This window comes from Halalkalibacter okhensis, assembly GCF_000787375.1.
GTDB classification, from domain to species: domain Bacteria; phylum Bacillota; class Bacilli; order Bacillales; family Bacillaceae_D; genus Halalkalibacter; species Halalkalibacter okhensis.
The window spans coordinates 1-56634 of record NZ_JRJU01000026.1; the positions used below are offsets into that span (position 1 = coordinate 1).

The following is a 56634-nucleotide window of genomic DNA, read 5'->3' on the forward strand; positions in this document are numbered from 1 at the left end:
GCTCGTAACTGAGCTAATGGCTCTTGCTGTTTTTTCAAAGATGTAGTTCATGATGTTTGATGGTGCCGGCCAGAGGACTTGAACCCCCAACCTACTGATTACAAGTCAGTTGCTCTACCAATTGAGCTAGGCCGGCAAATGGTGGCTCAGGACGGAATCGAACCGCCGACACATGGATTTTCAGTCCATTGCTCTACCGACTGAGCTACTGAGCCATATCAAACTTCATTTAAAATGGCGGTCCGGACGGGACTCGAACCCGCGACCTCCTGCGTGACAGGCAGGCATTCTAACCAACTGAACTACCGGACCAAAGGTAATTGCGGGGGACGGATTTGAACCGCCGACCTTCGGGTTATGAGCCCGACGAGCTACCAGACTGCTCCACCCCGCGTCGTTATATAGTATTCGGATGTTGCTTTTTCAAAGAAGTTGTCTTTTCCTCTTCTAGTAACGCTTTGTGGTGGTTGCGTCAAGACATGTCGAAGCTTTCTCGACGATGTTTTGCTTCATGCTCCACCCCGCGTCGTTTTATTTAAAAAAACCATGGTGGAGGATGACGGGATCGAACCGCCGACCCCCTGCTTGTAAGGCAGGTGCTCTCCCAGCTGAGCTAATCCTCCATTTGTGTTGGTGACCCGTACGGGATTCGAACCCGTGTTACCGCCGTGAAAGGGCGGTGTCTTAACCGCTTGACCAACGGGCCTAATGGCTCCACAGGTAGGACTCGAACCTACGACCGATCGGTTAACAGCCGATAGCTCTACCACTGAGCTACTGTGGAATAAAATGGGCCTGAGTGGACTCGAACCACCGACCTCACGCTTATCAGGCGTGCGCTCTAACCAGCTGAGCTACAGGCCCACAGTCATGTAATAAGAGCGGGTGATGAGAATCGAACTCACGACATCAGCTTGGAAGGCTGAGGTTTTACCACTAAACTACACCCGCATGGATAATATTTTCTAAATCTTCTAATAGATGACGCACTTAGATGTCTCTTCCTCTTCTCGTATCTCATAGAAGCCAATGCTTTCTGGTCGGGAAGACAGGATTTGAACCTGCGACCCCCTGGTCCCAAACCAGGTGCTCTACCAAGCTGAGCCACTTCCCGTTTTCTCTAATAAGAATGGCGCGCCCTGAGAGATTCGAACTCCCGACCTTTTGATTCGTAGTCAAACACTCTATCCAGCTGAGCTAAGGGCGCTTCTTTTTTTTGGTGCCGAGGGCCGGACTTGAACCGGCACGGTAGTCACCTACCGCAGGATTTTAAGTCCTGTGTGTCTGCCAATTCCACCACCCCGGCAGGACTAAAACATTTTATGAAAGAGCGGAAGACGAGATTCGAACTCGCGACCCCCACCTTGGCAAGGTGGTGTTCTACCACTGAACTACTTCCGCATTGGCTGGGCTAGCAGGATTCGAACCTACGCATGACGGAATCAAAATCCGTTGCCTTACCGCTTGGCGATAGCCCAACAAAAATTAACATGTCCAAAGTATGGCGGAGGAAGAGGGATTCGAACCCCCGCGCGGTTTAACCCGCCTGTCGGTTTTCAAGACCGATCCCTTCAGCCGGACTTGGGTATTCCTCCATAATAAAAGATATATAGCGGCGGAGGGAATCGAACCCACGACCTCACGGGTATGAACCGTACGCTCTAGCCAGCTGAGCTACGCCGCCTCGTATTCTTTAATGGTGGAGCCTAGCGGGATCGAACCGCTGACCTCCTGCGTGCAAGGCAGGCGCTCTCCCAGCTGAGCTAAGGCCCCATAAAATAGATTCTAATTAGAATCAAAATACTTTAATCAAACTTCGACGTCTCCTACGCACAACGCAATCGACATCAGTAATGATAACACACCACTCTGTTCTGTGCAACATTTTCCAATAGTTTTTTTTTATAGAGTTAATATTATGTAGAAATGTCAGAATAAACTTCACCATAACAATCAATTCCGCGCAGGATTTTTATCAGGCTGATAGAATGCAAAAATTTCTCACTGAGATTTATTACTATACCACAATCACAACTAAAATACAAATAGAAGAACCTTTGATTATCCCCACTTCCTTAGTACTTTCTATATATGTGTTTACATATAACACTCACACCCCACTATTGCCTTCTTAAATACAAATTTCTTTTTATAAGTGTGATTAAAGTTAACAAAATCACCAATTCAAACAGAGAACAAGCAAATACACATGTGAATTATTCCACAATTATTTCACAATCTCATGTGAAATAATTCACAATTTGATGTTATACTCAAATTGTAAAGAAATTAACTTGATAAAAACAGGCTGACGTTGATTAAGCAGGAGGGGTTTCTATATGAACGGAAAAGTAAATCGAGTCGTCCTTATCGGCACAGGTGCAGTAGGTTGTAGCTATGCTTACTCTTTAATTAACCAGGGTGTTGTAGAAGAATTGGTTCTTATAGATGTAAATGAATTACGTTCAGAAGGAGAAGCAATGGACCTTAATCACGGTCTCCCATTCGCTCCAACTGCTATGAAAGTGTGGAACGGCACTTACGATGACTGCCAACAAGCAGACTTAGTTGTCATCACAGCTGGCCTAGCTCAAAAACCTGGAGAAACAAGACTAGATTTAGTTGCCAAAAACACTACAATCTTTAAACAAATAGTTGGTCATATTATGAAAAGCGGCTTTGATGGAATATTCTTAGTTGCAACGAACCCAGTTGATATTATGACTTATGTAACATGGAAGGAATCCGGATTACCTAAAGAACGTGTGATCGGTTCTGGAACTACATTAGATTCAGCTAGGTTACGTTATATGTTAGGCGACTATTTTGAAATTGACCCACGAAACATCCATGCCTATATTATCGGTGAACACGGTGATACAGAATTACCTGTATGGAGCCATACTACAATCGGAATGGATAAACTTGAATCTTATATAGAAAGAAATGACACCTATAACACTGGAGCACTAGATAAAATTTTCGAAAATGTTCGTGATGCGGCTTATCATATCATCGAAAGAAAAGGAGCAACTTATTATGGAATCGGGATGTCTTTAGTTCGAATAACGAGAGCCATTCTACAAAACGAAAATAGCGTTCTCCCAGTATCTGCTTACCTCACTGGCGAATATGAACATAACGATATTTACATCGGAGTTCCAACCATTATTAATCGTAACGGAATTCGAAACATTTTAGAAATTGAACTGAATGATAAGGAAAAAAATCAATTCAATCATTCTGTCAAAACCCTACGTGAATCTATGGCACCCCTTTTTGAAAACTAATTACAAAACCCGGCTTCTAAACAATGTAATTTAGAAGCCGGGTATCCTTTAATTCTTATCTAACTAGAAAGCTTATCTTTGTTCTTCTTTTGATCCTCTTCGTATTCATATTCCCAATAATCGGCATTTTTTATATTCAATTTTTTAGGATCGAACACAGGATCCTTTCCTGCTTTCTTCTGCTCTTCATAATCCTTTAATACTCGTAAAGCAGGCTTTGCAAGGATTAAAATAGCAATTAAATTTAACCAAACCATTAAACCTAAACCTACATCTCCAAGCGCCCATGCCAAATCTGCCTCTCTGATTGCTCCAAAAAATACCGCTAAAAGCAGAACCACTTTTAGTAAGAACATACCATACTTTTTATATTTCCCACGTATTAAATATGCTACATTGGTTTCTGCCATATAGTAATACGCCATAATCGTCGTAAAAGCAAAGAAGAATAATGCAATCGCAACAAAGGAAGCACCAAATCCAGGAAGGACAGATTCAATGGCTGCTTGTGTATAACCTGCTCCTGCTGGGATTTCACTAATATTATTGACAATGTAACCCCCATCTGGCCCTTCTACATTGTACATTCCTGTAAATAAAATCATAAATGCTGTTGCCGAACAAACTAAAAGTGTATCGATGTAAACAGAGAACGATTGAACAAGTCCTTGTTTTGCAGGGTGGGAAACTTCTGCCGCCGCAGCCGCATGCGGGCCCGTTCCTTGTCCTGCTTCATTTGAATAAATTCCACGTTTAACGCCCCAAGAAATAGCAAGACCGATAATCCCACCAAATGCAGCATCCGCGCCAAATGCACTACTAAAAATCAATCCAATCACTGCTGGTAATTCCGCAATATTAACTAGCACAATAATCAAAGAAAGCATAATGTAAGCCACAGCCATAAAAGGAACGACAAACTGTGCTACATTTGCAATCCGTTTGATACCCCCAAAAATGATAATACCAATAATAGCAATTAAAATAATACCCGTAATATAGGTGTTAACTGAAAAGGCATTTTCTACAGCAACGGCAATAGAGTTGGATTGAATACCTGGCATAAGCAGACTCATAGCTAGTAAAGTTGCAACGGCAAAGATAACAGCATACCACTTCCAGCCAATCCCTTTTTCGATATAATAAGCAGGCCCACCACGATACTGTCCATCTTGCTTTTGTTTGTACATTTGAGCAAGTGTAGATTCAATAAATGCACTAGATGCACCAATAAATGCAATCATCCACATCCAAAAAACCGCCCCCGGTCCCCCAAACGCAATCGCCGTTGCCGTACCTGCTATATTACCGGTACCGACTCGCCCAGAAAGCGCGATGGCCAAAGCCTGAAATGAAGAGATCCCGGCAGAAGAACTTTTGCCACGGAACGTTAGGCGTACCATATCTTTCACATGTCTAACTTGTAGAAACCGTGTAAAAATAGAAAATAACAAGCCAACGCCTAGACAAAAAATAATCATCGGTGTACTCCACAATACACCATTGAGCCAATTGATTAATTCACTCACATAGACTCCCCCTAACATGTCAAATTTTTTAACATTTCTTACTAATTTGAATTATAGGCGATTCATTGCTATATAACAATATAAAAAAGCGTAAAATCCAAAATATTTATTCGTCATTATTCGAGAAGTACATTTTTGGTTACGCTTACAATTAATGAACATTCGTCTATATACTCAGCTAAGTCATTCAAATGACACATAAAATGAATAGAAAAAAGCACCTCGTAAACGTTTCGAAGTGCTTTCACATCGATATTCTTATGCTAAAGCTGCTTAAGGGCTCTATCTAGGTCAGCTATAATATCTTCAATGGCTTCCGTTCCAATAGATAGACGAATCATCCCCGGTGTGACTCCAGCTGTGTATTGATCCTCTTTGGAAAGCTGTTGATGAGTCGTACTAGCCGGATGAATAATGAGAGATTTTGAATCTCCCACATTAGCTAAATGTGAAAATAACTGAACAGATTGAATGACTTTCTTTCCTTCTTCCACTCCTCCTTTTATTCCAAACGTTAAGATCGCCCCTTGTCCTTTTGGCAAATATTTCGTGGCTAATTCGTACGAAGGATGACTTTCTAAACCTGGGTAATTAACCCATTCAACAGCATTGTGCTCCTGTAGAAACCTCGCCACTTCTAGAGCATTAGAACTATGCCTTTCCATTCGCAGATGAAGCGTTTCCAAACCTTGTAATAATAAAAACGAATTAAACGGTGAAATAGTTGCGCCCATATCTCGTAACAATTGAACACGAGCCTTAATAATATAGGCAATTGGACCAACCGCTTCTGTGTAAACGACTCCATGATAACTAGGATCTGGCTCTGTTAATCCAGAGTACTTCCCACTTGAAGCCCAATCAAACTTTCCACTATCAACTATGACCCCGCCAATAGAAGTCCCATGTCCTCCGATAAATTTGGTCGCTGAGTGAACAACAATGTCAGCTCCATGCTTGATCGGCTGTAATAAATAAGGACTAGGAAACGTATTATCAACAATTAATGGTATGTGATGTCGATGAGCAATGTTAGCAATTTTCTCGATATCTAATATATCCCCTTTTGGGTTACCAATTGTCTCTGCATAGATCGCTTTGGTTTTATCACTTATCGCATCTTTGAAATTCTGCGGATCTTCTGGGTCTACAAAAATAACGTTGATTCCTAACTTCGGCAACGTATTCGCAAATAAATTATAGGTTCCTCCATATAAACTCGATGCCGATACAATTTCATCTCCTGCCTCAGCAATATTTAAAATTGAATAAGTAATAGCTGCTTGTCCAGATGCTGTAGCTAACGCTGCCGCTCCCCCCTCTAATGCAGCAATCCTTTGTTCAAACACATCGGTTGTTGGGTTCATTAATCGTGTGTAAATGTTCCCAAACTCCTTTAATGAGAATAGATTAGCAGCATGCTCTGTGTCTTTAAAGCCATAAGAAGTAGTTTGATATAAAGGAACAGCACGAGACATCGTCGTCGGATCTATTTCCTGTCCCGCATGAATAGCCAGCGTCTCTAATTTAAAAGAATCATCAACCGTCATGAACCATCACTCCTAAGAAATAATTTATACTACCTGTTATATTTTTTCCTGTTGTACAATCCAATCATAGTAACGATTGAATTGCTTGTCAATTAATCTTTTTTGAAAATTCTATCTCTTTAAATTACTCCTTTCTATTAATCTAAAAGTGATAGACTCGAGACTATACCAAAAAAAGAATCTAAACCAACCTAAAAGAAAAGCATCCACACATCAAATGCAAATGCTTTTCTAAAATTATTTTTAAAACGGAAAAGAAAGTTTTACTTCCGTCCCTTTTCCTAGCTCACTTTCAATATCTATGTTTCCTTTAAAGTGTTTCACAATTTGATACACCATAAATAACCCGATTCCTTGCCCTGCCACTTCTTGATTAATTTTTTGATACTTTTGATATAATCTATCTATGTTTTCAGGTGTCATGCCAACACCTTTATCTATAATATGTATATGTAAACATTTATCCTTAATAAAACTTTCAATTGTTACTGGATCTCCCTCATGACTATACTTAATCGCATTACTAAGTAAATTAGAGATAATTAATTTAACGCCCATTATGTTCCCATTTATTATTGTATTTGGTGGAATTTCTAGACTCGAATGAAGCTCAATATTCTGTGTTCTTGCTTTTATAGACATAACTTCTACCACTTCTTGTATCGTTGGCAAAGCTTTAATAAGTTTTGTTTTCCACAATGTATCAGTCGTTAGCATTTGTTCCGTTTGGATAATATGATGAATTTCGTGATCAATGGCAACAGAATAATCTTCAATTAAACTTAACTTTGCCTGAATATCCGGATCTGACAATTCGGATTTAAGAATAGCTGCAAATGACTTGATTACAGTAAGTGGATTACGTACTTCATGCGCCACCACATGGATAAAATCTAATTTCTGACGGTAAAAATCGAGCTCTGATTCGATTTTTTTTGAGCTGCTAGTGACGGAAAAACCGTATGATCTTTATGATTGTATAAAGAGGACTTCACTAGGTCTTGATCCGTCATTAAATAAGGATGACTTCTCATCATTTCTGTTTGGATAGAAGCTGGTACTTCTCTGCCATCATATACACAAACGGTCATATATCCAATTTCACTAACCGTTAAATCACACTCACATTCATACCGATTCATATCATCCCTATCGTAGGTCAGATCTTTCCAGGCAACCTTGCCCCATACTCGAACAGAAAGCTCCTGATCCACAAATGGCTGAACAGCTATTTTAAAACTTTCTAACGCTCTTTCAAATTTAAAATCACCATATGTTTGGTAAAATTCGATGTTATTTTTGTAATGCAAAACTTCATCAATTCCTAATTCTTCTGTTTGATGACCTAACCTTTTTAATACCTCATTATATGTATCAAAACTCTCAATGATAATCACATGTTGATTCATCGCTTTAGCAGATAGAATAAAAGAAACAAGGTTCTCCATATACCGTTCATCTGAATCATAGAAATAAAGAATATGAGAACCATCTTTTACTTGTATATTCTTAGTTAAAGAGATGGACCTAGTTTGGACCGTCATAATCTACCACCTTTCGAAGTTCGTTTTTTATTGTACAATAAATTCCAACATATGAATATTACTCTCCCCCTAACCTACAATCAAAGTCAAAGTTCGACTAAAAATGCTATATTCCAAAACTTCTTCAAACTAGTATTAATTCAGTATTTTCCAAAATCTTATAACAGACAATCGTAAAACAAGTCTTTACAATCAAGATTTAAACCCAACCGAAACAAAAAATTCAATTGCTGTAGTGGAAAACAATAAGCTTTTCTAGAGTGTCAATGCTCTCAGCACTAGTTTAGATAATAAATCTCTCATTATCTCTATGTAGTATACAGAATCCTTACACCAAAAAGCCTTCTATGAGATATCCTCATAGAAGGCGAATCATGCTAATCCGAGCACGTGTTTTCTTTTTTATAATTAGTATTTTAAGATTTTAAATAATGATATACGGATGCTGTTAACGGGATTCCATTTTTTCTGCGATCTGCTTCGTTTAATTGTTCAGGTTCACCTGGGACCATAACTCGTTCAAACCCTTCAGCTGGTTGACTTTCATGAATTTCTTGAATCATCTGGTCCATATTCGCTAAGAAACCTTCTTTTTCAGTGAAAGCAGAAATATTATAGGCACATACAAAGTGACCTAACTTTCTCTTTTTACTATAATCTCCATACATAGTTGTAATATGTGGTCCAAATGCAGATCCAGTTAACAGACCTGAGAAAATATCAATAACCATTGCAAGGCCGTACCCTTTTGGGCCTCCTACTGGTAATAAGGCTTTCACATCATGTGGATCAGTAGTTGGATTCCCGTTATCATCTACCCCCCAATTGTTTGGGATTGTCTGTCCAGCCTCTCGTGCGTGGAGTACTTTTCCAAATGCTACATTACTAGTCGCCATATCGAGAATAATAGGGTTTTTCGTTTTAGCAGGAAATCCATACGCAATAGGATTCGTTCCAAAATATGGCTTTGCTCCTCCAAAAGGCACCACAACTTTATCTGTATGCGTCATTGCCATTCCAATCATTCCTCGGTCAGCAGCCTGTTCTACAAAATAAGATAAGGCACCGCAATGACTGCTATTCACTACAGCAACCATCCCTACTCCGTTTTTATCCGCTAATTTCAACGCATAGTCCATTGCTTCTTTTGTGACTACATGACCTAAACCATCATCTCCATCAAAAATAGCTGTTGTTGGACCTGTATCCTTTACACTGAACTTAGGTGATGGGTTAATCCCGCCTTCGGTAATACGCTTGACATAATGTTCCGTACGTAATACACCATGAGAGTTCACGCCACGTAAATTCGCATGAACTAATACATCAGCTACAATACCGGCATGTTCTTCATTAATGCCTGCTTTTGTTAATTTTTTTACTACTAAACCAGTTAACTCTTCTGTCGTTACCAATACATCTTTCATTTATAATACCATCCTTTGTAATTATTTTAGTTAATAAACCATTGAAGTGGAACAGTTACTAGTTGTGGGAATAAGATTAATAGAACAAGTATCGTAATTTGAACAAGTAAAAAAGGCCAAATCCCTTTTGTAATGTCAACAATACTTATTTTACTTATACTACAACCCACATATAAAACAGTTCCAACTGGTGGTGTGATTAATCCGATACATAAATTCATAACCATCAAGATACCGAAATAGACTGGATCAATTCCTGCTTCCACTACTATTGGAAGCAATACTGGTGTGAAAATTAATATCGCAGGGGTCATATCCATAACAACTCCAACAAGCAATAAGAACACCATCAGAAGAAGAAGTAATAAAATTGGGTTTGTAGTAATGCCACTTAAGAATTCTCCTAACTCTGCAGGAACTTGAGCTACGGTTATACACCAAGCTGTAACCATTGCAGCTGCAGCTAAAAACATAACTATTCCCGTTGTTTTACTTGCATTAACGAACACAGCTGGAAGATCTTTTATCTTTAGCTCGCCTCTATATGCAGTAAAACTAATAAGTAACGCATAAACCACAGCAACTACAGCCGCTTCTGTAGGTGTGAAAATACCTCCACGTAAACCAACAATTATAATAAGAGGAAGGAATAATGCCCAAATTGCTTTGGTAAATGCCTGGATTCTCTCTTTTCTAGAAGCTTTTGGAAGTGCTTCAGCATTATCGCGCTTGGCAATAAAGTACCAAACAATCATTAACCCACCAGCGAATAAAATTCCTGGTACAATTCCTGCCATAAATAGTTGTGTAATAGAGACTCCACCTACTACCCCAAACATTATTAACGGAATACTTGGAGGGATAATTGGTGCAATGATCCCTGAAGAAGCCACTAAACCTGTTGCTCGATTAATGTTATACCCTCTAGCAGCCATCATCGGGATTAAAATTGCACCAAGTGCGGCTGTATCAGCAACTGCAGAACCCGACAAGCCCGCAAACATTACACCTGCAAGAATCGTTACATAACCTAATCCTCCTCGGATATGCCCAACTAAAGTTGATGCAAATTCTACAACTCGTTTAGAAATTCCACCCGCATTCATGATTTCACCAGCAAGGATAAAAAACGGAATGGCCATCAGTGGAAAACTATTCGCGCCTATTACAAGGTTTTGTGCAATTATTCTTGTATCAAAAATACCAAGCGCTAACAACATTGCAATTGCACTAACAATCATTGAAAATGCAACTGGAACTCCGAGAAAAAGAAAGAAAAATAATACTCCTAAAAAGATCCAAATCATGGTTGATCACCGCCCTTTTTCTGTTAACGGATCTTTGTTTTCTGCTGCCCATGACGGAAGGTCTTGTCCATAAACAACGTATCGTATCGTTTGCATTATACTCATAATTGCCATCACAACTGCGGCTAGTACTCCTGCAGAAAAGATAAACGAAAGTGGAATTCCAGTTGCAGGCCCGTAATTCGTATGGTTAATTTCCATTAAGTAATATCCTCCATGAATAACGACCACGAGTACAACTAAAACAACTAAATTTATAAAAATATATAGTACTTTCTGCGCCTTCGCTGGCAATGCACCTATAAAGATATCGACTCCTAAATGACTTTTCTCTTTATAAGCAACAATTGCTCCTAAAAAGACGACCCAAACAAACAAAAACCTAGCTAGTTCTTCCGACCAAGTTATTCCGGAATCAAATAAGTACCGTAAAACAACATTAGAAAAAACGAGGAAAACCATTGTCATCAGGAACAATGCTATAATTCCGTTTAATAACTTATTTAATCCATTTAGAACCTTTCCCATCATTCACCCCTCCACAATCACTCTTGCTATTCTGACTCATAATTCCTAATAGAATTAATGAATTCTTCTGCCCAGTCATATTGTTCAAATCTCTTCTCATAAACAGGGTCCATTGCATCTACCAATTGTTGTCTGAATTCATCAGATGGAACGATAATTTCAATTCCTTCTGATTCTAGATACTCTTTCATTTCAATTTCAGATTGTATGGCGAGCTCCCACTGATACTGTGACGCTTCTTGTGCAGCCTCGGAAACAATTTCTTGTAACTCTGGATCTAAGTTATCCCAAAAATGCAAGTTCATTAAATACACATTAGGACTAAACATGTGATACGTTTCTAATACATGGCTTTGCACCTCATACCATGCTGATTGAACAAGTGTTGCATAAGGGTTTTCTTGGCCATTTATTACCCCTTGCTCCAGTGCGGTAAATACTTCTGAGATTGATAGCGACTGAACATTAGCACCCAGTGCATCTCCTACATCTAAGAAAATCGGTACATTTGGCATCCGTAAACGAAACCCTCTAAAATCATCCATCTCATCAATAGGTCGATCACTTGAAACAACACGGAAACCATTAGCCGTCCATGTTAACGGTTCCACATTCAACTCTCTAAATGCATCACCAATTTGATCACCAATTGGCCCATTTAAAATTTCATTTGCTTGTTCATAGCTCTCGAATAAAAATGGCCATTCGACTGCACCGATCATTGGATTGGTAGATTGTAGTGCCATACCTGCAATACCCATTTCAACTGTTCCCATTCGAACACTATCTGTAAAAGCCTGTTCATCTCCTAATTGATTGTTATCATATATTTGAACGGTTAACTGTCCATTCGAGTTTTCTTCTACCATCGGTTTAAACACTTCTCTAAGGGCAATGTTCTGAGAATGATCTGATGCAAAATAATTCGCAACTTTTATAATTTGTGTATCATTCTCTGCGCCACATGCTGACAAAACCATTGTTGAAAGGATAGCGCTTACTAAAAGCGCTTTAATTTTAGTCATCTTTTCTCCCCCTTACTTTCTCCGGGTATGTTTCGTATTTTAATATACAATATTTTAACTACTCCTCAATTACTAAAACTTTAGCAATTAAGGAGGACATCCTTTTTACTTACATATTGCTTCTAGCTTTCTCCACTTCTTTAACAAAATTTGATGCAGTCTCTTCAATTTCTTTTAAATAAGCTTCCGTTAAAGGAATCCTTGTGTTAATAAGTGAACTCCCGGCTCCAGCAGCTACTGCACCGGCTTTTATATACTCACCAATATTGCTTATCTCAATTCCACCTGTTGGCATTAAAGGGATTTGTGGCAAAGGTCCTTTTAGATCTTTTAAATATTTCGGGCCAAATACATTAGCAGGAAATACCTTAATTACGTCAGCTCCATTTTCATATGCTGTAAGAATTTCAGTAGGTGTTAATGCTCCAGCAATACTTACAACACCATATCGTTTTGTTAGTTTAATAGTTTCTGGATTCACAGTCGGTGAAAAAATAAATTTAGAACCCGCCATAATTGCTGCTCTTGCCGTTTCAGGATCAAGGACTGTTCCTGCACCGACAATGACGTCATCACCTAGTTCATCAGATACTTGTTCAATCAAGGACAATACCTTTGGTGTTTCAACTGTTATTTCTAATGCCTTAACCCCCCCTCTACTTAAAGCTTTTGAGATTTCTACAATATTTTCTGGTTGTGAACCACGAATAACAGCTACTACACCACTATCTTTTATACGTCCAAGTAAATCCATGTCTTTTTCCTCCTATTATCTGCTGATATCTTCAGCTGGTGAATGAATAAATCGCTCAATTTCACTTTTTTCTGGTAAGCCTTCTACATCTCCACTAATCGTTGTAACGAGAGCTCCTACTGCATTGCCTCGTTCAACCGCTTTCTCAATCGTCAGTTCATCTATTAAACCGGATACAAATCCTGCAGCAAAACCATCACCTGCTCCGACTGGGTCAACTACTTTTTCAACTTTGAACCCTGGTACAAGCTTGTATTCATCTGAAGTAAAGTAGTAAGCCCCCTTAGCACCAACTTTTAATACAACGATCTTGGCACCATGCTCTAGGAAACGTTTTCCAAGTAAAATAGGGTCTGACTCTCCAAACAAAAATTCCCCTTCTGCAACTCCAGGGAGAATAATATCTGATTGTCCGGCAATATCTAGCAATACTTTTCTAGCTTTCTCTTCAGACCAAAGCTTCTTCCGTAAATTTGGATCAAAGACAACTGTAATTCCATTTCGCTTTGCTATCTCTATAGCTTGTAGAATCACCTGATAGCAACTATCACTAAGGGCTGGAGTAATTCCCGTTAGGTGAAGATATTTTGCTTTCTTTAAATATTCTTCATCTAACATGTCAGGACTCATAAAGCTGGCAGCCGACCCCTTTCGATAATATTGCACACGGACATCGCTTTCATTTCTAACCTCTTTAAAGTACAACCCTGTTGATGCAGAATCTATCAATTTCACTTTATCAACATGAACACCTTCGCCTCGAATAAAAGATATCATTCCTTTACCTAGTTCATCATTTCCAACTTGACTGATCCATGCTGCCTGATGTCCAAGTCTGCTTATACCTATAGCAAAATTTGATTCAGCACCACCGTACTTCCGATTGTAAGTGGTTGCATATTTCATTAACCCATTTTCAGGAGTCAATAGAACCATTGTTTCTCCAATAGTAACGATATCCACCTTTTTCTCCTCCATAACCTAATATAAGTTCCATAATACAGAACTAAGTTCCATACAAAGTATAAAAAAGTAGTTCCACTATACGGAACTTAATTCCAAAATGGTCATTTGGTTAATTACGATTATATTGAAAGCGTTTTTCAAAGTCAATAAAAGTTTAATAAATTTTTAAATTTAATTAGTCTTTCCTAAATACCCCATTTTTTGGGATATATTATGAGACGTTTCAAGAATTAGGTCTATTAGTTCAGCTTTAATTCTTTCTTTTGTGATTCGCTGATTGGGACCGGCAATACTAATCGCTGCAATTACTTTGTTATTATAATCATAAATAGGCGCAGCAACAGCAGCAATCAATTCCTCATGCTCCATTTCATCAATGGCGTATCCCTGCTCTTTTACGATTTCAAGATGTTCAAATAAGGCAGTCTCATCAGTAATCGTACTAGGTGTGAATTGCGGAAGACCTTTCTTTGAAATGATCTCTTTGACTTCTTTAATTGGTAAGTTAGCTAACATTACCTTGCCAACGCCAGTACAATGCATATTAACACGTCTTCCAACTTGAGAAAACATTCTAATTGTTCGATCACTATCAACTTTATCTATATAGATAACTTCATCATCATCCTTGATACATAGATGGACAACCTCGTTTGTTTTCTGGGCAAGTTCTACAATAGAGGCATGAGCAACTCCCCTAATATCAATGTTATTTAAAACTGAACTAGCTAATGTGACAACCTGCATACCAAGCGAATACAACTCACTTCTTTCATCCTGTTTGACAAAATTCCGATGCATTAATGTTAATAACAAACGATGAGTCGTACTTTTAGCCAAACCTAACTGACTAGACAATTCTGTTAATCTAATTCCTTCTGGATATTTTGAAAGAATTTCTAAAATTGATAGTGACCTTTCAACTGACTGTACAGTAGACAAACTTTACACCCTCTTTATGAATAAATTTCTAAGTATGATTTCTCTGGCACTTAATCATGTTACCCTAAAACGATATGAATTTCAAAATCAAAATGTAACAGTATTTTCAATTCTATAAATTCAACTAATATAAATTTTAGCAAGTCTTATGTGGGTCGTAATTGGTCATTTGTACATATGTTAAAGTATCAGCTTTATCAGGAGGACCAACATATGACTCATACTCATTCAATTAAAAAGCATCTTCCATTGTTTTTAGCAAATTGCTGTTTGCAAACATATTCTCAATACGCCAATGACGGTGAATTTTCCATTCCAAAGGGATACAAATTACTAGCAAATTTAAAAACAAATGTGATTGGAAAAAGAGAATGGTTTGGATTTATTTTAGAATCCAAAAACAGTGTCATCATAGCGTTTCGAGGAACAGACTCTGATCCAGATTGGATCGTTGATGCTGAAGTATCACAAATTCGGTTCCCCTTTATAAAAGAAACGTATTATGTTCATGAGGGCTTCTCCACTATTTATCAATCTTGTAGAGATCACATCATCGACACCTTTGATCAAATTCCTTTAAAAAAGAAAATCTACGTTACAGGACACAGCTTAGGTGCTGCCGTTGCCACATTATGTGCATTTGACCTTTCAAAACACGGCTTCAACGTTTCACTTTATAACTTTGCAAGTCCTCGAGTAGGAGATCCTGCGTTCGTAAACGAATTTGAGAAGTCTGTGCTAGAAAGTTTCCGATTCTTGAATATTTATGATATTGTCCCTTTGCTTCCTCCAGAATCCATTTATAGCCCATTATCAGATCAAATGTATCATTATCAACACATTAAAGATGCTGAAACATTTGGCATACAAACAGATACATTACGCGGAAATCACAGCATCTATACGTATATCAAAGGAGTAAAAGATTTCTAATGAACAAACAGCTAACTCTTATACGAGTTAGCTGTTTGTTATGCTTTTAGATCAAAGGTTTGATTGCTTTAATTAAAATGGATTCCCCCATAAACGACTCTACCTTATCATCTTTGATATTGATACGAAATTTATCTTGTACTTCTTTCGGTGCACCTACTATATAATCAGATAGATTCACCTGTTGCTCTTCCTCAAGTTTCATCATTTCACACCAAGTACTAAATAGAAATAACTTCTTAAACCGATAGGACTCATCGATTTCAAACCCCGTTTGTTCGAGCATTTTAATCCACTCTGATTTCTTCCAAGCACGGTGATGACTACGGTCTCGATCCTTTTCAATCTTATTATAAAACGAATCAAAATCATTATTCTCTGGAGCAACATTATCAATAAATAATAACGTGCCCTCTAATTTTATGACTCGGAATGCTTCTTTTATAAAAGCTAGGACATTTGGAAAATGATGTGCTGCAATTCTACATGTGACAACATCAAAGCATTCGTCGTCAAACGGTAACTTCTCAGCATCCCCTTGAACAAACTTAACATTTGTGTGACCATTCGACTCAATAAACTCTCTCGCTACTTTAAGAATTTCTGTGGTTAAATCAAGTGCAGTCACCTCTGTAACCAATGGTGCTACTGCATTGGCCACATGACCTCCTCCTGTCGCGATATCAAGGCAATGTTCTCCACCTTTAAAGCTAGAAATAGCTAGGAGTTTCTGTAAATCTTCTCCTTTGGCATGTGTTTTGCTCGTTACATAATTTTGTGCATTTTTACCGAACTGAGCTTGTACGTTGGCTTTCGTGTTTTCTACATTCAAGAAACCACATCCTTTTTACAATCTAGAAAAGTTCCCTCTTCATTATAGCGCATGATGTATAGAAATGGATGTTATTTCCTTTTCCTTTTTTCTTCTAAATCGGCCACATTTCTCTTGGGTTTAATTCATACTCTCCATTTTGTCTAAACATGAATTGGCACATTACAAATTCACGTCTGATCGTAGCAAAATCTTCGTGGTAATTCTTGATGTATTCATTTAAATCGCTTTCTTTATACGTCTTTCCAACTTCCAAACCTTTTAGTACATGTTCTAAAACAATGAGCTTCTTTTTACGCTGAGCAGGAATACTTTTTAACTTCCCATCTGATTGAATGAAATTTTTTAGAACTTTATACTTTTCCTCTTCCTCTACTTCAAAGAATTTCATTCCCTCTTCACTCCCTATTCGAATAATTGCTTGAGCCATCACGGCAAGTTTCTTATCATTCAAATAAAAATAAATCGTGTTCTTTTCACGTCTCTGATAAATAATGTCAATTTCACGAAGTTTAGCAATGTGATGAGAAATCGTTGGTGCCGTTAAACCTAACTTCCCAGCAATAGCCTGCCCGTGCAACGGACCATCCTTTAATAATGAAACAATTCGAATTCTCGTTTTGTCTCCAATTGTTTTATGAAAATTAACCAGACGACTTAATTGCATTCATACCCCTCCTGTTATACCTATCTAATTAGATTATAATCTAATTAGATGGGTATAACAATACCTTCTGTGATGGTTTTAACAGTTTATTTTTTCAACTATTGCTATAGTTAACTCAACTATTTCAAAGGAGAGCTACTATGATTACGAATTCTATAAATAAAGCCTATGTAAATAAAAAGAAAGCTAGATTGGTATTGCCCAAAGAACATGGCACGTGGATGATGTTTTTCTTACCTTATATCCTAGGAGTAACTCTTTCTGGGCCTTCGCTATTACACATTCCCCTTCTCATTGGTTGGCTCTTTCTTTTTTTAGCATCTACACCGCTATTAAACCTCATTCGAAACAACAAAGTAAAAGCAGAAATGATGCCATGGCTTATTAAATATTTAATCTTGGCTGTTATTTTTTTACTACCAGTCATTTGGCTCACTCCGGTTCTATTGTTAGTTGGAGCCTTTCTAATTCCATTACTTATTATTAACATTTATTTTATAAGAGTTAGAAACGAACGAAGCCTCTGGAACAATTTGAGTGGAATTATTACGTTTACACTAGGTGGGGTCGCTGCTGTATTACTAGGAGAAGGAAATGTAAGTAATGCTTTGTTCTTACTTGTATTAATCACGCTATACTTTATGGGAAGTGCTTTTTATGTCAAGTCACTCATACGCGAAAGGAAAAATCATAGCTTTAAAAGATTCTCTAACATCTATCATGCGTTATTGTTACTCATTCCATTTTTACTGGGTGTTCCCATGTTATTCTTTGTGTTTTTACCAGGAGTCCTTAAAGACTGGCTTACCTCACGAAAACAGCAAATGAGACCTATGCAAATAGGAATCATCGAAATAATAAATGGAGTTTGCTTTTTTATTGTTACGATTATCGTTATGTAATACTTGAGGCTTAGTCAGTCCAATCCCTAAAATTTATGAAGGCACTGAAAAAGGGGAAACCGCCCTTTTTCAGTGCCTATTTACAATTGCATTTGGGTTTCTTTTTTCTTTCTTGCTTGTTTTGGAATGTAGATACAATATGGTTCCTCTTGCAAGTAGTCACCAGTAACAGCATAGGCTCTAGCTCTTGAACCACCGCAAAGTTGACGGTACTCACATATTCCACACTTCCCTTTGAATTGATCAGGATCACGTAATTGCTTAAATACTGGGTTTTCTCTATAGATGGTTGACAACAACTCATTCCGTATATTCCCACAATGAATCGGGAGGAATCCACTTGGAAAGACATCACCTATATGAGAAATAAAAACAAATCCATTCCCATCATTGACCCCTTTTGGAGCCCTCCCTAAAATATCTTTTCTTTTTGTTCTTACTCGATCACTTTTTGCTTTTAATAACTCTCGTTGCATAAGCACTCTCCTAAAGTGAGGCGCTTCTGTTGTTTTAATATCATAGGTTGATGTCTCTTTTAGTTCAGCAAGCCAATGTAACACTTCTTCATGCTTCTCTTTTGAAATTGGTTCCATAGTAGAAGCTCGTCCTGTCGGAACAAGAAAAAACACACTCCAAAGCACCGTTCCTAATTGTTCCATTAATTCAGCCATATCTTTAAGTTCCTCTACGTTATAATGAGAAACAACCGTATTAATTTGAATAGGCATGTTTAGATCTTGCAAATGACGTATGGCTTTCATCGTTAAATCAAACGAGCCTTTTGTTCCTCTAAAGTGATCATGAATCTCTCTGTTCGGTCCATCTAAACTAAATGCCCAACGTGATAGTCCAGCAGATTTTGCTTTTTCCATAGCCTTTTTCGTTACTCTAGGTGTTGCACTTGGTGTCATGGAAACACGAACACCCTTTTTCACAGCATAGTCAATTAAATCATATAAATCTTCTCTCATTAAAGGATCTCCACCAGTCAAAACAAGCAAGGGATTTCCCATCTCATAGATTTGATCGATTAAATTCTTCCCCTCAAAAAAAGAGAGTTCTCTTGGATCGCGGAGATGTTGTGCTTCCGCCCGGCAATGTAAACATTTTAATGCACACGCTCTCGTCACTTCCCAAATCACGATAAATGGATTTTCGTTATAATCAAAACTCACATCATCTTCCTCCAATCAATGTACGTTTCCCTTAGATTAACAGAAGATTTACTGTTTGAAGGTGACTGAAATCACACAAAAAAGAATGTTCATCAGTTAGTCATTTATTATGTGACAGCTATCAACAAACCATAATGAAAAAGGAGTTAATATCAGTAGTGTAAGACAAACAAGGAGGGATCCATTATGAACGCATCATTTACAAGAGAAACAAAGACAGGAGACATTGTTACACAGTTTCCTAAAGCTAGTCAGCTATTTAAAGAATACAAAATTGACTTTTGCTGCGGTGGCAACCGTCCCATTTCAGAAGCAATTAATGAACAAGATCTAAATGAAGAAGAAGTATTATCCAGATTGAATACATTATACTCTGATACGATTAACCAACAAGACAAACTCAATAACTGGGAGGTAGCTCCGTATTCCCAGCTCATTGACTATATTCTCACTATTCATCACACATACTTGTACAACCTTTTACCGGAGTTATCTACATTTGTAACCAAAGTCTACCGAGTTCATGGAAAGACTCATCCTGAATTGGAACAAGTGTATCAACTTTTTCACACACTGAAACTGGAGCTTGAACACCATTTAATTCAAGAGGAGGAGAAGATCTTCCCTAAAATCAAAGAGTATGAAAAATCACACTCACTTTCTTACCTAAAAGAAGTATTGAAAACAATTGATACATTAGAAATGGAGCATGAAACAACTGGTACAATTCTAAAAAAAATACGAGAAGTAACAAATGATTACAAATTACCGGAAGGAGCATGCAATACTTATACACTTACCTATCTTAAATTCGAAGAGCTCGAATCCGATTTATTTGAACACATCCACCTTGAAAACAACATTTTGTTCCAAAGGTTAGCAAAGGAAAAGGTATAGAAACTTAATGACTAAGCTGTTAAATTCATAAGCAGCTTAGTCGATTCTTTTGAGTTTTTCCAAATCATAAATCAAAACACCTTGTCTATTTGCTTCAATCAATTTCTTTTTCTTCAATTGAGTTAATACCCTACTTACAGATTCCCTTGAAGTTCCTACCATATCAGCTAAGTCTTGGTTAGTAATTGGTACTTTGACATAAACCCCATTGCACGACTCAACTCCATTTTCTAAGGCCATGTTTATGATTATTTGAATAAGTCGATGCTGAATATCTTTAGAAATAAAATCTTGTACTCGATTTTGTAATTCGAGAATTTTTCTCCCTAAGATTTTCATAACTTTAATTGCGATTTCAGGTGATGCTATTAGTAATTTTTCAAAATCATTAATTCGAATGACGTAAAGCGTTGCATCTTCAATTACTTCTACAGTCGCAGGGTATGGGGACCGTTCAAAAAAACCTACATGAGGAAACATTTCGCCTTTACAAAGCAATGATATCACTTGTTTGTTACCTTCCTCATCAATTTTATACGCTTTCAATACACCTGTATGTATGAAAAATACCGCTTCTCTTTGGTCCCCTTCCCAAAAGACATTCATCCTTTTTATATATGTCCTTATGCTTGTTATTGCTTTAACTTCTCCTATTTCATCTGCATTTAGTTCACTGAAAATTGGCATTCGACTAAGAGTTTGTTTGACCTCATCCATGAATAATCCCCTTATTCCAATAAGCCAATGAGCCTTTAGGCTAATTGGCTATATTTTTATTACAAGTTAATTCAGTTATGAATTGCTTAGCATGAACAGGTTTGCTAAAGAAATACCCTTGCCCTATATCACATTTTTGTTGCTGAAGTGCCGTTACCTGACTCTCATTTTCAATGCCTTCAGCTATTACTGTGAATTGAAGGTTTCTCCCCAAATTTATAATCGTATTCACAATGATTTCACCATCTACACCTAACTCGTGAATAAACGATTTATCAATTTTAATGGTATCAACAGGTAGATGCTTTAAATAACTTAATGATGAATAACCCGTTCCAAAATCGTCAATTGATATGTTGACTCCTAACTCTTTTAATTTTACTAATGTCTTTCTTGCAACTTCTATGTTCAGAAGAACACCTTCTGTAATTTCAAGTTCTAAGTATTTGGGGTCTAACATGGTTTCTTCGAGAATCCTTTTAATATCATTCACAAAGTAAGCATCTCGGAACTGGATTGGAGAAACGTTAACAGAAACTTTATTAAGATGATACCCACTATTCTGCCAATTTTTTAATTGCTTGCAAGCTGAGGAAATAACCCATCTACCTACAGGTATAATATGCCCCATCTCCTCTAACATGGGAATAAATTCAGCTGCGCTAACCATCCCAAGCGTAGCGTTTTTCCACCTTAACAATGCTTCGGCTCCCTCTACTTCACCGTTCTCCAAATTAACAAGAGGCTGATACACAAGATAATACTCGTTTAATTCAAATGCTTTTTCTATTTCCCTTTGCAGCTGATAATTCCTTGCCATTTCAAAGCTTTGTTTTGGCGTGCTAAAAAAATATGTATGGCCCCCTTGCTGTTTTGATTGATACATAGCATGATTGGCTTCTTTCATTAAACTCTCAATAAACTCCTGATAGTTAGGGCTTTTAGTGGTGATATATTCCATACTTACACCGATACTTGCTGATATGGATATCTTTTTATTTCGAATATAAAAAGGGAAGGATAGTTGTCTTTCTATATTTTGAATGACGGAAACTACCTCTTGTTTATTATTAATTTGATCTAACATGATCACAAATTCATCCCCACCTTGACGTGAAAGAAAACCTGTATGAGGTAAGCACCCTACTAGTCTTTGCCCAACTTCTTTTAATAACAAATCTCCAATCATATGTCCATGCCGGTCATTAATTGATTTAAAACGATCCAAATCTAAAAACAACACAGCTACATGGTCATTCAATTTATTTGTCATGTGTCCATCGCTTATCCGCTTATTTAAGCTATTTCGATTTGGTAATAACGTTAATGGATCTAAATAAGCCATATCCTGCATATGCTCTTCCATTCGCTTTCGTTCAGTAATGTCGTGGCGAATTGAGACGAATTGATAAGGGTTTCCTTTTTCATCTAAAAAAGGAACAATGGTTGTTTCAACCCAATAATATGTTCCATCCTTTGCTTTGTTTTTAAATTCTCCGCGCCAAACCTCACCTTTTTTTATCGTTTTCCATAATGATTTGATAAATTCCTTACTATGATGATCCGAATTAATCATTCTATGATCCTTTCCAATTAACTCTTCACGACTATACTTCGAAATTTCACAGAACTTATCATTTGCGAATTGAATCTTTCCTTTGTGATCTGTTATAGCAACAATTGATGATTCATTTAATGCAGACTCGATATCTTTTAATTTCTTTAATGTATGATTCAATTCGTTCTCTAAGCTCATCCCACTCCCTCTTTTCTTAATAAGGCTACTCCCTTTAATTTACCAGAGTTACTAAACGATTAGTGTGATATCGATCACACAATTAAACATAGCAATAAGAGCACCCGGTATTCGGATGCCCTTAATCTAATAAAGTACGTAGAAAATCTAATCGCTGCTTTGCATTTCCTTTAATTATAATATCTACACCACTATCTATTGTTGGATCAATGGCTTCCCCTCTAACCACTTTTGATGCAGCCTCAACACTTAAATATCCCATATCATAAGGATTCTGAGCGACCGTTCCTGTTAAGGTCCCATCTTCTATAAGCTCCACCATCTCTATGATTCCATCTGCGCCTATGACAGGAATATTCAGTCCGTTCTCTTGAATAACGCGTAATGCAGCAAGGGCCATCAAATCGTTGGTAGCTATAAGCCCCTTCAAATCAGGGTGAGCACCTATAATTGTTTCAAGCACATCTTTTACTTGTTTAGGGTCATTCGATACTTGTGTTATGCTAGCAGCTACATTAATCCCTATTTCTTTTAACCGGACTTCAGCTCCTCTCATTCGATCACCAGCAACAGGGCTATCCTCATCTCCTGTAATGATGGCAACCTTATCACTTGGCTGAAGGTGAGAACCTAATAAAGAGCCAGCTTTTCTACCTAAATCAAAATTATTCGTGCCGACATATGAGGTTTTATATTCCCAAGGTGCATCTGTATCTAAGAATAGGACAGGAATATCTTGATAAACAAATGGTTCTAATGCTGCATAAAGAGGCTCAGGATAGATCGGCGATACAATTAAAACATCTGGGGGGTTCATTAGAATCCTCTCTAGTAACTCGATTTGCTCTTCGACCGTAGCACTTTCTGGCGCAACTACCTCTCCAACGATTCCGAAGTCACGAAAGCCTTTCTCAGCACCTGCAGTGATAATTTCCCAGTACTGTGTACTTTGATCTTTAAGAAGGACAGTTACTTTAGGTTTCTCCTCGGCAAACGGCCTAGAAATAAAGCTTATTAGGACAATCGCTATGACGCAAACGAGAAGGAGTATGGATGTTCTTTTCAATGCTAATCCCTCCCTTCATTCTTTTTATAAATTAAAACGGATTGAAAAGATTGTTCCTGTTTTTCCTGTAGTTATATCAATCTCAGCTTGATGACGTTCTGCAACACTATAACAAATCGCTAATCCTAATCCTGTACCATCTTCTTTTGTTGTAAAGAATGGGGTTCCTATTTTTTCAATAATTTCTGGACTGATCCCCTCTCCTTCGTCTTGAATCTCCAAGACCACCTCTTTATTTTCTGTATAAGTTCTAATGACAAGCACGCCTCCACTCGTCATAGCATCAAGACCATTAAGTGCTATATTTAAAATAATTTGGCGTATCTCTTTCTCATCTAAATAAATATCAGGGCAATCTCTTGTGTCAAGTACGGCTTCTTTACTTGAGCGTAACGCCTCAGCCTGAATAAGTGGAAATAAGGACTTAATAATTTTATTTAGACTTTGAGATCTCTTATCACTCACCTTATTTTTTGCTAAATTTAAAAACTCGGTAATAATCGAGTTCGCTCTGTTTAATTCATCCAACATTAAGTCCACAATCTCTATCTTTAAATGTTCTCGGCTGCTTTTAGCTACTTGCAAAAAGCCGTGCACAGTTGTCATCGGATTACGAATTTCGTGCGCAATTCCTGCAGCCATTTCACCAATTAAATTCAACCTATCTAACCTTGCCATCTCATTTTCTAGTAACACTCGATCGGTAATATCTGTTACAACAATTAGAGCACATGGTTTCGAATGCAGTGTAATTAATTCAGTTGAAAGTAAACCAGATCGAACTTGTCCGTTCTTGGTTTTATAACTGATCTTTTGATTCCGATTTGACGTTCGTAAGTCTAAACAATCAATATTCATTTCCTCTATACAATAGAGCAACCTTAAATTAATCGTATTTAACTCTTCGTAACTATAACCTGTATAATCTACCCATCTCTCATTTACATCAATAAACGTTTTATCTTCTAATGAATAGATGGCTATTAAGCTAGGACTAGACTCAAACATTTTTCGAAAACGTTCCTGAGAAGCCAAAAGATGGGCAGCTATTTTTTTTCTCTCAACAACTTCATTTTTCAACTTTTCGTTGGCTAATAGGAGTTCCATTGTCCTTTCTTGAACAATGGATTCCAAATTGATATATTTTTGTTTTTTAACCTCTTCCATTTGTTTTCGTTCGGTAATATCCCTTATTGTACAAACATATATTTCTTGACCATCAACTGTCGTTTCCCCAATTTGGATATCTGCTGGGAACTGACTACTATCTTTACGTATAGCAATAACTTCAACAACTCGTCCACCAACTTGTTCAGTAAATGAATTATGAAACGGCCAAGTGTAAGTTCCACTATCTTCTAACCCCTTCAAAAACAAACTTTCTATAGGATGTTTGACAATCTCTTCAAATGAATACCCAAACATATTAGTAATAGCTTTATTCACTGATACGATATTCCCATTCGTATCAAACGTTACAATTGTATCTAAAATCGTGTCCCCGATGACTTTTGCCAATGCCTCAGATTTACGTAGATCTAAAGTCGTCAAGTCCAATTTTTCATTAATCTCTTGAATTTCAGCTGTTTTCTCTGCTTCATTTTGAATCATTTGTTCTTCGTGATTTTGATGAATTTTAACAAATTGCTCGATTTTTTGCTTAAGCAATTCAGGCTCATACGGTTTAAAAATATAATCAATTGCTCCGACAGAATACCCTTGCTGCACATGCTCGACATCTTGACTAATTGCTGTAATAAAAATGATTGGAATATTTTTTGTTTTCTCGCGCATTTTTATCAGCTTGGCTGTTTCAAATCCATTCAAACCGGGCATTTGAACATCTAATAATATCACTGCGAAATCTTGCTTAAGCATATATTTTAAAGCTTGTTTCCCTGAGGTGGCGCTAACTAAATTGTAGTTTGGAGATGTAAGAACTGCTTCCAATGCTAATAAGTTCTCTGGATGATCATCAACCATTAATATATTCACTTTTTTGACACTTGGTTTATCTGTATTTACGGTACAGTTTTTCAGTTGCGTCGAACTCTTCATAACGGTTTCCATAACTAGTAAATTTAATCCCCTCTCTTTTTCCCAACCCTATATATCCTTCCAAGCATAGACTTTCATAGAGAAGCTGATGAACTTTATTTTGTAGTTCTTTATTAAAATAGATTAGGACATTTCGACAGATAATGATGTCGAACTCATTAATTGAATGATCCGTTACTAAATTATGCTGTGCAAAGATTACGTTGGTTTGTAAATAAGGACGGAAAATAACCTGTTCTCCAATTGCTTTATAATATTCAGAAAATGATCTTTTCCCGCCCGCTTCAAAATAATTTTGAGTATATTGCTGCATTCCATCAATTGAAAAAACACCTTTTTTTGCCTTCTTTATATTTTCTTCATTAATATCTGTTGCATAAATTTTTGCTTTTTCGTAAAGTCCTTCTTCGTGTAAAAGAATAGACATGGAGTAGACTTCCTCACCAGTTGAACTTCCGATATGCCAAATACGAATCGTGGACTTATCCTTTATTTTTGGAAGAACCTTCGTTCGTAATGCCTTAAAAAATGATGGGTCTCGAAACATTTCAGTTACATTGATGGAAAAATCACAAAATAAGTTTTGCATGACTGTCGGATCATGTAATATTTTTTCCTGCAATGCCGATATGCTTGGAAGTTTCTCATTACGAAGACGATGATGTACTCTTCTTTGAATAAAGGGCAAGGCATACCCACGGAAATCATACCCATAGCATCGATAAATAGCATCAAGCAACAAGTCTAATTCAATTTTTTCGATTTCTTCTATCGGACTTTTCACTATATTATTGAATGTGTTCACCTACTCTTTTTTTCTATATAACCAAACACTCATTAGTGAGAATAACTGATCTAGGTCAATTGGTTTACTTATATAATCTGATGCCCCTGCTGCTATACACTCATCTCGATTGTGCTTCATGGCTTTTGCAGTAACAGCAATGATTGGAAGAGAAGTAAATTGATCCTTGTTTCGGATAAGTCTCATAGCCTCAAAACCATCCATGTCAGGCATCATAATATCCATTAAGATTAAGTCTGTATCTGGATGATCCTGTAACTCTTTTAATGCTTCTTTGCCACTTTCAGCAAAATTAATATTTATTTCATATTTTTCTAAGGCAGAAGTTAACGCAAAAACATTTCTCACATCATCATCAACAATAAGAATCTTTTTATCTTTTAAAAGTGATCTATATTGTTGTTGAACCATAAGTTCTTCATGGTCAGAAAGATTAACCTCTTCCTCAACTGAAGCTGCAACCTCAGTAATAGCTAAATTCTCTTCATTCCATTCACTCACTTCGTCATATGGCAAATACAATGTAAAAGTACTTCCCTTTCCTTCTTCGCTATCTATGTCAATATGTCCGCCTAATAAATAAGCTATTTCTCGACTAATGGAAAGTCCTAGCCCCGTTCCTCCATACTGTCGGCTAGTCGTTCCATCAGCTTGCTTAAATACCTCAAAGATCGTATCTTGTTTATCCTTGGCTATTCCAATTCCGGTATCAGTAACAGAAAACGCAAGCAACGGTTGAGGGGTTTTCACTTTTTGAATAACAAGGGCTACACTCCCCTTTTCCGTAAATTTAAACGCATTAGATAGTAGATTTTTTAATATTTGCTGCAAACGATGCTCATCAGTTCTTAAGTGGATTGGTACCAATTCATCCGCATAAACCGTTAAGCTCACCCCTTTTTGGCGAGCGATGGGGGTAAACTGACGTTCGATAAAATCTTGAACCTTTTTTAGTTCAACCTCTTTTGAAACGACCTCCAACTTTCCTGATTCTACTTTTGCCAAATCTAATATATCGTTAATTAAATGCAGCAGGTCTTGACCTGAAGAATAGATGGTCCGAATATACTCCTGCTGTTTTCCTGAAAGGTTCCCGTCCCCATTCTCTGATAAAATCTTCGCTAAAATTAACAAACTATTCAGAGGTGTTCTAAGTTCATGGGACATATTAGCTAGAAACTCCGATTTATATTGAGAGCTTAACTCAAGCTGCTGTGCCTTTTCTTCGAGGTCTTCTCGTACTTTTTCCAATTCAGCTGCCTTCAACTCTGAACTCTCGTATTGTTCTTCCAATTTCTCATTGGTTGTTCTTAATTCTTCTTGTTGTACTTGAAGCTCCTCGGATTGAGCTTGCAACTCCTCAGTTAAACTCTGTGATTCCTGCAATAACTTATCCACTCTCATCCGATTCATAATGCTATTCATCGTTAGTCCAAGATTACTCATAATTTCTTCAAGCAATTTTACTTGAGAAGAACTAAATGAGTGAAGTGAAGCGATTTCAACCACCGCTAATACTTCTCCTTCAAATTTAACCGGAATTATGATGCTAGATTTAGGGGAAGTGACACCAATGCCTGAATGGATCTTTATATAATTGTCAGGAATATGTGTTAAATAAATGGTTTTTTGCTCAGCTACACACTGACCTATTAACCCTTCGCCTATCTTAAATCGGTCAAAATCCTTGCTATGATCGACAAGGGCGTAGGCTGCACGTTTTTTCATATATTGCTGGCCTTCTTCCACTTCCTTCATATAAAATATCCCCACACTACCTCCTACCATAGGAACAAGCTTGACAATCAGCATTTCCGCTAACATCTGGATATCTTTCACTTTTGGATACATAGTAGCGATTTCAGCGATCTTCGTTTGTAACCAACTGTGTTCCTCCGCTTCATTTTTCAGACGAATTTCTAATTTACTTTGCCTCTCAAGTTCTGTCGCCATCTTATTAAAGGCAGCAGCAATTTTTCCGAATTCGTCTTTTGTACGCACAGCAATTCTAGGTAATTCTGCGACATTTCTACTTGTAACACTTTCCATAACTGTCGTGACATTATTAAGATTTTTCGTAATGCTCCTTATCACCCATAATGTAATGGCAATCGCTAGACCAAGCCCAACAGCAAAATAAATGTATATTATCTTAACAGCCCAGTTATATGTATCTCTTGACCTAAACAATTCATTTTTTAGTTCCTGCTCCTGTAATCCATGAAGAAGCTCACCTATCTGCAGCATTCTTTGACGAGTAATTTCAGCTTCTTCCCAAAGCTCGATATCGATGAAAGCTTCACTATCAAGGCGTTGCACGGTTATCACTTGTTGGGCAATATCTTGATATGACGTATGTAATGTTTTAAATTTGGCAATTAATTCTTGCGACTTTTGCTGAGTATCATGTTTTTCAAGTGACTCAAGAGCAAGCTTTAAATTTACATTTGATTGTTCCCATCCATTCATCCTAGTTAAGAAGTTCTCATTTGATTGATCTGCGGTAATCTCTCGCAGTTCTCTTCCGATATTAGCTGTCTCATACATAATATCTGAACTCATATTGATGCGATCATTTAATTCATTCACAACTACATGCATCTCTACTGTCGACTGCTGAAGCATATTTAATAGTATGAAAACCACAATAGAAATTAGTAATAAAATAGACCCAATACTAGCGTAAAGTTTTGTTCTAAATTTCATGGTCCCTCCGGTAAGCAATCAATAGTTTTTATATTTTATGTTTCGACTTTCTAAATAAAAAATTACTAATTTTCAGTTTTTTCTCTTTTTTCCGAACCTACATATTTAGTCTTTATCTGATTACAACTGACAAATATTTACCTTTATTATAATACACTCTATCACAATTAAAATATATATCTTCAATATATCTTTTAATATTCTAATAGAAATTTATTTATGATCGGTTAGCTGTTGTTGAAATAGTAAAAAGCCCTTGCATTGTGAACAATAAATTTATCTAAGTAACAGGAGGAATGTTCAATGAAAAACAAAAATAAAACGGTCTCAGGTACAGATATCGAACAAGTGAAGCGTCTTAATGCTCAATCTGGCCTTACATACAATGAGGCAAAGGATTTGCTAGCAAAGCAGAAGGCGATGAAATCAAACCAGGGATTTAAAAATTAAGAGAAACCTATTTAAAAAGTGACTAAACTGTAACTTTTGCTCGTATAAAACTCAGCCTTTATCGGAAAATAAAAGAACAAAACGGTTGGGAGTTGATATAATGTTTGATGTAGCTGATTGGTTGCTGTTCATCACGTTTGGGGTATTCTTTGTGATTTGTATAAGTCTAGCCATATGGGTGAGCAAGCGAAAGAGAAGCAATCATTAACTTAGGGGGTGTCTCAACAGGTTATTTTACCTTTTGAGACACCCCCTAAGCGCTGTACAGAGCTGTTTCTACCAGGAATTTGGGACAGCCTCCTCCATTTTATAAAAAGAAAATTAACAATTGAGAGGCTATCGCCACAAAGATGAGGGCAAAAGGGTAGGCCGCTGCATAAGCAATAGATGGATCTTCTGAGTTAACGAGTTGATTTACTGCTCCAAGTCCTGGTGTACTTGTCAACCCACCACATAGTGATCCTAATGAATGAATCATACTTAATTTACATATTCTCCTTGCCACAATGTAACCAAAGAAAATAGGAATGATCGTTATTAATGCCCCTCCTAACACTAAGCTTATCCCTTCTTTTTGTACCACGTCTACTAGCCCCTGTCCTGCGGTCGTCCCTGCTCCAGCCAAGAATAATACAAGGCCAATATCTCTTATGACTTGATTTGATGGCTGGAAAAAGCGAGCACGAATGGGTCCTAATTTACCAAAATGGCCAATTAGTAAGGCAGCAAATAGTGGTCCACCCGCTACTCCTAATGTGATCGTCCCTAAATACGGTAAATGAATCGGAACCATTCCAACAATAATGCCAATTAACAAAATTAAACTCAAGGAAAAAATATGCACATTTGTCACGGTTAGTGATTTTTTGTTAAATAGTTTTTCTACAATATTTAAACGATCTTCACTACTTACAAGAGTCAAAACATCCCCACGTTCCAAACGCCATTTTGAATTTTGATTAAATTCAAAGCCTCCTCGTTCCATTCGCGTCACAGTTACACCATACATTCGTCTTAATTCTAATTCTTTTATATTCTTACCAATCATATCCTCTGAATCAACAACCACTTTACGCAGTTTCACATGATCAGAATTTGAAAAATTAGGTGTCACTTCTTTCCCAATGTCCTGACAAAACGCCTCAAGATCAGCTTCTAATCCAACTGCTACTAGATGATCTCCTGTCAGTATTACTGTATCATTAAGCGCAATAATATTCCGATCCCCACGGATAACCCGGCTAATGACAACCGATTTATACTTATGAAAACGCAATTCTTTCAAGGTTCGCTTATCGATATTTGGATTTACTACTTCTATCGTCCTTACTTCAGGTGACCCCTCCGTCTTAGCAGGATCAATCGTTTCTTTTAAATCCTTCATCAGATCGACCTTTAATATTCTTGGCATGAGTTGTACGAAAAGAACCACCGCCACTACTCCAAATGGATATGCAATACCATACCCTACAGAAGCAAGTGGATCATTTGTTGCTTGCAGCGCTGCTGCAAGCCCTGGTGTACTTGTTAATGCTCCCGTCATTAACCCAATACTTAATGCGGGTGATAGTCCAAATACGTGAGAGACAAAAATGGTAGTAATAGACGCAACTAGTACGATAACTAGACCAATAATGCCAAAGATAATACCACTTGACCTCATCATGCGAAAAAAGCGTGGTCCTGCTTGTAATCCAACAGCTACAATAAACAGACTCAACCCTAAATTTTGAACAGTTGATGATACCTGATATCCAAAATGACCAAATAACATCGCAACAAGGAGTACCCCTGAAGTACCTAAACTAAGACCTCTAATTTTTGCTTGCCCAAGCATTGATCCTACAAACAAAATGACAAATAATAACAACAACGGTTCTTCTAATAAAGATACAAAGAATTCCACAGCGATCCTCCACTCATTTCACACACATCCTTTGATTTCATTATTATACCTTTATTAACGATTAATATCTTATGTATGCTCAAGTTTTCACAAGTTCTCCTACTTTTTTTTCAGGATGTCTTGCCATTTAAAACGACTCTCCTAAACAGGATGTATCTGTCACTATTTAGGAGAACCTTTCTACTAACCCGAAGCCACTGAAAAAGGTGAAAATTGTACCTTTTTATTTGGCCTCTTATAGCCTGCTTTCCTTTTTAGTAAGTGACCATATATTCTGCTTCCTTTTTAGCTTTGAGGTTAGCTCCAAAAACCATTGTTGATCTCTTGTAGAAAGAGCCAAATCGATGAAATTAAGAAGCTCAGCTTCAGAGAAGTTATTTAATGGAGCCTGCTTTTCAATGTCCTTCTTTTCAACCCGAATGACTCTTCCTACAAATTCTGTATTATCACTAAACAACACTTTCATGCGGACTAATGGGTGAAAAGGTTCTACACTTTCTATATAGCCATGCACCCACTCATCATTTCTTGTTTTTCCTTTAATCCAATCGCCAAGCTTGAGTTCTTTATTGTAGTTAGCCTCCATTATTTATTCACCAACCTTTGTCATACCCATTTTTGGTAGATCATTCACTTTTGACTTAGTTGAGAATCTGCCTTTCAAATGCTTTTAGAAAAATCCCTGTCACATAATCAGTATATTCACTTTTTGTTATTTTTTCTTGGGCGATTTAACCGTTTTTGTACACTCAATTATCATAGTGCCATTCTATTTTTAGGGTGATTTTCCTACCTGTTCTTTTATAAGGAACTTACCTATTCAGTCTGTTTAATCTTGTATGATATAGTACGTTTACAATCGCAATCTACTTGGAATTTTCACAAAAAAGAAGGCCAGTTTTGAAAGGAGTTACCATGTCATTACCAAAGAAAAGTACCCTAACGCAAGAAATCGTCTTGCGTATGCTGAATCAAGCGTTGCAAAAAGCAGAAGATTTACGTATTAAAATCAGTATAGCTATCGTAGATGACGGTGGAAATCTGATGGGCTTTATTAGAATGAATGGTGCCAAGGTTATCCCTAGCAACATTGCCCAAAACAAAGCTTATACAGCTGCAGGTTTTGGACTGCCAACAGGTGATTGGTATGAGAGGATAAAAGACAAACCTTCCCTATTACATGGCATTGTTCATACAGAGAAAATGACTATTTTTAGCGGAGGACAACCTATTTATGATGGAGTAGACCTAATTGGTGGAATTGGTGTTTCAGGGGGAAGCGAGGAGCAAGACAATGCATGTGCTTTAGCTGGACTAAGTGTGTTAAATAAATAAAGGGCTCTCCCTTAACTAATGAAAGCCTCATCGATTGGTTATCGATGAGGCTTTCATTTCATTTCTATAGTTTAATGCATATATTTTTAAGTTCACTATAAAATTCGAAGCTATGCATTCCGCCTTCACGCCCGATTCCACTTTGTTTCATTCCGCCAAATGGTGTACGTAAATCACGTAAGAACCATGTGTTCACCCAAATAATTCCTGCTTCTACTTCATTTGCTACACGGTGAGCACGACGAAGGTCATTTGTCCAAATCGAAGCACTTAGTCCGTAGTGAGAAGCATTCACTTGCTCTAGCACTTCTTCTTCACTATCAAATGGAATCACGGTTACAACTGGACCAAAGATTTCTTCTCGAACACAACGAGCATTGCGATCAAGATCAGTGATGATGGTCGGCTCAATATAATAACCTTTTTCAAAGCCTTCTGGTCGGCCTCCACCTGTACGGATTGTGCCTCCTTCTTCTCTAGCTAACTCAAGGTAACCAAGAACACGCTCATAATGTTCTTTCCCAATCATTGCTCCAATTTTCGTTTTTTCATCGAATGGATCTCCAACAACAAGTTCCTTCGTTTTTGCAACGAATTTTTCAACGAACTCATCATACGCTGCACGTTCTACATAAATTCGTGATCCACACAAGCAAACTTCCCCTTGATTGATAAAGCTTGATTTGATGGTTGTTTCTAACACTTCATCAAGATCAGAGTCCGCAAAGATGATATTCGGGTTCTTTCCCCCAAGTTCATAAGAAAGCTTCTTAAGCGAATTCGCTGCAGCTTTCATAATGGCTGTTCCTGTTGACGTTTCCCCAGTAAATGTAATCGCATCGACATCTGGATGCTCTGTTAGTGCTGCCCCTGCTGAATCCGGACCAAATCCATGTACAACATTCACTACCCCATCTGGTACGCCTGCTTCTTTACAAATTTCTGCAAGCACTGTTGCTGTCATTGGCGTCCATTCAGCTGGCTTCATCACCGCTGTATTTCCAGCTGCTAAACAAGGAGCTAACTTCCAAGTTAGAAGAAGCATTGGTAGATTCCAAGGATTAATTAATCCAACAACTCCAACTGGCTTACGCACCGCATAGTTAATCGCGACATCGTCATGTTGATACGCTTCTGTTCCCATCGTTGTCATGTAATCGGCGAAGAAATGGAAGTTATAAGCCGCTCTTGGAATATCGATCGTGCTTGATAGCCAGATCGGCTTTCCAGTATCTAATGATTCTAAACGAGCAAGCTCATCTTTTCTTTCTAAAATTAAATCACCAATTTTACGTAACACTTTTGATCGCTCTGTAAGGGGCATGGTTTTCCAAGGTCCATTTAACGCATTTTTTGCGGCGGTTACAGCCCTGTCAATCTCTTCCTTCCCCCCTTCGGCCACTGAACCTAGTATTTCTTCATTTGCAGGATTTGTATTGATAAACGTTTTGTCATTTATTGAATCTACATATTTCCCATTAATAAAGTGTCTACAATCAATACCTGTTGTTGCAGTAATCGCTTCCATTTCCCAATCCCTCCATTACCTTTTAATTATTACCTTACACATACCTTACTTTAGATTCGTGCCATATAAAACACCAAAGTCCCTCTATACGGAACAAATTAGTTTTTTTATTATACTTTTGCAATTCATCTCGTGAAGTCTTCATTTGTACCATGTATTTGTGTTTTTTTTATTTGTATTTTTGTTATACTCTATATACATAAATGAGCATTAATCATAGGAAATGGGTGATATTATGCAAGAGAAATTTGTTAGTGAATCAAAGGTAGTCCGAACGAGCAGAGTCTTTCCAAACGATGTCAACAATCACAACACGTTGTTTGGTGGTAAGTTAATGAGTGATGTTGATATGATTGCTTCTATCTCGGCAACAAGGCATTCACGAACGGAATGCGTGACGGCATCCACTGATTCGGTTGATTTCCTTTCACCTATTACTCCACAAGACTCCGTAAATTTTATTTCTTTTGTCACTTATACAGGAACGAGTTCTATGGAGGTATTTGTGAAAATTATTGCGGAGAACCTGTTAACAGGTCAAAGAAAAATCGCAGCAACAGCATTCTTAACCTTTGTTGCCCTTAATGAATTTGGAAAACCTACTAAAGTTCCGCAAGTGGTTCCGCAAACAGAAGAGGAAATAAAATTACATGAAACAGGAAAAGCGAGGGCGGAAAAACGTAAGGAACACCGTGCCAGAAGTAAAGAATTAGCTAATTTTATAACTACAGAGAAACCATGGCAATAAAGCTGATACATTCTAATTAAGTCTAAATAACCGAGACAGGAGAATTCTCTCTTGTCTCGGTTATCTTTCGTGCTAGTTCCTACCTAATTAAATCACTATATGATTTTGAATTAAACATTTAACTGTTCAATCATGTTCTTTAACACATGGACGGAATACACACAATCATCTAAGAAGGAAAACTCCCGGGGATTATGGCTTATTCCATCAAGGCTACGTACAAACAACATAGCCATCGGAACATGTTTGCCTATTACCATAGCATCATGCGCTGCACCACTTGGTAAATAGAATGGCTTTATATCCGATTTTATACATGCATTTTCTGCTGCCTGTATTAGTGTATCATCCACTTGAACAGGAGCGATCCGGAGCAGTTCCTCATATTCAAAAGTAACTTCACAATCTATTTGAACTTGATTCCCTAAAACTAGAATCTTATCAATAAGCCTATCCCTACACTCAAGATCAATATCACGAATATCGACAGTCAACATCACCTTTCCTGCGATTACATTCGATCCATTTGGAAAAACCTGAAGCTTGCCAACGGTCGCTACAGCCGTTTCACTTATGGTTTGTGGAAGTTCACTAACACGTTGGACAAATGTACTAGCTGCCACAAGCGCATCCTTCCTTCCCAGCATTGGTGTATTCCCAGCATGATTAGACTCACCTGTGAATGTCACTTGTAACCAGCACGGACCAGCAATTCCTGAAACGATCCCAACAGGGAGATTTTCTCTTTCTAATTGCTTGCCTTGTTCAATATGTACTTCTATATAGGAGTCAATCTTAGATATATCTCGCTTCGCACGACTAAATCCTTCTAATGTAAGACCAGCTTCAGCTAAAACTTGTTCAAACTGATTCCCGTTGAAATCTGTAATCTGTCTTAGAGACGTCATATCAAGCTCTCCTGCCATAGCCTGACTCCCTAATAATCCATTATCAAATCTTGAACCTTCTTCATCTGAAAAAATGACAACTTCAAATGATTTTCTCGGCTTAAAATTGGTTTCTTTCCATGCTTCTACAACTTCTAGAGCGGCCAGTACACCTAGTGGACCATCAAAATGGCCACCATTTGGTACTGAATCGACATGTGAACCCGATAAAATGGAAGGCAAAGTTGGCTCTGTGCCCAGCAGCTTTCCAAAGACATTTCCAGCCCCATCTTCTGTTACTTCCAAACCCGCTTCTTCCATCCATTTTTTCACAAGGTCTTTTGCTTGCTTTTCTTCAACTGAAAATCCGATCCTTTTGGAGCCGTTATCATCTGTCAATCCTATTTGAGCTACCTCGTCAAGCCTCGATGCCAGGCGCTTTGCATTTACTCCGGAATGAGATAACAACAAATTGTGCCCTTCTAATAATTTTCGTTTAAGATCAAAATTTCCCATGTAATCACCCTACCCCCATCAACAAAAGTCACCCATCATTATTCACATTCCAACGTTCGTAAGCGATTAAGTGCAGACGCAATTTCAAAGCGACGTGGCAGAGCCAAGTCACCAGGATGCCCCACATGTGTTGAGACAAAACGGATCCCTTTTTCATTCAATTGCTCTTCAATCAAACTAAGAATCTCCTTTACTGTCATCCTTTTTCTTAATAATTGATTTCTTTCCAAAAACGAGAAACATTCTGCAATCATTCTTGTTTGGCTTTCATCAACAAGTTGGTCTAAAGCTTGCAAATGAATATCTGTTGTCCCATATTGAATATGCTGTTTCCCACGTGTACTTACTTTATATTTCGTCCCTCTTTTACTATTTAGGCTTTTGGCAACAGGAATTCTCTTTTTAATAGACCCAAAGGAATCTCCTCCTTCATTTCTTCGTTTAACCTGTATGGTTTCAGCAATTTTCTTTGCTTCATCCGTTACGTCAAAAGGAACATATTGCTCCATTTTGATGACTCGGTCTGCCACATCAAAATAATCACCAGACCCACCCATTACTAGAATTGTTGAAACATCATATTCATCTTTTAATAGACCTACCTTATCAACAAATGGGGTAATTGGTTCGGAATTTTTTGCAATTAGTGCTTGCATACGTGCATCACGTATCATGAAATTCGTTGCACTTGTATCTTCATCTATTAATAACGTTGTTGCACCTGCTTCAAGCATTTCAATAATATTCGCTGCTTGAGATGTGCTTCCGCTAGCATTCTCTGTTGAAAAGTTTTCGGTCTTCTTCTCATATGGTAGTTTCCCGATAAATGGAGAAATATCTACATTTGATATGCTACGTCCATCCTCTGCACGAATTTTCACAGCCGCATCATCACTGATTACATATTCCCTTCCATCCCCTTCAATATGATCATACACACCATGTTCGATTGCCTGTAGCAAAGTGGACTTCCCATGATACCCACCTCCCACAATCACCGTAATGCCTTTTTTGATTCCCATCCCAACAACGGGGCGTTCCTGGTGCGGAACAGATATAGCAAGCTCCCTTTCTTTCGGGCTTTGAAAGGGGATAACCCCCTTTGTCATCGGTCGGTCACTCACCCCACTTGATCTTGGTAAGATCGCCCCGTTTCCGATAAAAGCGATGTATCCATGTTCTTTCAAATACGCTCTAATGGTTTCTTGTTGATCATTTAACCAGACCGCTTCTTTTACTTCGTGCTCTTTAATTTGATACACAGAATGATCAATGACGCTTGGAATGACTTGAAAGAAAAGCTTTTCTGCTTCTTTGGCTAAAATTCTTCTTCCATTTGCAGGCAATCCGATTGAAAGGCAAATAGTCACTTGCGTATCTGTCAATCGAACCGCAGTACGTTCAATAATTTTTTGACCAGGTGCATCAATCCATATTATTCCACTTTTTCCTGAACCTCCAATCTTTTTTTGTACATGTCCAAGTGCTGACTGAACTTTTCTCGCAAGTAAATCTTCACACCGGACTTTTCGACTCTTCGTATTTGTCCATTCCGAACGTATCTCCGTTTGCTTACATGGTAAGGTAATACGGATTTTAGATGGACTGGCAAAAGGATCACCTTGTACATAATCAATATGTAGTTGAAAATTGGCAAACTGATATGTACCTTGAATTTCCTTGTAGGCTTTATATCCTTTTTGATCGATTCTTTTTAAGCATTGTTTTAGTACTTGCACAATTAGCCTCCTCTTTCTAATCATCTTTCTTAATAGTGTACCTATTCCCATAAGTGATTACTAGAAAAAAGGATAATGATTTTAGGGCATCAAAAAGGAATCCCCCCTTTTCAATGCCCTCATATTACCAGTATTTCCTAAATAGAAACCGAATATTTCTTTCTATTTTTGAAATAATGTAATTCATTGAATCCTATTTCTTTTAAATGCTGCTGTACTTCTTCAAATTCATCTCCCACTCGATCAGGATCATGCGCATCTGAACCAAAGGTTACTCCAACGTTATAAAAAAGAGCCCTTTCTAAAATTCCATCTGCTGGATACCATCCTCCACAATCCTTTGTCTTTCCAGATGTATTAATTTCTATTACTTTTTCATGCTCTCCAATTGCTTGGAGTGTCTTATCGATCGCATCTACTTGTATATGAGAGAATTCAGGATAAAATCCTTTCATTGCGTCAATATGCCCAAAAATATCAAACATATTGCTTCGTGCCGATTGTTCAATCAAATGATAATACCGTTCCTTTGTTTTTACTTTCTCTTCGTTTGTTAACCCATCCCATCGACCTTTTCTAAAGATACTAATATCATCTACAAAATGAACAGAGCCAATCAAATAATCAAACGGCTGCTCATCTAAAAATTGTTTATATACCCCGCTATATTGAGGAAAAAAATCACTTTCAATTCCTAATAATACTTCTATTTGATTAGCATATTTCTCTTTTAATCGTAAGACTTCATTAATATATTGAGTAAATTCTGACTTGGCCATCGTAATCCCAGGTTGGGGATGGTCTTCTTGATGATGAAAATACGGTGCATGATCAGAAATCCCAATCAATTTAAGGCCTTTATCTATACCTGCTTTTACATAATCTTCAATCGTACCAATGGCATGACCGCACATTTGATTATGTGTGTGTAAATCGAATTTTGTCATAATAACTCCTTTCAAAAATAGAACTATTTTTATATTTGGCGATTGAAGATCAAATCTCCTTCATAAATTAAATGATTTTTAAATGACTATAGACGCTGCTTGATGAACAGCGTCTATAGTCATTTTATATTTCAATAATAATTGGCAAAATCATCGGCTTACTTTTCGTATGCTTAAACAGATATTGTCCTACCGCTTTTTTGATGCTTTGTTTCATAACATTCCATTGGAACTTCCTTGCCTCTAATAGCTCGCTTACAGTTTTTGATATTAGGCGATTCATCTCTTTTTGCCATTCTTCTGAATCACTAACATACACAAAGCCACGAGTGATCACATCAGGCCTACCTACTAATTTCCGTTCCGTTTTACTCATCGTAACTACAATGACGAGCATTCCATCTTCGGAAAGTTGTTTACGATCCCGCAAAACAAGGTCACCAACATCACCTACCCCGATTCCATCCACATAGGTGTTTCCAGCTTGTATTTTTCGCGATTGGTTTGCGATTGAATGTTTTATTTCTAATACATCGCCATTGTTCATGATAAACGTATTTCCTTCTTCTACCCCTACGGACTCCGCTAACAATTTGTGCTGATAGAGCATGCGATATTCACCATGAATTGGGATCAAATACTTTGGTCTCATTAATGTAAGCATTAATTTTAAATCTTCTGAGTACCCATGACCTGAAACATGCATCCCTGATGAACTTCCAGACCCATATATCACTTTGGCTCCAAGCGCAAAGAAATTATCAACAATGCTTGTAACACTACGTTCATTTCCTGGAATCGGACCAGCAGCAAAGATCACCGTGTCTCCCGGTAATATCTCGACACCACGAAAGTTGCCAGTTGATAGGCGGGCAAGAGCTGCCATGGGTTCACCTTGAGATCCCGTGCATAAAATTGCTACTTTCTCTGGTTCTGTTTCATTGATTTCTTGTTGGTCAATAATCATTCCTTCTGGCACCTGTAAATACCCACGTTCCATCGCAACCTCTACAACATTAACCATACTGCGACCAAGTAATGCTAGCTTTCGATTTGTTTTTTGTGCAGCATCAACGACTTGCTGAACTCGACTGATATTGGAAGCAAAGGTTGAAAGAATCACTTTTCGCTCAGCTTTTAGAAATGCTTCTTCTACATGTGTTCCGACCATCTGCTCAGATGGAGTAGATCCGGGACGCTCGGCATTAGTACTCTCTGATAATAGGAGTAATACACCTTCCTGACCGATCTCAGCCATTTTATGAATATCGGACTGTTCATCCTGCTTAGCTGGAGTCAGATCAAATTTAAAGTCCCCTGTATGTACGACTTTACCTTCTGGTGTATGAAATACGATTCCTAAACAATCTGGAATACTATGCGTAACTTTAAAAAACTCAACCGAGATGTCATTGAATTTCACTTTCGAATGGTCGTTAATTTCAACCAACTCTGTTTCGGACAAAAGCTTATGTTCTTTTAATTTTAATTCAATTAATCCTAATGTAAAACGTGTTGCATAAACAGGTACGTTGATTTTCTTTAGAAGGAAAGGAATGCCCCCAATATGATCTTCATGTCCGTGGGTTACAAGCAAGGCTTTAACTCTCTCTTTGTTTTCTAGTAAATAAGAGAGATCAGGAATGATTAAATCAATCCCGAGTAAACTTTCATCCGGAAACTTGTTGCCACAATCAATCAAGATAATCTCGCTCCCATATTCAAGCGCATACATATTTTTTCCGACTTCATTTAATCCACCTAAGGCGAATATAGATAACGTCTGATCGTGATTCAAAAGAATAACCTCCTCTAGTTATACTGGTATCATTAGTATGTTCGTTTTTCCCTTTATAATTAGCTAAAACCCCCTGACCGTAATTAATAAATTGCTCCTATTCAACCGACATCATTCAACACTTAATGATACAACGGTCGAATCTTCTCAAGATCTGTTATTAATTGCTTGATTTCATCTCGTGATAAAGGAATAAGAAGCTGATCATACAGTGTAATGATTTGATTTGCTTCAGTATCTTGGTGTTCTTTCAGATACCGATAGAGCCTTTGGAACTGCCTCTCTTTAATTACTGATGCTGTTGATTGATTTTTTATTTTCTGTAATAGAAATTCATTGTCTTCAGGGTTGAATTCCCCAGATATGATTTGTCCATTAATGTTTGTCATAAAACCACTCCAAAAAGGTGTTTTGATTATGTTTAGCTTAATAAGAAGAAAATATTGATGATCGATTGGTCTTTTGAACACTTCTTAAAATTTGAAAAAAACGCGAGGAATAGACATTCGCCTTTTGTCTTTACGTACAAGATCATATAATATGATAAGTAAACAAACAGAGGAGGAAAATTAGATTATGGGAAAAGCATTGAATCGAATTAAATCACAATTAGCTCAGTTAGATAAAGAGAACAAATGGGATGATCTTGACCGCGAAGGAATCATCGACCAACTTATCTATGAAGAGATCAAAGCAGCTTCGTATGAATTAGATTACGAAGGTGTCGGAAGAATGGTTAATTTCTTAATTGAAGAAGGAGAAAAGTTGAAATAGAAGGGCACTGAAAAAGGTACGCTTTTCACCTTTTTCAATGCTCTTTAAGCAATGAGCGGAACCGTTGCTTTTTTTTAAAGCCAGCTATAAGTGGATTTCTCGTAGCTCACGCGCAACGTGTGGAGCCATGCTACTTCATCGAATCTTCTAAAAGAACTTTTTCAGTAGCCTTCTGAAATAGCTCTTTTTTATAGTTGGTTAAGGGGCTGTTTGACAGCTCCTATTCCTATAAAATCCCTCCTTGGCACCTTTCATTACGGGGATTGCTGTCGGAAGTTGCTGTTTTTCTGTCCGAGTTTCTTCATTTACAGTCGGAACTTTCCCATTTGCTGTCCAACTCCCTTCATTTGCAGTCTAACCACTTATTACATCCATTTTAAATACCAAAAAAAATCATATTTGACAGTAGAATACAGTTTCCCTATACTAAAAATACAAATTAGTATGTGTAGCAACTAACTACAAGGAGTTGGTCTTGTTGAAAATATCGTTCCAGGAGTATATTAGTATTAAATTGCATAAAACGGACTTAAATCTTACTAGCTACGTTAAAGCTAAATTAGAGCCGTTCAACCTCGCTCCTGAGCAAAATTTAATCATGCTGCTCCTGTGGGAACAAGACGGTTTATCCCAACAACAACTAGTTAACAAATTAGATAAGGATAAAACAAACATTGCGCGAATGGCTTCGAGTCTAGAAAAAAAAGGGTTTATTAAAAGAAGCAATTGCCACGAAGATCGTCGTTCCGTTAAACTTTACCTTACCGCATGCGGAAGAAAACTTGGTGAGCAGGTAATTCCTATTGCTGAAGAATTTAATGAGATTGTCTGCAAAGATATTTCAGAGGAAGAACTTCAACTAATGGAAAAAGTATTAGAAAAAATGAATCAGAATGTAAAAGAGTACTGTAACTAATTTGGTGAGTACTCTTTTATTGTGATTCATTTTTTCAAGTCTTCTTAATTGACAATTGATCTCACCTATTTTATACTAAGCAACGTAATTAGTATGTATAGCAACTATCCTATTATCTAACATAGTAACAGAAAGAGATCGTTCTACATCTCTCACTGAAAAAGTACTAGTTATTTTTACACAATTTGTTGCTATAGCAACATTATTAAATGGAGGTATTTATAATGGCAAATGTATTATTTATTAAGGCAAATTCAAGACCAATCGAACAGGCAGTGAGTGTGAAACTTTATCATACGTTCCTTGACCAATACAAAGAGTCTAATCCCAATGATGTTATCACAGAACTTGATCTATTTGAGGAAAACTTGCCTTATTACGATACAGATAAGATCAATGGCATGTTTAAACTAGCAAAAGGAATGGAGTTAACAGCTTCTGAACAAGAAGCAACCGAACTCGTTAATCGCTATTTAAACCAATTCCTAGAGGCAGATAAAGTTGTGATTGCATTCCCACTATGGAACTTCACTGTTCCTGCAGTTTTGCACACGTATTTAGATTATTTAGCTCAAGCAGGTAAGACATTCCGTTATACTGCTGAAGGTCCTGAAGGTTTGCTTACTGGTAAAGAAGTTGTGCTTTTAAATGCACGAGGAGGCGTTTATTCAGAAGGTCCTGCGGCGGCAGCTGAAATGGCTGTTAACTATGTAAAAACAATGTTAAACTTCTGGGGTATTTCTAATCCTACAACCGTTATTATTGAAGGTCACAACCAATTCCCTGACCAAGCTGAAGAAATTATTGAAAAAGGGTTAAAGCAAGCTGCTGACGTAGCAAAAGAATTTTAATTGATTAATGAAAAACCAAGGGCTCGCTCATGTGCTAGTCCTTGGTTTTATTCTTTATTTATCTAGTATGTGATAAGGAAAACACGGGTAAATAATCCCTTTCGTTGCTCCCTCTGGTTTAATGATATACTCTTTATAGGACGAATTTCCTGTTGCGACATTTTGCAACCCACTACCATCATAATATACTGGCTTCTCGCTTTTTTTTCTGTTCATATCATTACATCATCCCTTCCAATATATAGTTCAAATAAACCATGAATAAAGATATATTTTAATTATTCAACATCTATTCTGCTTTTCCTTTATTTATGTTGTATTTTTTACTATTTTATGGAAAGATTTATTCCCATTCCTATTAGAATGTGTCGGTCTATTGTCAACAAAACAGAAAGTGATGATTCATAAGTGCTATACGTTATAATATATAGTAGTAACTAATCATTGGGAGTGAGAACGCTGAAAACAATTGCTGTTATAGGTGGTGGAATAACAGGTCTGACCACTTTATATCAATTACAAAAATTAAAAAGAAAACATAAAAACGAGGTTGAGTTAATTCTCGTAGAACAAAACAATTATTTAGGAGGAAAGATCCACTCTGTACAAAAGGAAGAATTCATCATGGAAACAGGTGCAGATTCGATCGTAGCAAGACACGAAAGTGTGATGCCTTTAATTGAGGACCTACAGTTAGAAAATGAACTTGTCTATAACTCAACAGGAATTTCTTACTTATTCATTAACAATGAATTACACCCTATACCTGCTGATACTATTTTTGGTATTCCAACAAGTGTGGAATCACTGTTGCAAAGCACTCTTGTTTCAGAAGAAGGAAAGCAGAGAGCGCTTAGAGATTTAGAAAGCATAAATGATCGTTTTACAAAAGATGATTCAATTGGGGAATTTCTTGAATATTGTTTTGGAAAAGAGCTCGTCGAAAATCAAATTGCACCCGTGTTATCAGGAGTCTATTCAGGGAAATTGAACGAGCTTAGCATCGCCTCAACGCTTCCATATGTACTTGATTATAAAAATCAATATGGAAGCATCATCAAGGGGTTATCTGTAAACAAAGAAAAATTCAGCTCTAAATCAGATAAAAAATTCATTTCTTTTAAAAACGGACTCTCAACAATTGTTGACCGTCTCGAAGATAGGTTAACAGATGCTCACATTCTCAAAGGAGTAAATACAACACGTATAAAAAAAGAAACAGAGCGCTATCAGATAACGTTTTCAAATCATCAAACCATTGAAGCAGACTATGTTGTACTAACAACACCACATAACGTTGCTCAATCATTATTAAATCACAGCGAATTAAATGAAGGGTTTGCTAAATTAACAAACTCTTCTCTAAAGAGTATTTATCTTGGCTTTGAAATTCCTGATGAACAATTGCCTGCCGATGGAACTGGGTTTATTGTTTCTAATAGCAACCATGTCAAATGTGATGCATGTACGTGGACAAGCCGCAAATGGAACCATACATCCAAAAAGCAAAATCTATTGGTACGGCTTTTCTATAAAAGTTCAAACCATGCCTACTCTGCGTTACAGAAGATGAATGAAGATGACCTTATCCACTCAGCATTAACGGATATAGAAAAAAGCCTTGGAATTAAAGCACTTCCAACAGCAGTTGAGGTTACAAATTGGGATCAGCTCATGCCTAACTACCATCTCAACCATAGCGAAGCCATCCGTGAACTAAACGAGAAAATGCAAGCAGTTTTCCCTAATATCATGCTTGCAGGTTGTTCTTACTACGGTGTTGGCATTGGCGCATGTATAAAAAACGGAGAAGACACCGCAATAAAGATTTGGGAAACCGTTTCAAAAAATTAGATAAGTATGCTGGATGAATCTAGTGCCCTACTTTCCAACTCTTTCTCTTTTTAGGGCTCTAGATCTTCTTCCTGCATCCCTACTTTTACTCTTTTTCTCTTTTCGGGCTCTAGATCTTCCTCCTGCATCCCTACTTTCACTCTTTTTCTCTTTTCGGGCTCTAGATCTTCCTCCTGCATCCCTACTTTTACTCTTTTTCTCTTTTCGGGCTCTAGATCTTCCTCCTGCATCCCTACTTTTACGTTCATAAACGATCCTTTCCGTCTTCTATGAACACCGCAATTAATACAACATTCCAGCAATCGCACCACTTAGTAACGAAGCAAGTACACCTGCTACGACGGCTTTCATTCCTAGCTTCGCAATATCAGCTCTCCGACTAGGTGCTAGCTTCCCTAATCCGCCAAGTAAAATCGCAACAGAAGAGATATTGGCAAAACCACATAAAGCAAAACTGATCACAGCTACGGTTTTATCTGATAGCTCATCCATTTGCGGTGCAAAAGCAGCATATGCAACAAACTCATTTAACACAATCTTTTGTCCGATAAATCCTCCTGCTACAACCGCTTCATGCCATGGCACACCAATGGCAAAAGCAATCGGAGCAAACACGATCCCAAGGATTAGCTCTAATGTCAAGCCTTCAAACTGGAACCAGCCTCCAATCATACCTAGAATGCCATTAACTAAAGCAATCAATGCAATAAAAGCCAAAAGCATCGCTCCAATGTTCAAAGCTAATGTTAAGCCAACACTTGCACCTTTAGCAGCTGCATCGATCACATTGGCCGATTCCATATCTCTGTCGACCATCACTTTATCTGATGTCTCGGACTTCTCTGTTTCAGGCATAATCATCTTAGCCATAATCAGACCAGCAGGTGCAGCCATAAAGCTAGCTGCAAGCAAGTATTCTAGGGGGACACCCAGTAATGAATATCCGATTAAAACAGACCCAGCAACCGATGCAAGTCCGCCTGTCATAACAGCGAATAATTCCGATTTTGTCATCTTTTCAAGATAGGGGCGCACAACAAGGGGTGCTTCAGTCTGTCCAACGAAAATATTTGCCGCTGCAGACATCGATTCTGTTTTACTTGTACGAAGAACTTTTGATAAGACACCACCGAGGATCTGGATTACTTTTTGCATGATTCCTATATAATACAGAATCGCAATTAAAGCTGAAAAGAAAATAACAATGCTTAACACTTCGATCGCAAAGATAAAGCCCATTCCCTCTGCCTGAAACAATCCTCCAAACAAAAAGTCAATTCCTTCATTTGCATAATCAATGATGGCTGCGATCCCTAAGGTCAGCCACTGTAAAAATGCAAAGCCCGTCTCCCATTTTAAAACAATAACAGCAAAACCAATTTGAATGGCTAGTCCACCTAAAATGGTTTGTAAATTAATTGCTTTCTTATTATTGGAAAAAAGAAAAGCAATAGCAAAGATCGTCAATATGCCAAAAATACCCCAAACAAAATTCATTCGCCTAACCTCTCTTTCTAAAAGAGCTATCTTTTTGAAGGAACATAATCGTAAAGCGACTTTTCAGTGCCCTCCCTAGTTGATAACTCTGTTATATGTACCAATTAAAGCTACCGTTAGTATGTTTCATAACAAGTAAAATAAACACGCAAATAGACTTCATTAGCTCATGTATTTCTTTTACTCAATCAAAATAGAGGTGATCCCAACAGGTAATATTTCAACCTTTTGAGACCACCCCATTATGAACGATGATCAATTTATTTAAAGATTTACTTCAGATCCCTTCGTCAGTCCCATTGCATGCCCCAGTGATAAAAATGTATTTCCTGTAATCGCTAGCTGCAACGACATTGCAAGTAAAACTACATCTAATTCAAAACCATCCAAAAACCCTAATGGGAGTTTTACTGTAATCATTGCACCCACCATTACTAATGCAAATAAAATACTAACCATTCGTGTTCCAATCCCCAGCACCATCATTACCCCACCAACCAGCTCAATCACTGCAACAATATAAGCTAAAAACCCAGGTAACCCAATACTATCAAACCATCCTGCAATATTACTAATTCCATTTTGAAATTTATCTAACCCATGCAAAAAGAACGTCAATCCTAATACAACACGAACAATGAATAAACCTACTTCACTTCTCTTCATTTACTTTTCCTCCATATTCTTTGACGATTCCGTTGTTAGCTGTATTTCTATACCTATAGGATCCAAAACGACCCACACACCAATCTCTTGTTCTACCGGCTTATGACCAGTAGCTTTCAAGTGATCGATTAAATCCGTTAGCTCATCTTGATTAGGTAACATAACGGTATAATAAGCAAGCCCTACTGCATTTTTGGATCTAACCAAGGCGTTGGGTCCCGCCCAAATATTTAAACCAATGTGATGATGGTACCCTCCAGCAGCAAGAAAAAGCATACCTACATTGGTCATGTTGCCAACTGTTATTTCAAATCCTAATGATTTATAAAAGTCTTGGCTTTCTTTTAAGTCACGAACATGTAAATGAATATGCCCAATTTTGGTTTGAGGCGGTAACCCATGCCACACATCCTCACCTGTTGAATCCAGTAAGCCTTCGACATCGATTCGCTCGGTTACCATCGTGTAATCTCCACTCGCTACTTTTGTCCATTCCTCTCTCGGTCGATCCCGATAAATTTCAAGCCCATTGAAATCTGGATCCGAAAGGTAAATCGCTTCACTGACAAAATGATCAGCAGAACCAATCTCTATCCTTTTATCTATGATATGTTTTAAAAATAAGCCTAAATCACTGCGTTCTGGCAATAAAATGGCCACGTGATATAGCCCTAATGTTGTGCCAGGCTGGTACATACTTCCACTTGAAACTTCTTCTAAGATAAGTAAAGTCTCTTTCCCGTCTGCCGTAAGCTCCACTATTTGATCTCTCTTACGAAGAATATCAAATCCAATGATTTCTTGATAAAAAGCAATCGAGCGCTCTAAATTACTCACTTTTAATTTAACTGGTCCTAATTGCGTGTCAGGATGTAGTGCGAATGTCATTTTCTTTCCCCCTATTATTTTTTAAAGATAAGATCTAAGATAATGTTATTATGATCTATATAAGTAGGTTTGATAAGTACGCACTTAAAAGTGGTATAGTATACAAAAGGAAACTATAGGGGGTGATTTTATTGTCTGAATGCCAAGTGAATAACGCTTTAGAAGCAATAGTTGGAAAATGGAAACACAAAATATTATTCCCTTTATTGAATAATAAAACGATGAGGTTTAACGAATTAAAAAGAGAAATTCCAGGTATTACACAAAAGATGCTTACATCTCAATTACGAGAGCTCGAAGATCATGACCTTGTAACAAGAAAAGTGTATGCGCAAATACCTCCAAAGGTAGAGTACTCTCTGTCTGAACATGGCAAAAGCCTCATCCCACTTTTAGATATGATGAACGAATGGGGCGCTGCTCATGCAGCACATATAGCCACAAAAAAAGTAGAACAAATAAAAAACACAAAAAAAGAGGGCAGTTCCTAGTGAACTCCCTCTCCTTCTAATAGATAGTATTGATATTACTTAACCAACTTTCTACTTTCATTTTTATCCACTTTTCTATAAACTTAACGTGGCAGTCAATTTTGAAAAGGTTTTCATTTAATCATATTTCTACATATCTTTAACAGCATTAAGAGAATAATATTTTAAAGGAGATGATACTCTATGATCTATCAAGCTAGTAACAAACGTTATCATTCGATGAAATATAACCGGTGTGGAAACTCAGGATTACTACTCCCTGCCCTTTCCCTTGGGTTATGGCACAATTTTGGCGGAGTAGATCCATTTGAAAATGGACGCGCCATGCTTCGCCGAGCCTTTGATTTAGGAATAACACACTTTGACTTAGCTAACAACTACGGCCCACCTCCTGGCTCTGCCGAAGAAATGTTTGGTGCAATATTAAAAACAGATTTTGCTGCTTATCGTGATGAGCTTGTTATCTCTACTAAAGCTGGCTATCATATGTGGGACGGTCCTTACGGTGAATGGGGATCAAAAAAATACATGATTGCCAGCTTAGATCAAAGCTTAAAAAGAATGGGATTAGATTACGTAGATATCTATTATTCTCATCGTCCAGATCCAAACACTCCCCTTGAAGAAACAATGGGAGCTCTTGACCAAACTGTTAAGCAAGGTAAAGCACTGTACGTCGGAATTTCTAGTTATAACGCAGAACAAACAGCCGAAGCTATTAAGATTTTAGACCAGCTAGGTACACCATTGCTCATTCATCAACCAAGTTACTCCATGTTGAATAGATGGATTGAACAAGACGGGTTGCAGGATGTATTGCAAGAAAACGGAGTCGGATCTATTGCATTTTGCCCCTTACAACAAGGCTTACTTACGAACAAATATATAAATGGTGTACCAGTTGATTCTCGTGCTGCCAAACCTACTGGCTTTTTAAATAAAGATCAAGTCACCGAAGAACTGCTGAACAAAGTACAACAACTTGGCTCACTTGCAGCAGAACGCGGACAAAGTCTAGCGCAAATGGCCTTGGCGTGGGTACTACGTGAGGGGAGAATTACTACTGCCTTAATCGGCGCAAGTAGGGTGAGTCAGATTGAAGAGAATGTGAAAGCGTTAGATAATCTTGTGTTTACTTCTGAAGAGCTAGATAGAATGGAAGCAATTCTTAATAGTATTGAATAAACATGAAAGGGGCGTCTTTAAAAGGTCTGATTTTAACCCTTTAAGACGCCCCCTTTAATTACACTTATGTCAGAGCCTATGAGTTGCTCCCAACTAAACTAGGTACACCCTCCTCATCTGATGATGGTGTTTCAATTTGGTCTTCCTCTTGCCTTGCACGCTTGATAAAAAATGCAAGAATAAGTGCAGCAACTGCAATGAAAGATGAGATAAAGAAAGCAAAATTAATCCCTTCTAGCATGGCTCTCACAGCAATCGCTTCGGAAACTTGCCCTGTCTCGGCAGCTAAACTAGCCGAGCTACTCGCTGCTCTGTTAGACATCACTGTAACTAACAAAGCTGTACCAATCGCACCAGATACTTGGTTTAATGTATTGTTCATGGCAGTACCATGCGGGTAAAATCTAGCAGGTAATTGATTTAGACCATTTGTGGACACAGGCATCATGACCATAGAGATCCCAAACATCCTTACCGTATTTAAAATCATTAAATATTGATAACTAGTATCTAATGAAATTGTACTAAATAAGTAAGTCGTCACTACTGTAATGGATAATCCTATAATAGCTAATAGGCGCCCTCCGTATTTATCAAACAACTTCCCTGTAATAGGTGACATGAACGCCATTGTAAGTGCACCTGGTAGCATCAAGAGTCCTGCGTCAAAAGGAGATATCCCCCGGACGGTCTGTACATAAATTGGCAAAAGTAACATACCAGAGAACATAGCCATATTTAAAACCATCGTAATAGAAGATGACAAAGCAAACATTGGATACTTAAAAATGCTAAAGTTCAACATCGGCCTTGTCTGTTTTGATTGACGTAAAATAAACGAAACTAAAGAGATACATCCAACAATGATTGTTAAAAAGACTTCTGGACTTTCCCATCCTTTATTTCCAGCAGAACTAAATCCATATAAAATTCCCCCAAATCCGACGCTCGATAATAAAAGGGAAAATAAATCAAGTCGAATATCTACTTTTTCCTTTTTATCTTTTAATAGAAAAAAACCAATCAGTAACACACCAACAGCAATTGGTGTTACAAAGTGAAAAAGCATTCTCCAATCATAATGCTCTACAATCCAGCCTGATAATGTGGGACCAATGGAAGGTGCAGCCATTAAAATTAAACCAAAAATCCCCATTGCACTTCCTCGTTTCTCAACCGGAAAACTCACTAACATGACATTCATGAGGAGCGGCATCATAATCGCAGTTCCTGAAGCCTGTAGCATCCTCCCCGCTAATAACAATGGAAATACATGGGCAAGACCAGCGACAATCGTACCGAAAGTAAATAACCCCATCGCTGTTAGAAATAGTCTTCGAACCGAATATTTTTGAATTAAAAAAGCAGTTGTAGGAATCATAATCCCATTTACTAACATAAATCCTGTCGTTAGCCATTGGACCGTGGCTGTTTCGACTTGTAAATCTACCATAATCGAAGGCAACGCAATATTTAATAATGTATTATTTAAAAAGGCAATAAAAGCACCAGTCATAAGAATAGCAAGTATTCCATAATTGGGGCGATCATTCTTTTTTATGGATAAATCCATTGTTTCCCCTCCTCTATACTAACAGTTCATTTTTTTGTACTATCCGTTTATATAAACATATTATACTACGAGTTCAATTATTGCAATAATAATTTCTTTGATATAAACAGTGTTTGTTTACATAAAAGAAATAAGGTATGATTGTTTTATACCGATAGTATAATTACATCAAAATGAACGTTAATATTAGCTGTACTAAAATCCCAATCTAAAGGTGATAAAATGAACGATCGCAAACAACATGTCATAAAGATGGCGCATCAATTATTCATTAACAAAGGTTTTCAAGCAACATCCATCCAAGACATCTTGGAATATAGCGGCATTTCAAAAGGAACATTTTATAACTATTTTTCTTCTAAAAATGAACTATTAAAAGCTCTCTTTAAATCCATTTACAAGAAAATGGAAAAAGATCGAAATGAATTACTAATAGGACAAGACCCTTCTGATATCGAAATTCTCATAAAGCAATTTGAATTACAATTAAATACAAATAAAAAGAATAAATTATTCACCCTCTTTGAAGAAGTTCTTATTTCAAGTGACGTTGAACTAAAACAGTACTTTAAAGAAGGTCAACTAAGGATGCTCCGATGGACATATCAGCGTTTTTTGGAAATTTTCGGCGAAGATAAAAAACCTTATTTGCTCGATTGCGCAATTATGTTTTTAGGCATTTTACATCAAAACATGAAATATTACGCAATGGGCCACGATCATACCAGTATTGAACAAGTGGTTCGTTACACAGTTAACCGAATTGAAAAAATCGTTTATGAAGTAGCAGTTTCAAATGAGCAATTAAATGAACCAGAGCTTTTAGATAAATGGCTACCTGATCAACTGAAATCCAACTCTTCTTTTCACAAAAATCTTAACGAAGTGGTCGTCGCTTTGAAAAAAAATGTCAGTGAACATAAAGACCAACCAAAATATTTAGAGCTTTTAGACTTTGTACAAGATGAGGTTGTACACCCAAAACCACCTCGAAGGTTCTTGATTGAAAGTGCCCTCATTTCACTCAATGAGGATCCATCAATATTTAACCAACAACTGCTATCTCAACTGGAGCAACTTGTGACTAGTCAGCTCCAAAAACAAGGAAACAAATAATTTACCACCTTCTTTGTTTCTCAGATTAGATTCAAAAAAAATAATCGTATGTACAGTAATGTACATACGATTCCATTCCATCAAATAAAAATCTACTATTCATTTAATAAAAAGAAGGTTTCGTTAAAGGACACTGTGCTGCCTGTGGCCCGATATCTGGTGAGTACACACTTAATTTCCGAATGAAATAACAGCTTTCTGGAAAGTGGTGTTCAAGAAAGCGTAATGTTGTGCGTGATATCACCTCTGTTTTAATATACATCCTCACAACATCAACAATGAAGTTATACATATCAATCGTAGTCTGCCCAACTTCTCGAGCAAATCTTCTCTGCCTTTGAATACCAGGTGGCGAGAACCTCAAAAACCCTTTCATCTGTTCATTTTGAACGATAAATGATTGAAATTGGTTAATATACAGATCGGTTTGCGCTGTAATTTTCAGCTCAATTGGATCAAGAATGTTACGCAGAAGTACCGCATGACCTAACTGATCTTCAAGCCATAAGTCAAGAAGGTCCACTAGTGGCTGAGGCGGGAAGTTTTGCCCATTCATATAATACGAAAGAATTCGGAGGTATTCCTCATTTTCACTTAATGTTCCATTTAAATAAGTAGGACTTAAATTTAAATTTACTTCATTTTGAATTCTTAAGCTTTGCATTTGACCTTCAAATTGATAATATCCTTTTGCAATTGGAAATACTTCCCTTGCAAAAGCAATCATTGCTTGATCCGATACTCCCATCCCTTGACTTATTGTCTTTAGCTTCTGTCTAAGCTGTTCGAATGTACGAATATATTGCTCTGCCACATTAATATACTGTTCTTCTACTACTGATAAATGGTCACGTACAAAATAAGCATGATCTTGTAGTATCTCAAGCCAAAATGCATGTTCTTCCGCTGGCCTTAAATCAAACTCCTGCTTCATGAAATCCCCTCTCCTCTCAACTTGTTTCTACAAAATATATGATAGGGAACCTAATTAATTCGGACTATTATTTAGTGATTTAAATTTTATTATTTTTGAAAAATAAAAGACAAAACTAAATGATTCGCATCTAGCTGAGAATAATCCCATCGCATCTTTTACAAACTATAATTATCAAAATCAAAACTGATACGAAGACACCCTTCTTCTTTTTTCATTATTAATAAGGAAAGGAAATAAATCTATGCAAAGATCTATCGTCCTTATTTGGAGTATACTTTTTATTATTTTAATGAGTTTAGTTCCTGCTCATGCAGAGACAAATACACATAACAACCTTTATGTTGTAAAAGCAGGTGATACACTCCCTCATATCGCGAATCAATTCGACACCACTATAGAGGAGCTTAAACTAACCAATGGGTTACAATCGGATTCTTTATTTATCGATCAAAAATTATGGGTTCCGGCAATCCATGAAGTAACCGCTGGAGATACGCTGCAAGAAATTGCCTCAATGTATCATTCTTCTGTAGAGACAATAAAAAAAGTAAATGGACTTCCTTCTGACGAATTATATACAGGACAAATACTAAAAGTTACTCCTAAAAAATTGACTATGCAAGGACAACATATCCTCATGACAAAGGAAGATTTTAAAGATTGGTTATCGAACAATCAATTTAATCGAGATATCCGCATCATCCAACAACATCACACATGGTTACCTTCATATCGTCAATTTAAAGGAGCTAATCACTTTCAAATGTTGCAAAGTATGGAAAGTTTCCACAAGAAAGAAATGGGATGGAATAATATCGCTCAAAATATTACAACATTCCCAGATGGAAAAGTAGCCGTATCTAGACCATTTAATCTAGCGCCAGAAGGTTCCATAGGACCAAAAGCTAATTCAGTTGGGTTAACTATTGAAAATATTGGAAACTTTGACCTGGGTCATGATGTTATGACCAAAGAACAACAGGACACGATCGTTTATATTACTGCCCTTCTTTGCATTAAGTTCGGCTTAACTCCTTCCATTGATAGTATTACCTATCATCATTGGTGGAATTTACAAACCAAAGAAAGAGTGCTTGATAATGGACCGGATTATAATGTGAAGACTTGTCCAGGCTCTAATTTTTTCGGTGGCAATTCTACAAATGATGCAATTAAGCATTTTTATCCATTAGTGTCTCAGAAGATCAATGAAATTTTAGCAACTATGGAATAACAAAGAACAAAAAAGCAGGCACTCCATCCCCTTGAGATCGCGCCTGCTTTTTTATTATTTGTTATTTTTATTGAGAATCAATTGTTTAATTTCTTGAATGTCTTTCTTTAATTCTTGATTTTCTTTATACAGTCGATCCATTTGCTCCTCACGCTTCACTTCATCATCTTGTCCCAAATAACTTAAGATCACAGCAACTACAAGATTTAAAATAACTAATGCACCAATGATAATAAATGTAACAAAATACACCCAAGCCCAAGGTACTGCATGAATAATCGGTCTTGCCACTTGACTTGCCCATGATTCAAATGTAACGACTTGCATTAAAGTAAAGAGTGAAGTATGAAAGCTTCCAAAAAACTCATACGGCAATACGTCACTAAAAAAGGTTGTTCCAATAATCGCATATATAGAAAAGATTAAGATTGAAAGACCTAAGATACCCGTTAATGCTGGGACTGATTTCATCAATGAATCGATTATTTTTCGTAACGCGGGTATCGCCGGAATCATTCTAATTAAACGCAACACCCTAATTAATCTTAGTACACTCACAAACGGAGTTGAGTAAAACAACAAACTACCTATCACAATACTAAAATCAAAAAGATTCCACCTATCAGAGAAATAACCTTTAAATCCAAGCCCAATAATTTTTAGAACTAGTTCTATCACAAAGATCCAAACAATGATTTTATCTAAAAAAAGTAATAGACTGTTACCAGTTAAATACGTCTCCGTAACAATAATCAATCCATTAAATAAGATTATCGCAATAACAATTGGTTGAAAGTTTTTATGCTCTATCAGTTGTCTAATGCTCGATCTAAACGAACGACCATTATTTAACTCTTCTTTTTTTGTAATTCCATTTGAATCTATCACTTTTCCTTTCTATTTGTATTTCTACTTATTTATTATACCAGTTACTCAAATAAAACCACGCTAAAAGTTCATTTATTATTTCAGGTGAACGCTGGCAATTTTGATTTATTATACAAAAACCTCTCAAACTAAACAAAAAAGTTCAAGAGGTTTAACATACGAATTAAGAATCATTCGTTATAAAATTTCTTTCTCAAAAAATTGAATGCGGGTGAAGGGAGTCGAACCCCCACGTCATAAGACACTAGATCCTAAGTCTAGCGCGTCTGCCAATTCCGCCACACCCGCAAGTATAAAATGTATATACATTTTATTAGTAAATGATGAGCCATGAAGGACTCGAACCTTCGACCCTCTGATTAAAAGTCAGATGCTCTACCAACTGAGCTAATGGCTCTTGCTGTTTTTTCATAGGAGTATTTCATGATGCTTACGGACGATGTTTCGCTACGCCGTCTTACCTGTTCTTTCCTCTTCTCGTAACGCTCTGTTGCACGATGCGTCAGAACAACTCGTAGCTATTCAAGTCGCCTT

At 37.2% G+C, this 56634-nt stretch carries 51 protein-coding genes and 19 tRNA genes; 15 read left to right on the forward strand and 55 right to left on the reverse strand.

Translation table 11 applies throughout. The features are described 5' to 3' along the window. Nucleotides 1–60: 60 nt before the first annotated feature. The 17 genes from LQ50_RS16820 to LQ50_RS16900 all read right to left on the reverse strand — a co-directional run bounded on the left by LQ50_RS16820 (nt 61) and on the right by LQ50_RS16900 (nt 1773). Nucleotides 61–136: transfer RNA gene (locus tag LQ50_RS16820), tRNA-Thr, on the reverse strand. A 3-nt stretch (nt 137–139) separates the two neighbouring features. Next, nucleotides 140–215 (reverse strand) — tRNA-Phe (locus tag LQ50_RS16825). 20 nt (nt 216–235) lie between these two features. Continuing rightward, nucleotides 236–312, reverse strand: a tRNA-Asp gene (locus LQ50_RS16830). Nucleotides 313–320: 8 nt separating this feature from the next. After that, a tRNA-Met gene (locus LQ50_RS16835) sits at nt 321–394 on the reverse strand. Nucleotides 395–547: 153 nt separating this feature from the next. Beyond that, nucleotides 548–623 (reverse strand) — tRNA-Val (locus tag LQ50_RS16840). A gap of 8 nt (nt 624–631) precedes the next feature. Continuing rightward, nucleotides 632–706 (reverse strand) — tRNA-Glu (locus tag LQ50_RS16845). A gap of 3 nt (nt 707–709) precedes the next feature. Next, a tRNA-Asn gene (locus LQ50_RS16850) sits at nt 710–784 on the reverse strand. Between the two features lie 6 nt (nt 785–790). Continuing rightward, nucleotides 791–864: transfer RNA gene (locus LQ50_RS16855), tRNA-Ile, on the reverse strand. A gap of 16 nt (nt 865–880) precedes the next feature. After that, nucleotides 881–951: transfer RNA gene (locus LQ50_RS16860), tRNA-Gly, on the reverse strand. 86 nt (nt 952–1037) lie between these two features. Next, nucleotides 1038–1114: transfer RNA gene (locus LQ50_RS16865), tRNA-Pro, on the reverse strand. Between the two features lie 16 nt (nt 1115–1130). After that, nucleotides 1131–1207: transfer RNA gene (locus tag LQ50_RS16870), tRNA-Arg, on the reverse strand. A 10-nt stretch (nt 1208–1217) separates the two neighbouring features. Then, nucleotides 1218–1306: transfer RNA gene (locus LQ50_RS16875), tRNA-Leu, on the reverse strand. A gap of 23 nt (nt 1307–1329) precedes the next feature. Beyond that, nucleotides 1330–1401, reverse strand: a tRNA-Gly gene (locus tag LQ50_RS16880). Nucleotides 1402–1403: 2 nt separating this feature from the next. Continuing rightward, nucleotides 1404–1478 (reverse strand) — tRNA-Gln (locus tag LQ50_RS16885). 24 nt (nt 1479–1502) lie between these two features. Further along, nucleotides 1503–1595: transfer RNA gene (locus LQ50_RS16890), tRNA-Ser, on the reverse strand. A 15-nt stretch (nt 1596–1610) separates the two neighbouring features. Further along, a tRNA-Met gene (locus LQ50_RS16895) sits at nt 1611–1684 on the reverse strand. A gap of 13 nt (nt 1685–1697) precedes the next feature. Next, a tRNA-Ala gene (locus tag LQ50_RS16900) sits at nt 1698–1773 on the reverse strand. 566 nt (nt 1774–2339) lie between these two features. On the opposite strand from LQ50_RS16900, the gene LQ50_RS16905 reads away from it, so the two are divergent. Then, nucleotides 2340–3290 carry an L-lactate dehydrogenase gene (locus tag LQ50_RS16905; RefSeq protein WP_034631553.1) on the forward strand — a complete coding sequence of 317 codons (951 nt, stop codon included), beginning with the start codon at nt 2340–2342 and terminating at the stop codon, nt 3288–3290. A gap of 59 nt (nt 3291–3349) precedes the next feature. On the opposite strand, the gene LQ50_RS16910 is transcribed toward LQ50_RS16905, so the two are convergent. The 11 genes from LQ50_RS16910 to LQ50_RS16960 all read right to left on the reverse strand — a co-directional run bounded on the left by LQ50_RS16910 (nt 3350) and on the right by LQ50_RS16960 (nt 14862). Beyond that, complete coding sequence (locus tag LQ50_RS16910; protein WP_152608244.1) at nt 3350–4819, reverse strand: alanine/glycine:cation symporter family protein; 1470 nt, start codon at nt 4817–4819, stop codon at nt 3350–3352. A 263-nt stretch (nt 4820–5082) separates the two neighbouring features. Beyond that, nucleotides 5083–6369: a homocysteine synthase gene (locus LQ50_RS16915; protein WP_034631557.1), complete on the reverse strand. Its 1287-nt coding sequence runs from the start codon at nt 6367–6369 to the stop codon at nt 5083–5085. A 243-nt stretch (nt 6370–6612) separates the two neighbouring features. After that, a complete protein-coding gene (locus LQ50_RS16920) occupies nt 6613–7251 on the reverse strand; it encodes a sensor histidine kinase (protein WP_034631559.1) in 639 nt (212 codons plus the stop codon). A gap of 11 nt (nt 7252–7262) precedes the next feature. Beyond that, nucleotides 7263–7913 (reverse strand): MEDS domain-containing protein, encoded by a 651-nt coding sequence (locus LQ50_RS16925; RefSeq protein WP_034631561.1) that lies wholly within the window; start codon nt 7911–7913, stop codon nt 7263–7265. 416 nt (nt 7914–8329) lie between these two features. Continuing rightward, entirely contained in the window at nt 8330–9340 is a 1011-nt protein-coding gene (gene allD / locus LQ50_RS16930; RefSeq protein WP_034631563.1) for an ureidoglycolate dehydrogenase, read from the reverse strand. 26 nt (nt 9341–9366) lie between these two features. After that, on the reverse strand, nt 9367–10647 hold the full coding sequence (locus LQ50_RS16935; protein WP_034631565.1) for a TRAP transporter large permease: 1281 nt from the start codon (nt 10645–10647) through the stop codon (nt 9367–9369). 6 nt (nt 10648–10653) lie between these two features. Continuing rightward, nucleotides 10654–11175 (reverse strand): TRAP transporter small permease, encoded by a 522-nt coding sequence (locus tag LQ50_RS16940; protein WP_034631566.1) that lies wholly within the window; start codon nt 11173–11175, stop codon nt 10654–10656. A 26-nt stretch (nt 11176–11201) separates the two neighbouring features. Next, nucleotides 11202–12200 (reverse strand): TRAP transporter substrate-binding protein, encoded by a 999-nt coding sequence (locus LQ50_RS16945; protein WP_034631568.1) that lies wholly within the window; start codon nt 12198–12200, stop codon nt 11202–11204. 109 nt (nt 12201–12309) lie between these two features. Next, the gene (locus LQ50_RS16950) at nt 12310–12954 is read right to left on the reverse strand and encodes a bifunctional 4-hydroxy-2-oxoglutarate aldolase/2-dehydro-3-deoxy-phosphogluconate aldolase (protein WP_034631570.1); all 645 of its coding nucleotides are present in this window, start codon (nt 12952–12954) and stop codon (nt 12310–12312) included. Between the two features lie 15 nt (nt 12955–12969). Further along, entirely contained in the window at nt 12970–13917 is a 948-nt protein-coding gene (locus LQ50_RS16955; protein ID WP_034631571.1) for a sugar kinase, read from the reverse strand. Between the two features lie 174 nt (nt 13918–14091). Next, the gene (locus LQ50_RS16960; protein ID WP_034631573.1) at nt 14092–14862 is read right to left on the reverse strand and encodes an IclR family transcriptional regulator; all 771 of its coding nucleotides are present in this window, start codon (nt 14860–14862) and stop codon (nt 14092–14094) included. Nucleotides 14863–15075: 213 nt separating this feature from the next. Between LQ50_RS16960 and LQ50_RS16965 the strand changes: the two genes are divergently transcribed. Beyond that, on the forward strand, nt 15076–15795 hold the full coding sequence (locus tag LQ50_RS16965; protein WP_052144817.1) for a lipase family protein: 720 nt from the start codon (nt 15076–15078) through the stop codon (nt 15793–15795). A gap of 46 nt (nt 15796–15841) precedes the next feature. Here the strand turns inward: LQ50_RS16965 and LQ50_RS16970 are convergent, their stop codons facing one another. Together LQ50_RS16970 and LQ50_RS16975 are read right to left on the reverse strand one after the other, a co-directional pair. Further along, complete coding sequence (locus tag LQ50_RS16970) at nt 15842–16627, reverse strand: class I SAM-dependent methyltransferase (protein ID WP_034631574.1); 786 nt, start codon at nt 16625–16627, stop codon at nt 15842–15844. A gap of 94 nt (nt 16628–16721) precedes the next feature. Further along, nucleotides 16722–17294 carry a DUF2087 domain-containing protein gene (locus LQ50_RS16975; protein ID WP_034631575.1) on the reverse strand — a complete coding sequence of 191 codons (573 nt, stop codon included), beginning with the start codon at nt 17292–17294 and terminating at the stop codon, nt 16722–16724. A gap of 140 nt (nt 17295–17434) precedes the next feature. Here LQ50_RS16975 and LQ50_RS16980 point away from each other — a divergent pair, with 140 nt between their 5' ends. Continuing rightward, entirely contained in the window at nt 17435–18196 is a 762-nt protein-coding gene (locus LQ50_RS16980) for a YwiC-like family protein (RefSeq protein ID WP_052144818.1), read from the forward strand. Nucleotides 18197–18276: 80 nt separating this feature from the next. On the opposite strand, the gene LQ50_RS16985 is transcribed toward LQ50_RS16980, so the two are convergent. Then, nucleotides 18277–19371 carry a TIGR04053 family radical SAM/SPASM domain-containing protein gene (locus tag LQ50_RS16985; protein ID WP_034631576.1) on the reverse strand — a complete coding sequence of 365 codons (1095 nt, stop codon included), beginning with the start codon at nt 19369–19371 and terminating at the stop codon, nt 18277–18279. 186 nt (nt 19372–19557) lie between these two features. On the opposite strand from LQ50_RS16985, the gene ric reads away from it, so the two are divergent. Continuing rightward, the gene (gene ric / locus LQ50_RS16990) at nt 19558–20268 is read left to right on the forward strand and encodes an iron-sulfur cluster repair di-iron protein (protein WP_034631577.1); all 711 of its coding nucleotides are present in this window, start codon (nt 19558–19560) and stop codon (nt 20266–20268) included. A 36-nt stretch (nt 20269–20304) separates the two neighbouring features. Here ric and LQ50_RS16995 read toward each other — a convergent pair whose 3' ends face one another. From LQ50_RS16995 to LQ50_RS17020, 6 genes are all read right to left on the reverse strand, one after another. Beyond that, nucleotides 20305–20985: a Crp/Fnr family transcriptional regulator gene (locus LQ50_RS16995; protein WP_034631579.1), complete on the reverse strand. Its 681-nt coding sequence runs from the start codon at nt 20983–20985 to the stop codon at nt 20305–20307. Nucleotides 20986–21025: 40 nt separating this feature from the next. Next, nucleotides 21026–22741, reverse strand: coding sequence for an EAL domain-containing protein (locus tag LQ50_RS17000; protein ID WP_052144819.1), 1716 nt, complete (start codon nt 22739–22741; stop codon nt 21026–21028). A gap of 121 nt (nt 22742–22862) precedes the next feature. Continuing rightward, entirely contained in the window at nt 22863–23807 is a 945-nt protein-coding gene (locus tag LQ50_RS17005) for a sugar ABC transporter substrate-binding protein (RefSeq protein ID WP_052144820.1), read from the reverse strand. 24 nt (nt 23808–23831) lie between these two features. Further along, on the reverse strand, nt 23832–25865 hold the full coding sequence (locus LQ50_RS17010; RefSeq protein WP_084138895.1) for a PAS domain S-box protein: 2034 nt from the start codon (nt 25863–25865) through the stop codon (nt 23832–23834). Next, a complete protein-coding gene (locus LQ50_RS17015) occupies nt 25819–26670 on the reverse strand; it encodes a CheR family methyltransferase (RefSeq protein WP_237563737.1) in 852 nt (283 codons plus the stop codon). The genes LQ50_RS17010 and LQ50_RS17015 overlap by 47 nt, the downstream gene beginning before the upstream one ends. Then, nucleotides 26671–29376, reverse strand: coding sequence for a response regulator (locus tag LQ50_RS17020; protein WP_034631580.1), 2706 nt, complete (start codon nt 29374–29376; stop codon nt 26671–26673). Between the two features lie 303 nt (nt 29377–29679). Between LQ50_RS17020 and LQ50_RS25805 the strand changes: the two genes are divergently transcribed. After that, nucleotides 29680–29826, forward strand: a complete 147-nt coding sequence (locus LQ50_RS25805) for a hypothetical protein (protein WP_034631582.1) — start codon at nt 29680–29682, stop codon at nt 29824–29826. A gap of 307 nt (nt 29827–30133) precedes the next feature. Here LQ50_RS25805 and LQ50_RS17030 read toward each other — a convergent pair whose 3' ends face one another. Together LQ50_RS17030 and LQ50_RS17035 are read right to left on the reverse strand one after the other, a co-directional pair. Then, on the reverse strand, nt 30134–31732 hold the full coding sequence (locus LQ50_RS17030; RefSeq protein ID WP_034631583.1) for an aspartate:alanine exchanger family transporter: 1599 nt from the start codon (nt 31730–31732) through the stop codon (nt 30134–30136). 235 nt (nt 31733–31967) lie between these two features. Next, on the reverse strand, nt 31968–32318 hold the full coding sequence (locus tag LQ50_RS17035) for an IDEAL domain-containing protein (protein ID WP_034631584.1): 351 nt from the start codon (nt 32316–32318) through the stop codon (nt 31968–31970). A gap of 329 nt (nt 32319–32647) precedes the next feature. Here LQ50_RS17035 and LQ50_RS17040 point away from each other — a divergent pair, with 329 nt between their 5' ends. Then, nucleotides 32648–33067, forward strand: a complete 420-nt coding sequence (locus LQ50_RS17040; protein WP_034631586.1) for an ATP--cob(I)alamin adenosyltransferase — start codon at nt 32648–32650, stop codon at nt 33065–33067. 64 nt (nt 33068–33131) lie between these two features. Here the strand turns inward: LQ50_RS17040 and LQ50_RS17045 are convergent, their stop codons facing one another. Continuing rightward, on the reverse strand, nt 33132–34595 hold the full coding sequence (locus LQ50_RS17045; RefSeq protein ID WP_034631587.1) for an aldehyde dehydrogenase: 1464 nt from the start codon (nt 34593–34595) through the stop codon (nt 33132–33134). A 235-nt stretch (nt 34596–34830) separates the two neighbouring features. On the opposite strand from LQ50_RS17045, the gene LQ50_RS17050 reads away from it, so the two are divergent. After that, nucleotides 34831–35343, forward strand: a complete 513-nt coding sequence (locus tag LQ50_RS17050) for an acyl-CoA thioesterase (RefSeq protein ID WP_034631588.1) — start codon at nt 34831–34833, stop codon at nt 35341–35343. 110 nt (nt 35344–35453) lie between these two features. Here LQ50_RS17050 and LQ50_RS17055 read toward each other — a convergent pair whose 3' ends face one another. The 5 genes from LQ50_RS17055 to LQ50_RS17075 all read right to left on the reverse strand — a co-directional run bounded on the left by LQ50_RS17055 (nt 35454) and on the right by LQ50_RS17075 (nt 41619). After that, nucleotides 35454–36746 (reverse strand): Zn-dependent hydrolase, encoded by a 1293-nt coding sequence (locus tag LQ50_RS17055; protein WP_034631590.1) that lies wholly within the window; start codon nt 36744–36746, stop codon nt 35454–35456. 38 nt (nt 36747–36784) lie between these two features. Beyond that, nucleotides 36785–38485 carry an ABC-ATPase domain-containing protein gene (locus LQ50_RS17060; RefSeq protein ID WP_034631591.1) on the reverse strand — a complete coding sequence of 567 codons (1701 nt, stop codon included), beginning with the start codon at nt 38483–38485 and terminating at the stop codon, nt 36785–36787. 137 nt (nt 38486–38622) lie between these two features. Then, nucleotides 38623–39432 carry a histidinol-phosphatase gene (locus LQ50_RS17065; RefSeq protein WP_034631593.1) on the reverse strand — a complete coding sequence of 270 codons (810 nt, stop codon included), beginning with the start codon at nt 39430–39432 and terminating at the stop codon, nt 38623–38625. A 124-nt stretch (nt 39433–39556) separates the two neighbouring features. Continuing rightward, complete coding sequence (locus tag LQ50_RS17070; RefSeq protein WP_034631594.1) at nt 39557–41230, reverse strand: ribonuclease J; 1674 nt, start codon at nt 41228–41230, stop codon at nt 39557–39559. Nucleotides 41231–41352: 122 nt separating this feature from the next. Continuing rightward, nucleotides 41353–41619 (reverse strand): hypothetical protein, encoded by a 267-nt coding sequence (locus LQ50_RS17075; protein ID WP_034631595.1) that lies wholly within the window; start codon nt 41617–41619, stop codon nt 41353–41355. A 187-nt stretch (nt 41620–41806) separates the two neighbouring features. Between LQ50_RS17075 and LQ50_RS17080 the strand changes: the two genes are divergently transcribed. The 3 genes from LQ50_RS17080 to LQ50_RS17090 all read left to right on the forward strand — a co-directional run bounded on the left by LQ50_RS17080 (nt 41807) and on the right by LQ50_RS17090 (nt 43771). Next, nucleotides 41807–42004 carry a hypothetical protein gene (locus LQ50_RS17080; protein WP_034631597.1) on the forward strand — a complete coding sequence of 66 codons (198 nt, stop codon included), beginning with the start codon at nt 41807–41809 and terminating at the stop codon, nt 42002–42004. A gap of 478 nt (nt 42005–42482) precedes the next feature. Continuing rightward, nucleotides 42483–42920 (forward strand): MarR family winged helix-turn-helix transcriptional regulator, encoded by a 438-nt coding sequence (locus LQ50_RS17085; protein ID WP_034631598.1) that lies wholly within the window; start codon nt 42483–42485, stop codon nt 42918–42920. Between the two features lie 224 nt (nt 42921–43144). Further along, the gene (locus LQ50_RS17090; RefSeq protein WP_034631600.1) at nt 43145–43771 is read left to right on the forward strand and encodes an FMN-dependent NADH-azoreductase; all 627 of its coding nucleotides are present in this window, start codon (nt 43145–43147) and stop codon (nt 43769–43771) included. 54 nt (nt 43772–43825) lie between these two features. On the opposite strand, the gene LQ50_RS25495 is transcribed toward LQ50_RS17090, so the two are convergent. Beyond that, nucleotides 43826–43987 carry a hypothetical protein gene (locus LQ50_RS25495; RefSeq protein ID WP_161784694.1) on the reverse strand — a complete coding sequence of 54 codons (162 nt, stop codon included), beginning with the start codon at nt 43985–43987 and terminating at the stop codon, nt 43826–43828. Between the two features lie 243 nt (nt 43988–44230). Between LQ50_RS25495 and LQ50_RS17095 the strand changes: the two genes are divergently transcribed. After that, a complete protein-coding gene (locus LQ50_RS17095) occupies nt 44231–45625 on the forward strand; it encodes a protoporphyrinogen oxidase (RefSeq protein ID WP_034631626.1) in 1395 nt (464 codons plus the stop codon). A 50-nt stretch (nt 45626–45675) separates the two neighbouring features. On the opposite strand, the gene LQ50_RS17100 is transcribed toward LQ50_RS17095, so the two are convergent. The 4 genes from LQ50_RS17100 to LQ50_RS17115 all read right to left on the reverse strand — a co-directional run bounded on the left by LQ50_RS17100 (nt 45676) and on the right by LQ50_RS17115 (nt 48676). Next, complete coding sequence (locus LQ50_RS17100) at nt 45676–45873, reverse strand: hypothetical protein (RefSeq protein ID WP_152608246.1); 198 nt, start codon at nt 45871–45873, stop codon at nt 45676–45678. Nucleotides 45874–45907: 34 nt separating this feature from the next. Continuing rightward, nucleotides 45908–47122, reverse strand: a complete 1215-nt coding sequence (locus LQ50_RS17105; protein WP_034631602.1) for a NupC/NupG family nucleoside CNT transporter — start codon at nt 47120–47122, stop codon at nt 45908–45910. 264 nt (nt 47123–47386) lie between these two features. Further along, entirely contained in the window at nt 47387–47788 is a 402-nt protein-coding gene (locus LQ50_RS17110) for a DoxX family protein (RefSeq protein ID WP_034631604.1), read from the reverse strand. Next, nucleotides 47789–48676, reverse strand: coding sequence for a VOC family protein (locus LQ50_RS17115; protein ID WP_034631605.1), 888 nt, complete (start codon nt 48674–48676; stop codon nt 47789–47791). A gap of 122 nt (nt 48677–48798) precedes the next feature. On the opposite strand from LQ50_RS17115, the gene LQ50_RS17120 reads away from it, so the two are divergent. Together LQ50_RS17120 and mgrA are read left to right on the forward strand one after the other, a co-directional pair. After that, nucleotides 48799–49167 (forward strand): winged helix-turn-helix transcriptional regulator, encoded by a 369-nt coding sequence (locus LQ50_RS17120; RefSeq protein ID WP_034631607.1) that lies wholly within the window; start codon nt 48799–48801, stop codon nt 49165–49167. Between the two features lie 183 nt (nt 49168–49350). Further along, entirely contained in the window at nt 49351–50352 is a 1002-nt protein-coding gene (mgrA, locus tag LQ50_RS17125; protein WP_034631609.1) for an L-glyceraldehyde 3-phosphate reductase, read from the forward strand. Between the two features lie 76 nt (nt 50353–50428). Here the strand turns inward: mgrA and LQ50_RS17130 are convergent, their stop codons facing one another. Next, nucleotides 50429–51925, reverse strand: a complete 1497-nt coding sequence (locus LQ50_RS17130; protein ID WP_034631610.1) for an MDR family MFS transporter — start codon at nt 51923–51925, stop codon at nt 50429–50431. A gap of 222 nt (nt 51926–52147) precedes the next feature. Here LQ50_RS17130 and LQ50_RS17135 point away from each other — a divergent pair, with 222 nt between their 5' ends. Then, a complete protein-coding gene (locus tag LQ50_RS17135; protein ID WP_034631612.1) occupies nt 52148–53041 on the forward strand; it encodes a TetR/AcrR family transcriptional regulator in 894 nt (297 codons plus the stop codon). 103 nt (nt 53042–53144) lie between these two features. Here the strand turns inward: LQ50_RS17135 and LQ50_RS17140 are convergent, their stop codons facing one another. Next, nucleotides 53145–53975, reverse strand: a complete 831-nt coding sequence (locus tag LQ50_RS17140; RefSeq protein WP_034631614.1) for a DUF2935 domain-containing protein — start codon at nt 53973–53975, stop codon at nt 53145–53147. Between the two features lie 244 nt (nt 53976–54219). Here LQ50_RS17140 and LQ50_RS17145 point away from each other — a divergent pair, with 244 nt between their 5' ends. Further along, on the forward strand, nt 54220–55212 hold the full coding sequence (locus tag LQ50_RS17145; RefSeq protein ID WP_084138893.1) for a LysM peptidoglycan-binding domain-containing protein: 993 nt from the start codon (nt 54220–54222) through the stop codon (nt 55210–55212). A 54-nt stretch (nt 55213–55266) separates the two neighbouring features. On the opposite strand, the gene LQ50_RS17150 is transcribed toward LQ50_RS17145, so the two are convergent. The 3 genes from LQ50_RS17150 to LQ50_RS17160 form a co-directional block, all read right to left on the reverse strand. Further along, nucleotides 55267–56100: an ion transporter gene (locus LQ50_RS17150; protein ID WP_237563738.1), complete on the reverse strand. Its 834-nt coding sequence runs from the start codon at nt 56098–56100 to the stop codon at nt 55267–55269. Between the two features lie 206 nt (nt 56101–56306). Then, nucleotides 56307–56388, reverse strand: a tRNA-Leu gene (locus LQ50_RS17155). A gap of 36 nt (nt 56389–56424) precedes the next feature. Then, nucleotides 56425–56497 (reverse strand) — tRNA-Lys (locus tag LQ50_RS17160). Nucleotides 56498–56634 lie beyond the last annotated feature (137 nt).

What these genes read in the sequence shown, in the direction of transcription:
- LQ50_RS16915 (WP_034631557.1), bottom strand. Translation starts at nt 6,369, where the DNA reads ATGACGGTTGATGATTCTTTTAAATTAGAGACGCTGGCTATTCATGCG.
- LQ50_RS17055 (WP_034631590.1), bottom strand. Translation starts at nt 36,746, where the DNA reads ATGGGAAATTTTGATCTTAAACGAAAATTATTAGAAGGGCACAATTTG.
- LQ50_RS17080 (WP_034631597.1), top strand. Translation starts at nt 41,807, where the DNA reads ATGGGAAAAGCATTGAATCGAATTAAATCACAATTAGCTCAGTTAGAT.
- LQ50_RS17135 (WP_034631612.1), top strand. Translation starts at nt 52,148, where the DNA reads ATGAACGATCGCAAACAACATGTCATAAAGATGGCGCATCAATTATTC.
- LQ50_RS17130 (WP_034631610.1), bottom strand. Translation starts at nt 51,925, where the DNA reads ATGGATTTATCCATAAAAAAGAATGATCGCCCCAATTATGGAATACTT.
- LQ50_RS17115 (WP_034631605.1), bottom strand. Translation starts at nt 48,676, where the DNA reads ATGACATTCGCACTACATCCTGACACGCAATTAGGACCAGTTAAATTA.
- LQ50_RS17105 (WP_034631602.1), bottom strand. Translation starts at nt 47,122, where the DNA reads ATGAATTTTGTTTGGGGTATTTTTGGCATATTGACGATCTTTGCTATT.
- LQ50_RS16935 (WP_034631565.1), bottom strand. Translation starts at nt 10,647, where the DNA reads ATGATTTGGATCTTTTTAGGAGTATTATTTTTCTTTCTTTTTCTCGGA.
- LQ50_RS17100 (WP_152608246.1), bottom strand. Translation starts at nt 45,873, where the DNA reads ATGAACGTAAAAGTAGGGATGCAGGAGGAAGATCTAGAGCCCGAAAAG.
- LQ50_RS16905 (WP_034631553.1), top strand. Translation starts at nt 2,340, where the DNA reads ATGAACGGAAAAGTAAATCGAGTCGTCCTTATCGGCACAGGTGCAGTA.
- LQ50_RS16925 (WP_034631561.1), bottom strand. Translation starts at nt 7,913, where the DNA reads ATGACGGTCCAAACTAGGTCCATCTCTTTAACTAAGAATATACAAGTA.
- LQ50_RS17035 (WP_034631584.1), bottom strand. Translation starts at nt 32,318, where the DNA reads ATGGAGGCTAACTACAATAAAGAACTCAAGCTTGGCGATTGGATTAAA.
- LQ50_RS25495 (WP_161784694.1), bottom strand. Translation starts at nt 43,987, where the DNA reads ATGAACAGAAAAAAAAGCGAGAAGCCAGTATATTATGATGGTAGTGGG.
- LQ50_RS16995 (WP_034631579.1), bottom strand. Translation starts at nt 20,985, where the DNA reads ATGGATGAGGTCAAACAAACTCTTAGTCGAATGCCAATTTTCAGTGAA.
- LQ50_RS16975 (WP_034631575.1), bottom strand. Translation starts at nt 17,294, where the DNA reads ATGCAATTAAGTCGTCTGGTTAATTTTCATAAAACAATTGGAGACAAA.
- LQ50_RS16950 (WP_034631570.1), bottom strand. Translation starts at nt 12,954, where the DNA reads ATGGATTTACTTGGACGTATAAAAGATAGTGGTGTAGTAGCTGTTATT.
- LQ50_RS17020 (WP_034631580.1), bottom strand. Translation starts at nt 29,376, where the DNA reads ATGAAATTTAGAACAAAACTTTACGCTAGTATTGGGTCTATTTTATTA.
- allD (WP_034631563.1), bottom strand. Translation starts at nt 9,340, where the DNA reads ATGAAAGATGTATTGGTAACGACAGAAGAGTTAACTGGTTTAGTAGTA.
- LQ50_RS16940 (WP_034631566.1), bottom strand. Translation starts at nt 11,175, where the DNA reads ATGGGAAAGGTTCTAAATGGATTAAATAAGTTATTAAACGGAATTATA.
- LQ50_RS17000 (WP_052144819.1), bottom strand. Translation starts at nt 22,741, where the DNA reads ATGAGCTTAGAGAACGAATTGAATCATACATTAAAGAAATTAAAAGAT.
- LQ50_RS17075 (WP_034631595.1), bottom strand. Translation starts at nt 41,619, where the DNA reads ATGACAAACATTAATGGACAAATCATATCTGGGGAATTCAACCCTGAA.
- LQ50_RS17090 (WP_034631600.1), top strand. Translation starts at nt 43,145, where the DNA reads ATGGCAAATGTATTATTTATTAAGGCAAATTCAAGACCAATCGAACAG.
- LQ50_RS17145 (WP_084138893.1), top strand. Translation starts at nt 54,220, where the DNA reads ATGCAAAGATCTATCGTCCTTATTTGGAGTATACTTTTTATTATTTTA.
- LQ50_RS17140 (WP_034631614.1), bottom strand. Translation starts at nt 53,975, where the DNA reads ATGAAGCAGGAGTTTGATTTAAGGCCAGCGGAAGAACATGCATTTTGG.
- LQ50_RS17040 (WP_034631586.1), top strand. Translation starts at nt 32,648, where the DNA reads ATGTCATTACCAAAGAAAAGTACCCTAACGCAAGAAATCGTCTTGCGT.
- LQ50_RS17050 (WP_034631588.1), top strand. Translation starts at nt 34,831, where the DNA reads ATGCAAGAGAAATTTGTTAGTGAATCAAAGGTAGTCCGAACGAGCAGA.
- LQ50_RS16980 (WP_052144818.1), top strand. Translation starts at nt 17,435, where the DNA reads ATGATTACGAATTCTATAAATAAAGCCTATGTAAATAAAAAGAAAGCT.
- ric (WP_034631577.1), top strand. Translation starts at nt 19,558, where the DNA reads ATGAACGCATCATTTACAAGAGAAACAAAGACAGGAGACATTGTTACA.
- LQ50_RS25805 (WP_034631582.1), top strand. Translation starts at nt 29,680, where the DNA reads ATGAAAAACAAAAATAAAACGGTCTCAGGTACAGATATCGAACAAGTG.
- LQ50_RS16965 (WP_052144817.1), top strand. Translation starts at nt 15,076, where the DNA reads ATGACTCATACTCATTCAATTAAAAAGCATCTTCCATTGTTTTTAGCA.
- LQ50_RS17045 (WP_034631587.1), bottom strand. Translation starts at nt 34,595, where the DNA reads ATGGAAGCGATTACTGCAACAACAGGTATTGATTGTAGACACTTTATT.
- LQ50_RS17010 (WP_084138895.1), bottom strand. Translation starts at nt 25,865, where the DNA reads ATGAAGAGTTCGACGCAACTGAAAAACTGTACCGTAAATACAGATAAA.
- LQ50_RS17065 (WP_034631593.1), bottom strand. Translation starts at nt 39,432, where the DNA reads ATGACAAAATTCGATTTACACACACATAATCAAATGTGCGGTCATGCC.
- mgrA (WP_034631609.1), top strand. Translation starts at nt 49,351, where the DNA reads ATGATCTATCAAGCTAGTAACAAACGTTATCATTCGATGAAATATAAC.
- LQ50_RS16945 (WP_034631568.1), bottom strand. Translation starts at nt 12,200, where the DNA reads ATGACTAAAATTAAAGCGCTTTTAGTAAGCGCTATCCTTTCAACAATG.
- LQ50_RS17110 (WP_034631604.1), bottom strand. Translation starts at nt 47,788, where the DNA reads ATGAAGAGAAGTGAAGTAGGTTTATTCATTGTTCGTGTTGTATTAGGA.